Source organism: Hymenobacter sp. YC55 (assembly GCF_029433095.1).
GTDB lineage: Bacteria > Bacteroidota > Bacteroidia > Cytophagales > Hymenobacteraceae > Hymenobacter.
In genome coordinates, this window is record NZ_JARNTX010000008.1 from 109881 (window position 1) to 166617 (window position 56737).

The window sequence follows — 56737 nt, forward strand, 5'->3', positions numbered from 1 at the left end:
GCTGCTCGTCATCCTCAACGGCGTCTTTTCCATGTCGGAAATTGCCTTGATATCCTCGCGCAAGTCCAAGCTCGAAGCCCAGGCCAAGCAGGGCAGCGGCACGGCGCAGGCCGCGTTGGCCCTGGCCCATGATCCCACCCGCTTTCTGTCAACGGTGCAGATTGGCATCACGCTCATCAGCATTCTAACGGGGGTGTTCAGCGGGGCCGGGCTCACCACCCAGTTAAAGGACCTCATCGCCCGGGTGCCGGTGCTGGCCCCCTTTGCCGATACTATCGCCGTGGTGCTGATGGTCATCTTCATCACCTATCTCTCCGTCGTGGTCGGTGAACTGCTGCCCAAGCGCATCGACCTGACCAACCCCGAGGGCATCATCAAGTTCATGGCCGCGCCCATGGCTTTGCTCTCGCGCCTCACGGCGCCTTTTATCTGGCTGCTGACCGTGTCAAGCGACTTTCTCATTAAGCTGCTGGGCATCAAGGACCAGGAAAGCCCCGTTACGGAAGAAGAAATCAAAGCCCTGATGAAGGAAGGTGCCTCGGAGGGCACGATTCAGGAAATCGAACACGACATCGTCAAGAACGTCTTCAGCCTGGGCGACCGGCGCGTGGGCTCGTTGATGACCAGCCGCCAGGACATCGTGTGGCTGGACCTGGACGATGACCCGGCCGCCACCAAGCAGACGGTGCTCACGCGCAAGCAGTCGGCCTACCCGCTCTGCCAAGGCAGCCTGGACGAAGTACGCGGCATGGTCTACCTTAAGGATTTGGTGGACGAGCACCTGGACGCGCAGCTACTGCGGCTGGAGGAATTGCAAAAAGAGCCGCTCTTTATGCCGGCCTCAAGCAAGGCCTACCATGCCTTGGAGCTGTTCCGGCAGCGGCGCGTGCACCAGGGCATCGTGGTGGACGAGTTCGGCGGGGTGGTGGGCCTGGTTACCATCGACGACATCCTGGACGCCCTGGTGGGCGACGTCTCGCCGGATACGGACAGCAACCCCGCCATTGTCGAGCGCAACGACGGCACGTTTTTGATTGACGCGCAGTTGCCCTTTGCCGAGTTTGCCGAGCGGTTTCACATCCCGGCGGCGCAGCGGCGGGGCCTGAGTGGCTTTCACAGCCTGGGCGGCTTTGCCTTGCATATATTGAGCGTGTTGCCCCGTGCCGGGGAGCATTTCATGTGGGAGGGTCACTACTTTGAAATCGTGGACGTAGACCGCAGCCACATCGACAAAATTTTATTCCGCCCGCGGGCCGCCTGAAGCTGGCCCCGTGTTTGCTGCGCCGTCAGGCTTACTCCCGATTACATTTATATCGCACCCTTATCTGCGGCAATTGCGGGCCGCGCTTAGTCAAGCAGCAAGTGATGCGGTCGGCTAAGCCCGGTAGTGCACCGGGGCGGCCCTGAAAACGGCCCTGCCATTTGCCCCGGTGCACGGTGGGGCTTGGCCTCTGCCAAAAGCAAGTGCTGCGAGACTACCCGTGAAAAATAGCAGTCGCAAACTTGGCAATGGCCTGGTTGGTTTCGATAGCCCCGTAAGCAACTAGCTTAGAAGAAGAATTACCCGCGCGGGAGCAGTACCCCAAAACCTGCCTGTTCAAGATGAGCGTACACCAGCTAAGAACACGAAACCGCTCAGCAACCAAGCTGGTCCAGAGGCTAGCTTGCCTGCCGGTCAGCTCGGGCTTGGCAGGTGCTAGCGGCGGCGCGACAGCAGATATTGAATGCCTAGCACTACGATTGCTCCACCCAGTACTTTCTCCGGGGTGGAAAGCTGTTGCCAGCGGGCTACTGTCTTTGTGCCCACCGCCCGTAGTGTCGACGGCAGCTCAGTTAAGCGCTGGGGCAGTCCAGCAAAATTCAACCACTGGGTGCCTGGTTGCTGCTTTGAATCTTCGGGCGGACCCATTTGAGCGGGCGCCAGCGCTGGGCTGCTAGCAGGTGAGGCTACAGCAGCGGCCTGTTGGCCGTCGTGGGCCGTCGGGTCCTGCAGGCGGGCAGGATCGGCCCCAAGCAGGCTGGCTTTCGAGTTAACCGGCGACCCCATGGATTTCGAATGGCTCATAGCAAAAGAAGAAAAACGGCCGCCGGAAGTGGCGGCTCCACTGGGGTATTCGCAGCGCGCGCTGGAAGGTTGTCAAGCACAACGGTAGAAAAGGAGCTGACAACCCCCGTCGGTTATTGGTCGTTAGCTCGTTTGAAATCAAGAAGATACTGGTAGGCAACGCGCGGATGGAAGAAAGCAAATGGGCAGTAGAGCGCGTAGTATCGGCCCGGACCCGCGCGGATTTCCGACTGATCCAGGCCGCCCTGGAGCAAGGCGACCAGAAAGCGTACGCCGAACTCTATCAGCGCTACAGCAAGCCGGTGTTTCACGTGGCGCTAAAGATGGTCCGGCGAGCGGACGATGCCGAGGATTTGACCGCCGAGGTGTTGGCCAAAGCCTTCCGCTCCTTGCACCTGTTTAAACCCGATTTTGCCTTTAGTACCTGGCTGTTCCGCATCACCACCAATCACTGCATTGACTTTCTGCGCCGGCAGCGGCAGCGCCCCACGCCCCTGCGCCTGGCGGTCGTGGGGCCGGACGGCAACCAAATCATTCGGGAATTCCGGGATGCCGCCCTCAATCCCCAGGACGCCCTGATTCGGCAGCAGAAAATCGACCGGATGCGCCAGGTCGTGCATCAGCTACCCGGCCGCTACCAGACCCTGACGCGGCTGCGCTACTTCGACGAGTTCACCTACGAGGAAATCGCGCAGCAGCTGCACCTGCCCCTGGGTACGGTGAAGGCGTACCTGCACCGCGCCCGGCTGCTACTGCTCGAACTGCTTAAAGAGCAGCAACACACAATCTGAAGAGATACCCCCTACAACTTCCCCATTACCGGGCATTTTCCCCGCCTCCTCCCCTTATTTTCTTTTCTTATGACCAACCCAGTGCCCACCCTAGCCGACCGCAGTGTCACCACGCTGCGCCTCTTATCCGTTGATGCCGTGCAGGCCGCCAATTCCGGCCACCCCGGCTTGCCCCTGGGCGCGGCTCCGATGGCGTACGTGCTGTTCTCGCGCTTTCTGCGCTTCAACCCGCAGGACCCACGCTGGCCCGACCGGGACCGGTTCATCCTCTCCGCCGGCCACGGCTCGGCGCTGCTCTACAGCCTGCTACACCTCTACGGCTACGACTTGTCGCTCGACGACGTGAAGGCCTTCCGGCAGCTGCACTCGCGTACGCCCGGCCATCCCGAGTCCAACCTGACGCCCGGCGTGGAAGTAACCACCGGCCCGCTGGGCCAGGGCTTCGGCAACGCCCTGGGCATGGGCCTGAGCGAGGCCTTTCTGGCCGCTTCCTACAACCGGGAGGGCCACACGGTGATGGACCACTACACGTACTGCTTGGTGAGCGACGGCGACTTAATGGAAGGCATGGGCTCGGAAGCGGCCTCCCTGGCCGGGCACCTAAAGCTGGGCAAGCTGATTTACCTCTACGACGACAACCTGATTTCGCTCGACGGCCCCACCAGCCTGGCGTACACCGAAGACGCCATGGCCCGGTTCGACGCCTACGGTTGGCACACCCAGCGCGTGGCTGACGGTAATGACCTCGACGCCATCGAGGCCGCCATCCGGGCCGCGCAGCAGGAAACCGGGCGGCCTTCTATCATTGCTGTGCGCACCATTATCGGCTACGGCTCGCCGCTGGCCGGCAGCAGCAAGGCCCACGGCTCGCCCCTGGGCCCTGAGAACGTGCGCCGCGTCAAGGAGTACTTCGGCTGGGACCCCGACCACTCGTTCGTGGTGCCCGACGACGTGCGCCTGCACCTGTTGGAGCCAGGCCAGCGGGGCGCCGAACTGCAAGCCGACTGGCAGCGGCGCTTCGCGGCGTATGAGGGTGATTTTCCGGCCGAGGCCCAACTGTTCGAGCAGTCCTTTGCCGGGGAGCTGCCGGAAAACTGGGATGCCGACCTACCCGTGTTCACGGAGCAAGACGGAGCCTTGGCCACCCGGCAGGCCTCGGGCAAGGCCCTGACCGCGTTGCGGCAGCGGGTGCCCTACCTGTTTGGTGGCTCGGCCGACCTGGCCAGCTCCAACGAGATGCCCACCAGCGGGGACGCCAGCTTCCAGCCGGGCCAGCACGCGCACCCCAACATCTGGTTCGGCGTGCGCGAGCACGCCATGGGCGCGGCCCTCAACGGCATGGCCCACCACGGCGGGGTGCGGCCCTACGGGGGTACATTCCTGAACTTCTCGGACTATATGCGGGCGTCCATCCGCCTGACGGCCTTAGCTGAATCGTTCGCCACCTTCGTCTTTACCCACGACAGCATCGGGCTGGGCGAGGACGGGCCCACCCACCAACCCGTAGAGCAGGTATTGGCTTTGCGCTCTATTCCCAACATCATTGTGCTGCGGCCCGCTGACGCCAACGAAACGGTGGCAGCTTGGCGCGTGGCGATGACCAAGCCCAAAACCCCGGTCGTGCTTGTTTTATCGCGCCAGAAGTTGCCTGTGCTCGACCAGGCCAACTATGGCTCGGCCCGCGAAGGCGTGGCCAAGGGCGCCTACGTGTTGCGCGAGGCCACTGGCGAGGTGCAGCTAATCCTGATTGCCACGGGCTCGGAAGTGGCCCTGGTGCTCAACGCCCAGGAGCAGCTGCAAACGCAGGGTGTGGCTACTCGAGTGGTGAGCATGCCATCCTGGGAGCTGTTCGAGCAGCAGGACCAGGCCTACCACCACCAAGTGCTGCCGCCTGCTATACGCAAGCGGCTGGCCGTGGAAGCGGGCTCGCCCATCGGCTGGCACAAGTACGTCACCGACGAAGGCGCTACCCTGAGCATGAACCGCTTCGGCTTGTCGGGCCCCGGGGAAGAAGTGCTGGCTTACTTCGGCTTCACAGTGGAAAACGTGGTGAAAAAAGCCCTGGCGGTGCTGCGCGGCCAGCCGGAAGCCACCGAGAAGAAAGAGGTTCTTTCCTGACAACGGGCCCGTCAGCCGCCCCCCAGGCTGCTGGTTTCACCTGATTAACCACCCTGGTAATGCTGAAAAAATCCGTATTGTCGCTGGCTCTGAGCCTGAGTTTTCCCCTGCTGGGCCGGGCCCAACTGGCCCCCCTAACGAACGATTCGCCCCCCGCCACTCGCTGTTTGCCGGGGTGCAGGTGCCCCTGAGCTACACGGCTGGTTACCAGTTCCAGTTCAGCCGCCGCTTTTCCACCCGGCTGCAGGGCGGACTAATCACGGAGCCCTTCGACCGTTATACCCTCAAGACGCTGGAAGGCTTCGGGCTCGACCGCCAGCTAAGCCAAGCCATTGACCGCTCATTCAAACGGGGCAGTATGGCCAGCGTAGGGGTAAACGTGCACGCCAACTCGCCTTGGTACGCGGGCGTGTTCGGGCAGTACGTGCACCTGAGCGCCGGGCCCATCACCCCCGCCGATGGGCTGGGGTTGTATTTCAAACGCGACTTTTCGGCGTTCGGCCCGCTGACCGCGCCGCTGCTGGTCTTTGAGATGCAGTCCAACCTGTGGCTGGGCGGGCTGCGGGTCGGGCGGGCTTTCCGTTTCGCCGGATCGCGCTTCGGCCTGAACCTGGAAGCCAGCCTGGGCAAAATCTTCACCACCCACAACTCGTTTTCCTCGAACCGCTCCCTGGTGGACGAGCTGGCCCTCACCCAGCGCCTCTACGACGACCTTGACCAGGAGGTGGATGCTAGTCTGCGGGAGCACGGCTACCTGCCTACGCTGGACGTGCTGCTTACCTACCGGCTGGGCCGATAATTTTGAGTTGCCCGGCCTCGGCCATTCTTTCCCCTAATAGCTGAACTATTAACCGCTTGAAGTTATGGAAAAATCCCCCGCGCTGGACCCCGAAAAGGCCGGCAAAGTAGAAGAACAGGTTGCCAGCAACGCCCCGAAAAGCGGAGAGCGTTCCGACCAGGGCGAGGCACCCACCAACGACCACTACGACCCGGACGGCAAGCCCGACGCCGACAAGCGAAAAATGACCGCGCCCGACACGCTGGGGGCCAAATTCAAGCATCCCATCCTGGCCCAGCCCCCGGAGGGGTTCACCGGGCTCAAGCTCGGCAAGCCCGCCACGGCAGCGGCCGGTGTGACGGCCGTGCTGAAGTCGGCCACATTTACCTTCCGCGAGGACGGTGTGGGCCGCGGCACCCGCGCGTTGCTGAAGATGAACCAAAAGGACGGCTTCGACTGCTCGTCCTGCGCCTGGCCCGACCCCGACGAGCACCGCTCGGTGGCCGAGTTCTGCGAGAACGGCGCCAAGGCTACCGCTTCCGATGCCGATTCCCAGCGCGTGGACCCCGCCTTCTTTGCCCAGCACAGTTTGGTGGACCTCTCGCACATGACCGACCGGGACCTCAACAACGCGGGCCGCATCACCCACCCCATGGTGCTCCGGCCGGGAGCCACCCATTACACCCCCATCCCGTGGGACGAGGCGTTTCAGCTGGTCGCCGATGAGCTGAACGTGCTGCCCACGCCGCACGAGGCCATTTTTTACACTTCGGGCAAGGTGCCCAACGAGCCCGCCTTTCTCTACCAGCTCTTCGTACGGCAGTTCGGCACCAACAACCTGCCCGACTGCTCGAACATGTGCCACGAGAGCAGCGGCGTGGCCCTGAGCCCCACCACCGGCCTGGGCAAAGGCACCGTGACGCTCAATGACTTCTACGAGGCCGAAGTCATCGTCATCATCGGCCAGAACCCCGGCACCAACCATCCACGCATGCTCACGGCCCTGCAGAAAGCCAAGCGCAACGGGGCCAAGATCATCAGCATCAACCCGCTGATCGAGGCGGGCCTGCAGCACTTCAAGAACCCGCAGGATTTCCTGAACCCGCTACGGGCGCTGGGCGCGCTGCTCGGCGACGGCACCCAAATTACGGACCTCTACCTGCAAGTGCGCATCAACTCCGATTTGCTGGTGGTGCGCGGGCTGATGAAGGCCCTGCTCGAAGCCGAGGCGCTCAACCCCGGCCAGGTGATCGACCACGCCTTCATCCAGGAATTTACTACCGGCTACGACGCGCTGGTGCAGAACCTGGACCAGACCAGCTGGGACGACATCGTGGAAGCGAGCGGCGTGAGCCGGGCCCAGCTCACGGAGGCGGCCAACCTGATTGCCCGCCACGAAAAGATTATCACTTGTTGGGCGATGGGGCTTACGCAGCAGAAAAATGCCGTCTATACCATTCAGGAAGTGGTGAACCTGCACCTGCTTAAGGGCGCCATTGGCAAGTCCGGCGCGGGCTTGTGTCCGGTGCGCGGCCACTCCAACGTGCAGGGCGACCGGTCGATGGGCATCTGGGAGCGGCCCCATAAGGAGTTTCTCGACGACCTGCAAAAGGAATTCAACTTCGAGCCCCCCCGCGAGCACGGCTACGATACGGTGGAAGCCATCAAGGCCATGCATGACGGCAAGGTGAAGGTGTACGTGGCCATGGGGGGCAACATGCTCTCGGCCGCCTCCGACACCGAGTTCGTGGCCGAGGCCATGCGCAAGCTGCGCCTCTCGGTGCATGTCACTACCAAGCTCAACCGCGGCCACCTCATCAACGGCGAAATGGCCCTGCTGCTGCCCTGTTTGGCCCGTACCGATATCGACCAACAGCAGTCGGGCGAGCAGTTCACGTCCTGCGAAAACTCGATGGGCGTGGTGAGCATGAGCCGGGGCGTGCTCGAACCCCTGGCCGGGCAGATGCTCAGTGAAACGGCCATCGTATGTGGAATGGCCCTGGCCACGCTTGGCGCGAAAAGCACCGTCGATTGGGTGGGCTGCACCGCGAACTACGACCTGATCCGCGACCATATCTCGCGGGCCGTCCAGGGCTTCGACAACTTCAACGAGAAGGTGCGGCATCCGGGGGGCTTTTATCTGCCCAACGGCCCGCGGGAGCGAAACTTTACCACCGAAAACTGCAAGGCCAACTTCACGGCCACGCCTTACGAGAAGCACGTACTCGAGCCCGACCAGCTGGTAATGACCACCATCCGCAGCCACGACCAGTTCAACACGACCATCTACGACTACAACGACCGCTACCGGGGCGTGTTCAACGAACGGCGCGTGATTTTCCTGCACCGCGCCGACATGGCCGACCGGGGTATCGAGGAGAAGGGCCTGGTGAACATTACCAGCCACTTCGAGGGGCAGCAGCGCCACGCCGAGAAGTTCATTGCCATTCCCTACGACATCCCGAAGGGTAACTGCGCCATGTACTTCCCTGAAGGCAACGTGCTGGTGCCTATCGGCTCGGTGGCCTACAAGAGCAACACGCCCACCTCCAAGTTCGTGGTCGTGACGGTGGTGCCCATTGAAGTGCCCGTCGGCACCCGCGTAGCACCGGCCGGCCAGCCCGTAGCCGTACCGGCATAGAGCAATACTTGCGTCGACGCTTAAAAAGCGCCGCCTGCCACTTTGGCCGGGCGGCGCTTTGGCGTATAGGCCCAAGGATTCAGCGACTATGGGCGCCGTAGGGCAATTTTTAGGGTACGTCGGCTAGATATAAGGTTGGCCGCCGCCGGGCGGCGGAAAGCTTAAAACTCGAAAACGCTCGTGGGGTTGCCCTGCTCGTCGCGCACGAACGCTTCCACCATGCCATCGGCCGATACCTTGATGGCCGTGCCATAAGCCGCCAGCGTTTTGGTGGCCGCCAGCCGCCCGCCGCCCGTGCTGTCGCCATCGATTTTGACTATGGCCCCCACGGCCAGCACCTCGCCCTGGTAGGTGAGGATGGTGGCCCCGTCGATGCCGACCATCTCCTTACGGGCCATTCGATCCAGGTCCTGAAACTTGCGGCTCTGAATCAGGCCGCTGAGGGTTTGGCTTTTCAAGGAAGTAGGCTGGGCCAGCAAGTCATCCTGCTTGATGACGCTCTGCCCGCTCTTGCCTTCCTCGACCACTAACTGCTTCACGTCGGCCAGCCGCACCACGGCCAGGCAGCCGCCCGTGCGGGCAAACGAGACGTCCAGGATGGTTTCGTACACGGCCTTGCGGACCGCCAGCGAGCCGCCGGAAAGCGCCGCGATGGTGGAGTGGTGGTTGTAGTAATTCCAACTGTCGTTGACTTTCGAGAAAAACAGCTGCTGGTCCTTGAAGACCAGCACTTCCCCGTTGGCCGTGAGCGTGAAGCACACCCGCTGCTGGTCGGCGTAGTTGGCAAAGGCCATGAAGTGGCCCGGTGCAAAGCTGTTATTGGCTACCGCAGCCCGCGTAAAATTCACGTAATCCACCAAGGCGCCCGTGGCCGAGAGCACCAGCGCGCTTTCCACGCTGTTGGACAAGAGGGCGGAAAAGTCGGCGGCCAGCACCGTGCCAATGGCGGGGTGACTTTCATCCACGGGTTGCTGGTTGGCAAAATCGACCACCACGCTAAACGTAGGCTGGCGGCCCTCGTAGGTGCGCCGCGACCAACTATCGAAGCCGTCGAGCACCTCAACCAGCATGGGGTAATTAGTCAGGGCTAGGTACTTGCAGACACCCACCTCAATGGCATACTTGATTACCCGGGCCCGGTACGGGGCCGTCGTTTTGTTGAAGTTGGCGACGATTTCGCGCAGGATCGCCTTGATTAGCTGCGCATCGTCGGCACTGAACACTTGGTTCCGTTTGATGACGACCGTGTATTCCGCCCCCTTGGCGGGGCTGACGAGCATCGTCTGCCCATTTTCCTGGATAACTACCAGTTCGGGCGGGGCTGGCTGGCGCAGTACGTTGACCATCGTGGCGCCGGCCAATACGGGGCAGATGTGCTGCTCGATGAGGGCAGTGAATTCTTGTTGGTTCATGAGAAGTAATACGGAACATTTCGGAAAGCGGCAGTCTGGGCCTTCATTCAATTGCTCACCCCGGCGTGGCGCGGAAACCAGTTTTGGCATCGGGAGCAGTTAGGCACACGGCTGCCCGAACCTTACTCGTTAGGCACCATTACCTTGTCGAGCACCAGCTGGTAGGCGTCGGGTGTCACGCTCACCTCCCCCAGGTAGGGATGGTCGAGGGCGGCAATCAAAAAGATCATCACCCCCACCATTACCGCCAACAGGCCCGTGAGCAGGGCATGCCAGCGAAAGCTGACGACCACGAAGCAATAAGAGAACCCAATCGTGATGAGCGCCCCGATCAGGACCGTGGCCCACAAAACGCCCGGCACCCCGGCCCCAAGGCTTTCGATGCGCTGTCGCCGCAATTCCACTAATTTGTTGAAGGTTTCAATGGCCTCGCCGTGCAGTACTTGCTGGGACAGCGAATGCACTTCGGTGTGCAGCAAATCCAGCTGCAAGCGCGTGAGGTGCTGGCGCTCCGCATCATTGGCTAGGCCTTGGCGTTGCGCCGGCCACGATTCGCGCACGATAAACTCGGTGTAGGCGCGCAATTTCTACTGCAAGGGCCGGGCATCGGTAGCAGGATAGCCACTTAGGTTGCGGTAGAGGACGGCGATAGCCGCCGCTTCCTGCGAGGCAATGGCCGAAGCCGTGGAGTAGTTCTGCCAGGTAGCCACCGTGAGCAAGCCAAGCGTGAGCCCGTAAAGTACCGTTACCCCGAGAAAAACCAGCCTACCGTGCCGTTGTCAATCAGGTCCGCGGCCTCACTGCCGTGCAGGCGGCGGTGCGTGAAGTAGAGCCCGGCCAGGGAAAGCAGTAGGGTCAGGCCCACCACCAGCCCGGCCAGGAGCCACGTCGGCATTTCGTACAGCCAGAGCATAGAGCGGAGAGAAGGGTTCACATAATAAAACGCGGCCCCCCAAGGGGAGTTTGGATCCATGGAAAAGAAACTGCAAACCAGCCGGGCTTTCCGGGTAGCGATATATGACCGATTTCACCCCAAGGTAGCAACCCTAAGCACGCTAGGCGGCAGGGGATAAGCTACCGTGCAGTGTGAGCTCAAACGCGACCAAGGCGGAAAGAAGTTGTTCACGAATTGGATGAATGAAGCCGTAGTAAGGCACCGCCTGCCAAGATAAGATCCGGGAGTAGGTTGTGGGCTGATTCAATTCCTTCCGTAAACCTTCCTCTGTTTGCGGGCAATCCCGGTACTCTCCCTCCTAGATGTATATGCCAGTGATAGAGCCGGTTTTTTTGTTTTGAGGTGCTAGAACCCGCTGCTGGTTTTACGCCCCCGGACTTTAACTTGGTGAGCTGCCCGGCAGGCCTATTCGGTTTGCAATACGGCCGGAAAACGATCCAAGGCGGCGAGCTAGTACAATAGCTGCGGTTTAATCCCCCGAGTAGTTGCCGGGGTTGCGCGTGTTGCTGGACCAGCTCGCGCAGGTACCAGTAGAAAGCCTGTCCAGTATTGCGCTACGACTAACCGGCCAAACTAGGGGGGCCTACCGGGCCTCTTATGCAAACAGAGGTGTTGCTTCTGCTTACAACCCACAACATGAACCCGGCTCGACCGTAGAGGGAGTGGGATACTTTTGCTGGTCGAGCGTCGACCAGGGGATTTTCCGTTACTTTTTACTACTTGACTATGATTTTGCGTTACGACCAGCTAGCGGTTGAGCTGCCCAAACCGAAAAACCCTTCCCCTAACGACGCCGCGGCCATTCAAGAGCTGTTGGGAGGTAAGTACGGCGAAATGTCAACGCTGATGAACTACACGTTCCAGTCGTTCAACTTCCGGGGGCGCGACCGGTTACGGCCCTTCTACGATCTGACGTGCAGTATTGCCGCCGAGGAGTACAGCCACATTGAGGCCGTTTCTTATGCCATCAACTTACTGCTGACCGGCCAGACGGTGCGGGGCAAGGATCCGGTACCGGCGCCCTTAGCCGATGCCAAAGACGCGCGCAACAGTTACCACTTTCTCAGTAGTGCCCAGGCCGCCCTGCCGGTCGATTCAATGGGCAACCCCTGGACCGGCCAGAATGTGCACGCCAGTGGCAACTTGAAACTGGATTTGCTGCACAACTTTTTTCTGGAATGCGGGGCACGCGCCAACAAGATGCGGGTGTACGAGATGGTGTCGGATCCGTGTGCCCGGGCCATGGTGGGCTATCTGCTGGTACGCGGCGGCCTGCACGTCGTGGCATATGCCAAAGCGCTCGAGCACCTGACCGGCGTGGAAGTAACCAAGCTGGTACCCGTGCCCGAATTGAGTAATGATGCTTTCCCCGAAGCCAAGAAGCTGCAGGACGAGCAGAAGCTCCACCTCAAGCTTTATACCTTTAGCAAGGAGGATTACAAGCAGGCGGGCATTATCTGGAATGGCACCCACCCCGAAGACGGCCAGCCGCTGGAAGTGATCCAGGGTGGGTTTGAAGGCGTGCCGTATCCGGTGCTGGAAGAAGAGCCTCAACTCAATTCGCCCGGGGCCGACGACTACGACCCGCAGATGTTCGCCGATATTGCCAAAAAGCTGGGCATTAAGCTCTAGCTCACCTGGCCGAAAGGCGCCGGAACCTCCGGTGGGTTGGCCTTTTCTTACGATCTGGTGCGAGGGAGGTGGTTATCTGAGGATAGCCACCTCTTTTACGTAAAGAGCTAGAACCGCGCCAGTGAACTGTTATTGGGGTTCTTTTCCCTGTTTTGTCGGTTCCTCAAACAATACTCCGCTGCGTACCGCAGTAAATGCTTACGCGCCCTTCGAAGAGCAGGTGGCGCGCTAGGCCTCTACTTCGGGAGGCTTGGCTCGCTCGAAAAGCGAATACAGCCCGCCAAACGCAACGCCACTAAGCAGCGTCGCCCACAGCGCGGGCGAAGAAGCCACCCCCATGGCGATAGCGACGGCAGGATTCAGGATGCCCTTGCTCACGAGTAGACCCGCCAGCAGCGCGCCCCCGACCGCCAGGCCACTGCCGGCTTTAGTGACTTTCTTTTCCGTGGCCGCCGCCACCGTTAGCATCAAGAGGCCAAAGCCCAGAAACTCCGCCCCCGTGCTGCCGGCGTGGTAGTCGCCCGTTGGCGGGCCTACCAAGCCCGCGGTGGCCGCTAAACGAGCCAACAAGGCGCCGCCCACCTGCGCGGCTACGTAGAGCAGCCCTTCCACCAAGGGAAAACGCCGGCTCGCGACCAGCCCCACGGTAACGGCCGGGTTGAGATGCGCCCCGGAAAGGCCGCCGACGGCATACACAAACACGAGCAGCGTTAAGCTGACGGCGTAAGCGGTGAGTGGAGAAGCTACTGTAAGGGCCGCGATCGTCAGAAAAAACGTGCCGACCAGCTCGGGCAGGACCGCAAACCAGGTCTGGCTACTTAATGCTATATTAGAAGCTGTACTCATAAAATTACCGGATTACTTCCGGAAGGAGTCGAAGAAGAGAAAAAGCTGGCTGTATCGCCAGCGAGATTATTTTGTGGGCGTCACCCCAAGAAAAAAGACGACCGGAAGCCGATCGTCTTTTTTATACTTATGAAATAGGGTGGCGCTTAGCGCTTGTCCTTCTGATTGCGGGTATCCTCGTCCGTGGTCCCATCCAAGCGCTCGATGTCCACTTCGGTTTTGCGCACGGTATCGCGGATGGTTTCTTCCCGCTCGGTTACTTGCTTGCCCAGCGTTACTTCTTCCACTACGCGGGCTTCCTTGCCTACCACCGCGCGCTCGGCGCTTTCCGTGATCTCCACGTTGCCTTCTTTAAAGGCGGCGAAATCGGCTTCCGTAGCCGGGCGGTTTACGGGATTACGCTTAACCGTGACGTGCTCTTCGCGCAACCGAACGCTGGCTTCCACGGGCCGCGACACAATCCGGCTGCGCAGCCGGGCCCCGCCGGTTTGCTCGACGCGCTTGCCGACTTGCAGGCTTTCTTCGATTACTTTGGCTGATACCGTACCGTCAGCAGTGCTGGCTTGCTGGCCAGTGGCACCGAGGGCGTTCGCTTGCTGGTAGCCGGTCTCAGCAGCTTGCTCATCCACATCTACGGCACCGGCTTCGTCGAGAATAGCGGCGGCTTTGTGGGCATTCTCTTCGGAATGACAATGCACGGTCACCACGGAACCACTTTCGCGGGCCACGTGGCTGTAGCGGTTGCTACGGTCCTGGTCATCATCGTCGTCGCCAAAGAGGCTGCTGAAAAAGTTGCTGATCGAATCTCCTGAGCGGCCAGCGGCATCGGCCGCCGCTTCGGTAGCCGTCCCGCTGGTGTTGCGGTAATCGGAGGGGTCCTTATCGGCTTTGAGCGCATTCGCCGCCTGATTCGTGGTGCTGTCTGCCGCATAGCGGTGATTGGCTACGTCGATGTGCTCCATGCTAAAGCCGGCGGCAGTTAGCTTTTGGGCGGCGCTTTGGGCCTCCATGGCCGATTTGAAGATACCTACTACTGTTTGATTCATGGCGTTGATGGATGAAAGGAAAAGGGAACAACTAAAAAATTAAGCAAGGGGGGGCTCGTCGGCAACAAACCGCTCTATTTGGATCTCTTCGCGCCGGAGTACAATACTTTCAATGTGCGGCACGGTAACCTGGCGCTTGGTGACATGGATCTCCTCAACAAGTAGTACACGGGTCACCACAACTTCGCGCAGCACGGGAATGATAAGCGTATCACCTTCCTGGCGGGAAACCGGCAGCGGGGTTCCCTCAACTTGGTACTCGTTAACTGGAATATGCTCCACGTGTACTTGATCTTGCTGCAGGCTGAGAGTAAGCGTTTCCTCGTGCTGAAGAACCTTCTTGGACAGCCGTACCCGCCCGGTTTCTACTAGTTGGCGCGTCACGACGGCGTATTCCTCGATAACGGGTACAACCAGTGGGGTTTCGGTCGCATCCCGCGCGGAGGCAGGCTGCAAATCGGTAGGAAGACTGTCAGTGGAGTGGTGCATTAGCCCAGCAATACGCACTACTTTTCAGGGAGTTGCTCTTGCTCGTCGATGCGTTGGGTCAGCCCGCTAACAGTAGTATGATTATTGCTGTATTTGCAAAAACCTTTCCCGTGTTGATTTCCCAGATATACATCCAGTCAACTGGTTTACTTTTTAAAATTGTATAAATTTACTGGTTGATTTTTTGAACTATTTTTATACACCAAAGACGCTATAATAAGTTGAAATAGTTATAGCCGTAACAACAATGGATAATTGTAAATACAGTCATAACTACTATCAGGCGCTAGCAAGTTAGTGTTTCACCTAGTTTGTAAACTTATTGCATATGTCGCTGGACTTCTGCCAGCAGGTTCCGCTACCAGCAATTCGGCCTTAACTTGCCGGCTAGTCGCTGCCCATGCGAGAACAGCGGGTATAATACCCCTTTTCAGCAATTTCGATTTTCCTTAAAACCCCGCCACGCCGGGGGTTAGCTTTGATCTAGTAGGATAGCGCTAGCATACAGAGTGCTACTCCGTCACTGCAGCCTAGCATTCCGTATACGGTCGAGTCGTTTCACCTTAACCGGCTGTCGCTAATGTCGTCTTCGTTGTTCCACGTTATCTACCGCAGCCGGGCCAGTTCGCCGTTTGCCGAGTTGCAACTTGGCGAGTTGCTGACCCACTGCCGGGTATATAATCATCAGCATCGCCTCTCGGGCCTACTGCTTTACCAGCACGGCGTGTTCCTGCAAGTGCTCGAAGGGGAGCAAACTAGCCTAAGTCGCCTTTACGCTAAAATCTTGCGGGACCCGCGCCACCACGCAATTGAGCAGCTTAGTGCCGGGCCGCTACCTCGGCGCTTGTTCCCGGATAGGAGCATGGGCTTTGCGACGGCTACCGAGCCGCTACGTCACCTGACCGGATACGTGAATCCAAGCACGGGCACCTACCTGTTGCCCCGCGCGCATAACACTCCGGCGGAAGTACTGACTTTATTGCGTGATTTTTCCACGACGCTGCCGCCCGGCACCGCCACCACAATCAGCCTCCCAGCCTAACTACATACGGGTAAGAGTAGGCTCCAAGCCCCGCAGCGGACGGGAAGTAAGTGCTCTGAAAGCTATGCCGTTGGAGTCACTTCCGTCCCGTCCGCTGCAACGGCGTGCACTGCCTCCTCGTCCCGGCGATGCATGCCGTAGCGGCCGGCCGCTTCTTCCGCCGAAAGCTCTTCTACGTTTTCGGCCGGGATGTTTACAAACCCTAGGTGATTATCCAGGGCCTTTTGCTCGCGCGACTGTTTGCGCTTTTGCCAGGCGAAAAACCCTAGCGCGGCTGCCAGCGTCCCGGCGCCGGCTAGCAGGGCCGGCAGCCAGTTACTGCTTTTTTTCTTGCCCTGGAGACGGGCAGCAACTGGCAGGGTCTTGACAGCAGCAAACGGGCGGGGGGAAGGGGGGAGAAGAGCCATGCGTGAGAGAGCGTTACACGGAAAGTAAGTAGCGTCTCCCTATTCGTAAAACCACCCGTGCGAGTTGTGTTGTTTATTGGTCGATTGAAAACGGGTACTAGCCCCCCAAGGCAATCCCGTCATGGTAAGAGTAGCAGGATCCTCAAGCTTTTTCAGGTATTACCGGGGCTGCTGACCGCTAGCTAAAACGAGTTTCGGAATACTGTGGATCTTTGGCATGGGGTTGCAAAGAGTTGGCCGTTACCTCCACGACTCTTCTACCTGACCACTGGTGGCGGCGCTGGCCCTCGCGGCCATAGGTCTATTCAGTCGGGCGGGAGCACCTGCACCCGTAACCGGCTTCTCACTGGTCTTTAAAATTTAACTGGCAGGATCATACTTAGCAGACTTGCTGCTACGGTGCAATTGTTTACCACCTTCCTTTGGATGGAACTTCTCGCCTACGCAAGTTAACGCCTGATTCTCCGCACTAGGAAAGCCTTAGAGGCTTTGCTAGGCCGAACTCGCTTGGGCGGCACCCTATTATCTTCCTTGATGCGCGCCGGAGCAATGCTGCTCGCCGCCCGATGAATACGTTAGCATTACTTAGCGCCTTGGATCGCCGCCTACTGCTTTATTTTCAGCAGTGGCATTCTCCCATTGCCGATACGCTCATGTCCTTGCTCTCCTCCCGCGGGGCGTGGGGGCCATTGGCACTGATTATCAAGTGGCTGCTGTGGCGCTACGGCTGGCGGCGGGTGCTGCCGGGCATGGTGGCAGGGATGACGGGCGTCCTGGGGGCTAACTTCGTGGCGGGAGTGCTTACGCCCTGGGTTGTCCACCCGCGCCCCTGCTACGTAGCCGACTCGCAGCCCTGCTGCATCTGCCCCAGCGGTGTAGTGCCAGCTTCAGTTTTCCCTCCACCCACGCCACCGACGTAGCGGCTGTAGCTACTATTGCCTTACTGGTGTTGCCCGCCACGTTTTCAACTCCTACGGCTGGCACTGGTTTTGTGGTCAGTAGCCGTGGCCTTCAGCCGGGTGTACCTGGGCGTACATTATCCGTTCGATGTGCTGGCCGGAGCCTTGCTCGGCAGCACCTGCGCCTGGGTAGCTTTTGCCGTTATCCGCAGTTGCTGGCCCCGGGTCTTCGCGTACGTGCACGAAATCCCGACAACATGAGCTGCTATCGTATGCTAGCATACCGTAGTCACCCGCCGGGAGCGGCGCTACAGTATCCGGTAGCGGCTCAGCTACTTTTTCGTCGCTTTTATCAGCCAGTTGGCTACGGCGGCAACCGTGACCGTGCTGGCAGCCGCTACGGCGGCTACCACTTTGTGACCGTCCGGGGTAGCGGGCGAGTTCACCAGGTCCTGATACCTTTTCAGGGGGTTGTTATCCGCCGGTTGGATCAGGTTCTCTTCCCCGGTCGTGCTGAGCGTAGTGGATGCTGGCAAACCAGAAGCCTCAGCCTCCGGCTTAGGCTGCGTATTATCAGTGGTGAAGGCGTCGGTCATAGAATAGGGAAGTAAGAAGGGGATTAAAACCCTGTGCGGTAGTTGCCTCACAGGCACAAGTGCCAGCTACCCATTTCTGACCATTGTCGCAGGTCCGGTAGTAACTGGGGTGCGTAGCTAAACGCGCTTGGCTGGTTGAGGTTGTCCAAGGCGTGGGGCACGCCGCTCTACCAGGGAGCCGCCGCACCGGGGCGCTACCAGCTTGCGCAGGTTTGATCGGAAGGGGCTTAAGGTCGCCGCTTCGATTCATCTAAAATATTGCGGGCCGGAAAGTTTTTACCCACTACTAGCCAGTCAGCCGTAACAATTCGTTGGCCCCGGCCTGCTGCGAAAACCGGTTTAACGCGCAGACTGACCCGTGGCAGCTGCCGGGACTGGTCTGCCAATCCAACGGCAAATGCTTCCACCGCGCTGGCGCTGGCTAGGAGCTGGCGCACGTCGCTTTCGCTTTGAAGCACCATAATGGAGATACCTCCTTTTTCGGCAATCTTCACGGGCTTTGTTTCGCGCCCTTCGCTTCGTACTTGCCCATCCACCACGGTTTGGTAAGCTACTTCCGTGAGCGTTACCGGTTCCCGGCTGGGATTGCGCACTCCCACCTCTATTTGCAGCTGCAGCGGCAGACTTTCTCCCGGCTGGATAGCGGCCCATTGGCCGCGCTGCGCCGAATTCAGATCAGCTATCCGGTGGACGCCCGTAACGTTTACGCCTCCCAGCCGAGCCTCTTCCACCGCTGAAACGCGAAAATCCGCTCCCTGAAAGGTTTTGTCGTACTCTTTGTCAGGCAGGGGATGCGCAACGCTTAAGGTCAATATAGCAAGCAAGCTAATAGCCGCAAGCCAGTGGAACGGTAAGGGCTGGTGGGGAAATTTTATCATGGCAAGAAATAATTAGCAAACGAAATCCTGGGGGCTTTACCCCACTGCTACGGCGCAGAATCAATGGTGGACACACGCTCCCCGAAAGATTATCTTTTACTACCGGGCTAACTGGTTGAGTGAAACAGGCACTATCTTATCAGCACGGTAGGCAGAAGGAATCCCCCCTAGCCAACGCCAAAGCAAGCCAGCCGTAAGTGAAGCCAGGCCACCACTCGTGGCGTAGTCACTCTTTCGCTTGCTTCTATGCATAGAACCCTGGAAATTACCGTACCCGCCTCCGCCACGGATGCCCTGCAACAGCAGTTAACGGCCCTTGATGAGGTAATCGGCCTGAGCGTGCAGCGCGGGGCCTCCTGCAAGCCGGCCGGCGACATCTTGATTGTGCACGTGCTCAACCGGGGTACGGACGAAGTGCTGCGCCGTACCCGGGCGGCGGTGCCGGACCCTCATGCCCTGAGCATCGTCACCAGCGAGGCCGCCAGCTTCATTTCTCCCACGAGCCATGAAGCCGTGGATGACGACCGGGACGAAGCCATCTGGGAAGAAATGGAGAGTGGCCTGCGCCACCAGGGCCGGATTACAACTAACTACCTACTGCTGATGGGCCTGGGCGGAATTATTGCTGCTATTGGGCTGGTCTCGGAGCCGGTACCGCAGGCCGTGGCCTTCGTGGCTTCCGCCGTTATTGCCCCCGGCTTTGATCCCATGACCAAGGTGCCCCTGGGCCTGGTGCTCCGGCACTGGTCGCTGGTTGGCCGGGGCCTGCGGTCGGCGGCCGCCGGGTATGCCGTCCTGATCATCGCCGCGTGCCTGACGATGCTGCTGCTGGTCGCCACGGGCGAGAGCAGCGCCACGACCTTGGCCACGAACCCCGAGGTAGAACACTTGGCGCACCCGAAGTGGATGGAGTTGTTGATTGCCGGGGCCGGGGCCCTGGCTGGCGTGGTGATGCTGGCCGCCTTCCGGCGCAGCTTTCAAGCCGGACCGCTTATTGCCATGGCCTTTATTCCGGCGGCCGCCCTGATCGGGGCCGGGCTGGCCGTAGGACGCCTTGATTTGGCTGTAGAGGGCCTGGAGCGGTTTGCCGCTGATTGGGGCTTTATTGTGGCGCTGGGCATCCCGCTGTTATGGCTTAAGCAACAATTCACGCACCGCCGCCAGCCGCTGGTATAATCAGGCAGACGGCGCTAGCCGGCTTGTAGCTGTAGGCAAGCTAGTACCGCCGCCAGCGGTAGCCGACCATCCACGTAGCGGGCCAGCAGAATTTGGCAGTGGTTGTTGGGGGCGGCGTAGCCACTCACCCGCAGTGCCAGGGAAATAGGTAACAGGTGCCGGGCGGGCTGCGGTTTGCTCGGTTGTCGGTGGCCATACGGTTCTTGCGTTAGAGGATCGAGGCGAAATAGGATGTGGGTCATGCGTGGTAATAAGGCAACTATTTTACTACCGGCTATACGTTCCTAGGTAACCTAAAGCTGTAGTTGAGCTGGTATAATATATTTATTATCAAGAAAATAAAATAAGACATCTTACCTTAAATAGTGAACTACCTGTAAACCGGTGCGTATGAGAGGCCAGTTAAGCCGCGGTAACGTGAGCCTTTTTTTCACGGGCTGCCGAACGTAATGGCAGCCCCAACCCCCACCAGATTATGGCAACAATCATTAACTCACCCGAGTCAGACCGCGTGATGGCGACGTATTCGGACCAGTCCTTGCCAGGGGCTACGAATGCAACCCTCCCCGTGGTAAAGCGCATCTCCTGGGGTGCGATTTTCGCCGGCGCCGTGCTGGCGCTAGTTATCCAGTTGGCGTTAAGTTTACTGGGCCTCGGCATTGGTTTAGGCACCATTGACCCGCTGGAAGAGCAAAACCCCATGGCAGGCATCGGCATTGGCGCCGCCATTTGGTGGGTTGTGAGCATGCTGGTTTCCTTGTACCTGGGCGCTACGGTAGCCAGCCGCTTGGCGGGGATGCCACGCCCCACGGATGGACTCCTGCACGGCTTGCTGACCTGGGCCGTCGTGACGCTACTCACTTTCTACTTGCTGACGACGGCCGTAGGTCGCATCATCGGCGGCGTAACCGGCGTAGCGGGTCGGGCCCTGAGTGGGGCCGGGCGCGGTCTGGCGGCCGTAGCGCCGGAAGCAGGCGAGGCGATCAAAGGCGAACTGAAGGAACGAGGCATTGACGTAACTGACCTTAAGCGCGAAGCCCGTCAACTGCTGCGCCAAACCGGGAAAGCCGAACTGAATCCCGATAACCTAGCGCGCGAAGCGCGGGCTGCTGGTCGCGACGCCCAGGCCGAAGCCGGCCAGAGCGCAGCCAATCCGCAAGCGGCGGGTGATAACTTCGACGACGTCATTGACCGGCTCACCAGCCGGGCGGAAAACATCGGTGATGCTGCCGACCGGGATGCGGCTGTGAACGTGGTCATGCAGCGCACGGGCAAAAACCGCGCGGAATCCGAGCAGGTAGTGGATAACTGGATCACTACCGCCAAGCAGGCCCGCGTCAAGTTAGACGAAGCTAAGGTAAAGGCCGAAGCACAAGCCCGCGAGAGTGGCGATAAGGCGGCCGCTGGCCTGTCCAAAGCAGCCTTGCTCGCCGCTTTGGGCCTTGGTTTAGGCGCCGCAGCCGCCGCGTTTGGTGGACGACGCGCCGTGCCCCACGACGTAGCCGTCGCGGGTACGCCCGTGGCGTAATCGCCGAGTCATTCTCAACAAAAAAGCCCTGCCGAAAGACAGGGTTTTTTTATTTTACCGTATACTCACATCCGCTCAGGCTGATAGCATGTGCTATCGCTGAAGTGGGTCAAGTAGACTTCGGGCTTTCACTCCCCCGGCAGATTAATTCACGCGCCTGCCCTGGCAGGAACTGGCATAGATATCCTTCTATATTCCCTAGCGCGTTTCTGTTGCCACAGCACCCTTGACAAGCAACGCGGCCACTAAGTGGCTAAGTACTCGGAGGAGCGCGAAAGGCGATGAACAGCACAAGGACCACCAAGCCCATAACTAGCCCCATGGTAACAAAGCCGCTATGCAAACCAGCTTCAACTAGGGCAAGGCTGGCCTCGAAACTGCAACATAGGTAAACTAATAGGCCGCCTAGGGCCAGTAGCGAAAAACGCATTACTCTCATCACAATCAAAAAAAGCAATGCTTTTTGCCAGGCGTGGAATTGCAGTTCCACGCCTGGCAAAAAGCTAGTATTGGGTAAGCCCTACTTGTTCAAAGTTGGTACTCGCTACCTGGGCTTATCCTGTACGGAGAAGCTGTTGAAGTAGCCCATATAGGCCGACAATATTCCATTCCTATACGAGCCTACGAGCTTACTAACTGGTCCGTCGTGAAACGGCACCCCTGTTAGTTTCAAGTAAAAACGCTGCCAGGCCTCCCTAGTTCTAACCAGGTGGTTGCGTCACTCAATCGAAACGGGCGAATCCTTTGTCACTCACCGATTGTAAGGGCAAGGTGGCATGACGAATTCTCAACGAAGATTCGTTGTCGTATGAATTAAACCAGAGGGAATAATAACTTTTAAACATCTTAACCCAAAGAGCAGTAAAGCATGCTGGATAACCGGCCGGGGAAGATGGAGTAGGTTTTTTCCAATGATGTTTTTAATTCAGCAATACTATGGTAAACGTGCAGGCAGAGTCGCAATCCGGGCAAGGAGCGAGCGTAGTCGATCAAATCGTGCGGGAGGGCTTAGCTCTGCAGCCGGGGGTTAACATGGAAAAGTTGGTTGGGGTGCCCCATCTGTTCGGTCGCTTTCTCGACACCCGGGAAGGCTTTATGGTGGTGCCCATCGGTATTTTAACCTTGCAGCCCGACGGTCGCATAACTGGCTACAGCCATCCCAATGAAGGAAGTTGGGCGCCCTATGAGCACGGCACGGTCAGCGCCGACGAAGCGTTTGCCTTTCTGACGGCCCACAACAACTGGATTCCGAGTTCCACTTGGCAACAAACGCTGGGCGGGATGCCCATCGGTTATTTCTGTGACGAGCCGGAAGCGCTGCAAAAGCTCTGTCTGATTCCCCACCAAGTTGCGAGCCCGGACCTGCACATTGTGTACTTGGTCGCCTCGTGTTTGCGCTTCTACGAGCAAACCGTTCCCAAGCTACTCGGCGAATTGTTTGCCGAGGGCATCGAGCGCTCGCGCATCAAGGTGGTCGTCAACGGATGCGAACAGAATGAGGACCGCGAAATCGACGGCATTTCCTACGCCTTTACTACCCATAACGCCTGGGAGTGGAGCACCCTCTACGAGGCCCCCTTACGCTGGCAGTTCGACTATGGCATGCTGATTCACGATACCAACCAGATATTTCCGGGCTTTCGCCGAAAGGTGGAAAGCTTCAACACCCATTTATCCTGGGATCATCTGCCCGCTACGCCCTTGGCTCGATGCCTGCTCGGCCTGTACTCCCACGCCTTTTTGAATCGCCTAAACCCGTGGCTGAAATCAATCGACAAAATTGACAAGAAAAACGGGGTGATTGCCGAAGCGGCGGGCGAGTTACTGCTGCGGGCCAGAACAGCCTTGGTGATGGGCGACCCGGAATCCAGTAACGGGGCCCGGCAGGCGGAATGGCGGGAAACAGTGGACGTGTATAACACGGGTTCGCCGCGGGTGCGCCGGGCCTTCCCGGCCATCAACCTGCATAAATTCATTCATGCCAACGCTTCCAACCCCGTTAATTTATAAAGTGTAGCCCCTCAAAGGCGACCACGCCGGCGAGAGGAACGCAATAATAAAATCAGCGAAGCAGGGGCAGGGTGGCCGCCCGAACCAAATTGTAAAGCAGAGCGTCGGTCCCGGCTAATGCAGGCCTAGTTGTGGGAGCTTCCTCGGGATACAGGTAAGCCGTGACGGCTTGGAAGGCCGTCCCGGATACGGCTAGCGGGGCCATTGCCCAGCTAGCAAAGTCACGGGTACTCGTAGCGTTGTCTGCCAGTTTGATTACCCCGGTATGGCGCGGATCGGCGGCAATTTTTAGATACAGCTTCTCCACCACGAACTGCTCGCCTTCCAGTAACTGCGCAAAATCACCAGGGCTATAAAACAGCGCGCCCGTAACCCCAAGTACCAAGTTGGCTACCTGGGCCCGGGTGAAGAGTTGCTGCAGTTCGGCCTCGGGCAGGGGAGCAGCAAGGCGACTTAGATAAAGTATGCGGTGCATTAAGGATAACAAAAAGAGGTTGCCATGGTCTGCTACGCACCTTGGCAAGTGGCGGAATAATATAGTACATCAAAAAATGAGAAGCGCACCACCAGCCTGCTCTCCTAGTGCGCATAAAATTTCATCAGCAACGTTCAAGCTGATTGACCGGTCAGTAACAATGCTCTATATTTACAGAGTGGGTCAGCGTAGACGGCCGCCCAGCTTACCGCCTGAACGCGGACATCGGTTCGTTCTTCGCTGACCCCGCCGGGCAGCGGCTGCTCGGCCAGCCCGAACAACCCACTCAAACCTTGCCCGCCACCTTCCCAGCCGCCCACGACAACGGCCTGTTGGCGTTTTAACGCGACGTGTTCGAAACCGGTAAGCCAAGCCATTTCAAGTGCCCTTACTAAGCCGCCGGCTTCGGCAATTACTTCCACGTGGCCGCCCCCTGGCAGGGAGAGCAGTTGAGCGCGAGCTTCACCGACACCGCTGGCTATGACCGCATACCCGTCGAAATCGCCCTGCGCGCGAGCCAGGCCGCTGAAAAAGCAGCCCGCGCCGACGCTGAGGCCCAGCGCCAGCGCTTTTACGAGGTGCTGATGCAGCTGCCGGCCTCGGTGGCCGTCTACCATGGCCCCGAGCACGTGTTTACCTTCATCAACCCGCACTTTGAAGCCTTCGTCCCCGGCCTCGCCGTGCTCGGCCGGCCGGTGCGCGAGGCGGCCCAGGGCGCCGTGGGAACGGAAGTGTTCGAGCGGCTCGACCGGGTGTACGCCACCGGGGAGGCCATGTACCTGCCGGAACTGGAAGTACACCTGGCCGCCGATCAGACCAACTGGCTCTGTCCGCTGTTTGTCAGTGCCTCTTACCCCCCCTTGCGCGATGACAAAGGCCACATCATCGGTGTGCTGGACTTCTCCTACGACGTGACCGCGCAGGTGCTGGCCCGTCAGGGGTTGAAAATGCTGGCCGAACAGCTGCGCATTCTGAACGAGGAGTTGGAACACCGCGTGGAAACCCGCACCCAGTCCCTGCGCGTTCATGCCGCCGAGGCCCGCCGCGCTCACGCCGCCCAGCGCTGGACGCAAGAGCACGAAACGCCCTACCAGCTCTTCACGCAAACCCCGGCCCTGATTGCGCTGCTGCGCGAGCCCGGCCACCGGTTTGAGTACTGCAACGCCGCCTATCAGCAACTCTTTCCCGGCCGTACGCTGTTGGGCCGCATTATGGCCGTGCCCGAAGCCGTCGAGCAGGGATTCATCGCCCTGCTCGACATCGTGTTCCAGACCGGCAACACGCATTTTGGCAGCGAAACCGCCTTTGCCGTGGCTGCCACCGGCGACGAGCCGGCGCGTACCCGCTACTATAGTTTCACCTACCAGGCCTACCGGGTGGGCGGTCGGATTGTGGGCGTGAGCATCTTTGCTTACGACGTGACCGAGCGGGTGGTGGGCCGTGCTGGCAACGAGGCCCGGCGCGAGCAACTGGAGCGCTTGTTCATGCAGGCCCCGGCCGCCATTTGCATCTTCGCCGGCCCGGAACTGATATTTGAATTCGTTAACTCGGGCTATCAGCAACTCTTTCCCGGCCGCCAGTTGCTGGGCCAACCCCTGCTGGCAGCCCTGCCCGAAATGGCCGGCCACTTAAGCTACGAGAACCTGCGCCTAGTCTACGAGACGGGCCGCTCCCACGAGGTGCAGAACCTGCTCGTACCCATTGCGCGCCCCGGCGACGGGGCGCTGGAAGACCGCTATTTCAATTATATTCAGCAGGCCCGCCACAACGAGCAGGGACAGGTTGATGGGGTCGTTGCGTTTGCCTACGAAACCACGGCGCAGGTGCTGGCCAGCCAACAGGTGCTAGCCCTGAACGCGGAACTGAGCGCTAGCAACGAGCAACTGCGGCGCACAAACGCCGACCTCGACACCTTCGTGTACACGGCCTCCCACGACCTGAAAACGCCGGTGGCTAACATTGAAGGCCTGCTGTTGGCGCTACGGGACGAGCTGCCCCCGACGGCGCGCCAAGCGGGTGTGGTGCAGCCCCTGCTCGACCGGATGCAAGGAGCCGTGGAGCGGTTTCAGCTCACTATCGCCCAACTCACCGACGTGGCCCGGCTGCAACTGGCCCAGGCACAGCCAGCTACAACCGTGGACCTGGCCGCCCTCGTGGACGAGTTGCGCCTGGAGCTGGCCCCGCTGCTGGCTAATACCAACGCCCAACTCGCCCTCGATGTGGCCGCCTGCCCCCAGGTATCCTTTGCGCCCCAGCACCTGCGCAGCATTGTTTACCACCTGCTCAGCAACGCCGTCAAGTACCGTCATCCCGACCGATCACCCCGCGTGCGGCTACGCTGCCGCAGCACCGCCGCCAACGTGGTGCTGGAAGTGGAAGATAATGGCCTGGGCCTGAGCAAAACCCAACAGAGCCAGCTCTTCGGCCTCTTCCGCCGCCTGCACGACCACGTGGAAGGCACGGGCCTGGGGCTCTACACGGTCAAGCGCTTGGTGGAAAACGTCGGCGGCACCATCACGGTGGTGAGCCAGACTGATGTGGGCTCGACGTTCACCGTGACGCTGCCCCGCACCGACCAGTTGGGGGAGAAGAACTAGGTTCGGCTCGCTATTTTTGGCGGCCCGTCTTCCAAGCCCACCCGCCGTCTATGCCCAAGTTGTCCAGCATTCTGTTAGTCGATGACAATGATACCACCAACTTTCTGAATGGCCACCTGCTCAAAAGTCTCGGCGTTACGGACCACGTGCTGACGGCCCGCAACGGGCAGGAGGCCCTGGACCTGCTGGCCCGGCACTGCACCCAGCCGGCCACCACTTGCCTGTGCTGGTGCTGCTTGACCTGAACATGCCCGTGATGAGCAGCCCCGGCTCCCGACCCTGCCCATCCGCGTGGCTATCCTGACTTCTTCCATGCATCCCCGTGACCTGGAACGGTTGCGTTATCTGCTGCACATTGCCTTGCTGCACAAACCCCTGACGCGGGATAAAATCAAGGTCCTGCTGCAAGAGCACTTCCAGCGTCAGCTGCCGACGGATTACCAATTTATCCTAATACAGATATACGTCAGATTGGGCGAGGTCCAGACGGTGGAGCAAATACCAGTTGAGCGTCCGTTTTGACAGCTGCCGGAAAGGTAAACGGGGCTTAGGAGGGTGGGCAATACTGTCGTAGCCACGCCCGGGCGTCGGCCATGTTGTCGAAGACTTGTCCCTGAAACGCCGTGAGTTGGCCGTAGAAGTTGGCAGCGGACCCATCGGCCAGCGTTTCGGGGGTGGAAATCAAGGCGAAGTAGCGTAACCCGGCTTGGGCAGCAGCAGGAGCCCACTCGTTGATCACCCAATCCATGGAGTGGTCCCACGGTCCCCGAACCGAGCGCGTGTCGTTGAGCACACGGCAAAAACCCGAGGCAGCGAGGGCAGCGGTATACGCTTTGGCGCCCGTTTTGATGTTGTCGGCGGTTAAGTAGCCCTGCCAATCGGTGAAGATCCAGCGGTTTTCGAGGTCAGTTTCAATGGTGAGATAGACTTTACCTAAAGCAGACTTTAATTCTTCCATAATCTTATAAAGCAAGCAAATTACTTTCAGCCGCCAATTCTTTTGCGTAAAACTAATTCAATGGCTACCCATTACTGCTTCTGCTTCCACTTGGCGACGTAGCGGAAGCAATGTTGCAACATGGGCACCAAGTTGGCTTAAAGCCCTGCATCAGCCGGTATTCCTGATGAAGCGCGACCGATAGCTAGCGAAGTTGCGTTTAAGGGTTCCGGGCTTGCCCTACCCATGGTCGGGGTGCGTAAGCATTTTTAAAGGGTACCCGAATTTTTATCTTTCGGGTGAGCGTCATGTTGGTGTCAGGCCAGTACATGAATTATTTCTAAGTATATGAGTAATAGGCCCGAAGACCGGCCTTAATTAAAAGATTGTTATATAGCCAAACAAAGTGCCGTATCTTGAAATCCTAACGGTAATTAGAGCGCCAGCAGCTAGTTTTCACTGGTTTCTAGCGCGACATAACAAGTTTACCGACCAATCAGTATTTAAATCAACCTTTCAACCAAGGCCGCCATTACCCTACCTATGCCTGCTGTTAGTCTTGAGTGCCAAGTAACATTTTCTGCTACGGCTTCGCTGTGCGTAACCCTGGTTGCATTTGCTGATGCTACGCCGTGGCAATACTCGCTGCCAGTTTGGCTGTGGCCTAAACTGGACGCGGCTGAACTGGCTTATTTGGTAGCGGCAGAATACCAGCGGCATCAGGCCCTGAGCTTCTGGCCGAATGCCACCGGACTGGTTCAGTTGGTAGGCAATGCCCTGCTGCACGCAGGTCATAGGCACGTAATAGGTGGCATACCTACCGTAGAATGTTACTCATGAATTACGTCAGCTGGCTGGATTGTAGCATGCTCCGGATGATAAACTCAGTGTTGCCGATAATGTAAGGTAGTATTGAATAGCCATGATCGCCTCAAGCCTGCGCAGTATGCCTAGGCAGGCTGCGCTGTTTATAACGTCGTCCAGCTGACAATAGGGTAACGCTGCCTTAAGGTATAATCTGCCTGTGCTTACTTATGGAAGAAAAAATGGTTAAGGCGCCGGTAGGAGAAAGTGTTAATAAAGCAGCACTGCCTCTTACCGGCGCCTTAACAGAATATCTTAATTTAGTTACTCTGCGTACAAGTTAATCGTATAAACGCTATTATAATTTAGTTTCAAAAAATTATAATAGCGGAACAAGTTAATAATTGAAAAACTACAAATCTAATGTTATTCGCTTAAATTTAGAGCTATTCCGGTTGTATATTAGGCCGCTTATCTTTATGGTTTCGTCGCTAATCTTACTACCGACAAACGCTACATCAAGTAATTCATATGCTTGACGGTAAATGTTTAATTCAGCAAGAAATTCTTTCTGTTGATCTACATTTAACTGAGCAAGCTTTTCAGAATTGTTTGTTTGAATTTTTGGTAATTCTTTTTCCGCTATTGTATTATAATTATTGTTTTTGCAAATTACATTATTTATAAACGTACAATGAGTATCATTGACAACTATGATTTCTGCTATAGCTTCGTCGTGCAAAAAGCGGTTTAACGCACTAGCGTGATTGAAATCCGAGAAGTTGAATACTGAACCCAAAGCGGTTAAAAAACAAGTGTTCCTCCCAAATTTGTTTTCTATTGTTCTTTCAATGGTGCAATCAGGACAGATTAAAAATAAATTTTTATTCGTCACCATAAATTTATATTGACAAGATATAAGTTGCAAGTAATAAGGTAGCGAAGCAATTCACCGCCTTTTTTTGATTTTACTTTATGAGTAATCTGTATGTTGCCTTAAGCAAAAATTGTAAATAAAACAAAAGCATCAACTAGATGGATGTTCTGGCTCATCAGGACCTAAACGATAAATTTCGGTTATATTTTCCAATAATTTTATAAAGTCAATTTTTAGGTCGATCAATTTGCCTGTATGTACATCAAAAACCCAACCGTGGACAGTAAGGTCTCGATCACGGCGAGCTTTCTGCACTTCTGCTGTTTTAAGAACATTTATGCATTGCTCTTCAACATTTAATTCCACTAATCTTTTATAGCGCAATTCTTCGTCTTCAATAGCGTTTAATTCGTCCTTGTGCATTCGGTATACGTCACGAATGTTTCTCAACCAAGGATTCAAAATTCCCATGTCCTCGGATTTCATGGCTGCCTGAACGCCACCACAATAATAATGCCCGCAGACTACAATATGATCTACTTTGAGGTGTGAAACGGCATAATTAATAACTGACATAACACTTAGGTCCGTGTTAGGAACCATATTGGCAATGTTTCTAAGTACAAACGCTTCACCTGGTGCTATACCCATAAGCTCCTCGGCTGATACACGGCTGTCGGAACAGCCTATATAGAGGATGTCGGGAGCCTGCCCTTTGGAGAGGTTGCTAAAGTAACTGGGTTCTACCTCTAGTTTCTTTTGAACCCAGCTTTGGTTGTTTTTGAAAATTCGTGCAATGTCCATTTCACTTACTTTAGGTTGATTTCTGTTTTACGTGCAGTTACCATATACTCAAGCTTATCGAATTCTGTTCAAACATATCTAATTTAGGTGGTAATGATGAGTGATGAAGATACCTGGCTGAACCATTACTTCGAGCATGATTATATGAAAAAGTTATACTATTTTACTTAATTTGTAATTAGATAGAATACGTATTTTATTGGGTTTTCAACTATAAACATCCTTATTACAACCAATTCTACTTAGAGTGGATGGTCAGACAATGAATTCTCTAAATATCAATAAAATTATATTTTACACGAGCCGGCGAAAGATTTCTTTTGCCACAGGTTTGCTGAGTTAATTGCCTGTGGTTTGATCTTGCGAGTTACGCTTATCGCTTATTTCTTTGCCTTGTCTACTCTAGGCGCTGGGTAGGACCAGTCACTGCCCAGCTCATGGTTGCGACAGAGGCGGCTAATGGCTTTCCTACTACGGCTATTAGCCTGAGTCGACTGACTGGTGTAATGTACGACGCAGAGAGCTGCCAGACCGTGGCCTACGCTCGCCACTGTGGAGCGGCCCATTACCGACACATCGGCCGACGAAGGACTGTTTGTTGCGCCCCGTGCCGACAGGCTTTTACCTTTATACAGTTTATTATCCCAACTTTGAAATTAACAACTCCAGAGCTGGTATCCCATAATTGGGCACCTACTGCTAGCTAGGATGGGTGCAGCTACCGGATACGCGCTACGCTCCCAAAAGTATTGTCCTGCACCGAGACGAGGTGTGGCTCGTAGTAGCCCTTAAATGGAGCTAACTGCGGGGTAGCTGCCACGCAAACCTGTGTAATCCAAAGTCGCAGGGTTCGCCTACTTATTTGCTCTCCTAGTATCCTTTAAAGCCGCTTGAAATTAGTTTACAACACATTAGTTTTTATATTAACTAAGGCCGCCCGCTGCCATACAATGCCCGCTCTGGCTCTGCGGTACAGACGCTAACGCAACGAGTGCAAAATAGAGTGTAATAGGAATTGGCAACTTCTTGCATCATAGTGGAAGCAACTGCGCACGGCCAGTCGCTTTAAGGGCTTTATATAACTCCTGCGAGAAATTCAGCTAGTGAACGCAGTAGCTATGCTAGCTGGACTTCCGTTACGGGTGACCGCCCGTGGGCGATAAGGGCGCGGACAGCACATAAGGCACCAGACACGCGGCGGTGGCATGGGCCTTAACCCGTTCAGGTTCGCGGCATTCTTGTTCGAGCCACCGCTCGGCGTAAAATGAACCGAGGGTGTAGAGCTCTACACTATAATTCTTGTGCCAGCGCTGGGCAAGATACTGACCATGCCGATGGACATAGTGTTTCTGGTGAGTTGCAGCCAAAAACTTGAAGTCCGCGTATCCAAGCAACATAACAGTGAATTAAGGAGTGAGGAAGCGACCAACTAGTAGCGAAGACTTCCCGAAAAAACCTCGAGTTGGTAACTAGAGAGGCTGGAGGAAGGGATATTACGCTTGCCAAGACTATAAACTACGTCTACTAGGGCAGTACAAGCAATCTTGGCTGATAAGTAGGTGGGATTAAAAACTGGTTTGCACAGGGCTACGTCAATTGTTGACCCAGGCATTTTTATCGTGGTGCCCGGCTGATCCATCGCTCAAAAACCTTGGTTGAACTGGTGCGGTATTTAACAGTTAATAATTGGAGTATACCTGCCGCAAGCTTGCGGAGCGTTACTGAATGCAATATATTTTCTCGCATTCAGTAACGCTAAGTGACCAGTTTCAAGGCGTTTTCTGACTATATTTAAACAAATATATTTTAATTATATTTATCACCTTTTATCAAGTGAAAAGCGGGTACTGCTTTATGAGGGCGGACGACAATCCTCTAACTCTTGCACGTTGTCGACTTATTAATACTGCTGATTTTATCCTATTGATCTTTAATGACTGATTTCTCCGTTTGCACTCTGGCGGCCGCCCGTCCTCCTTTTTTTCCTATGGTCCCTAGCGACGACCGGCAGCACCTGGACTTAGCGCACCCGATCCTGCAGCGCAACAAAGTGCGGGTAATTGGCCACGGTAAGCCGCCAATGCTCTTCTGCCACGGCTTTGGCTGCGACCAGCACATCTGGCGCTACCTGACGCCCGCGCTGGCCGCCCGCTATCAACTTGTGCTCTTCGACCACGTGGGGGCAGGCGAGTCGGATGCTCGCGCTTATGACCCGCAGAAATACAGTACCCTGGCGGGCTATGCCCATGATGTGGTACAGATCTGTCAGGTGCTGGGACTGCAGCAAGTTACTGTCGTAGGCCATTCGGTAGGGGCTATGATTGCCCTGCTGGCGGCAATTAGCGCCCCCGAGCACTTCGCCAAGGCGGTGATGCTGGCCCCCTCGCCCTGCTACCTGAATGCGCCAAACTATCATGGCGGTCTGAATCTCGAGGATGCGCACCAATTGCTGGCCCTTATGGAGCAGGATTACGACGGTTGGGCCCACCTGTTCGCGGGCCTGCTGCTGGGGCCCGCCAATCCGGCTGCCATGTGCGAAGAGCTGGCCGGGTATTTCTGCCGGACGGATTCAACCATGGCCAAACAGTTTGCGCGGGTGGCTTTTTTGTCGGATAACCGGCCCGAAGTCGCGCGGATGCCGGTTCCCACCTTGCTGCTGCAATGCTCCCGGGATGCGGTAGCACCTGCCGAAGTAGGCGCGTATCTGCTGGCGCACCTGCCCGAGGCAACGCTGATTACGCTCCAGGCCACCGGCCATTGCCCGCACTTGAGTGCCCCGTTAGAGACGCTCGCGGCCATGGACCCGTTTCTGGCGGCCTGACCTGGTTTGTCAGCTGGCGTGGTCCGCATAGCTCTTAGTCGGCAGCTTGTTTCCTGCGTGAGTTCCTGAGGTGTTAGAGCCCCTGACATTGTAGTATTGCCGTCCCCCAAAATCTTATCGCAGGTCCGTCTAGCGTGGCGCTTTGCAATACTGCTCGGGGTGGCTTGCCAAGTCCAACAGTGCCGTGAGTGTGCTAGGCGCAACCCCACAAATCAACTCCTCAGGCCGAGATAGCCGCTTAACCCAAAGTAGGTAATGCCGACCTTTCAGCCAGTAAGCTCTTCTACCATGCACTTGGCAATGGCAGAAAAGCTTCTAAAAGCTTAAACCTAGGGTAGGACAATAAGTCTATCTTTTATTAGCCTATTAGTTTGTATGCGTATGCTTCGTTATTGCGTTATCCTGCTTGTTTTGTTTGGTGGTTCCTGTCAACAACGCGTGCCTGAGCACCTCCAGGAAGCGGAGGGCATGGGGTTGTATATTAAGCGAACCATCCCGTACAAATATGTCCCGAATACGCCCGCCAACTTGGTTAGCCTGGACTTGTATAGCTATGCCCCCCTTGCTTCCCTCAAACCAGTCGTCCTCTACGTCCATGGCGGCGGCTGGGCGACGGGCGACAAAGCCAATAAACTAGCCAACAAACTCGCGCTTTTCCAGTCGCTGGACTATCTGTTTGTGAGTGTCAATTACCGCTTAAGTCCTACCCCAGCCGCGTTAACGGATGGAAACCGGATCAAATATCCCGTCCATAGCACGGATGTGGCCGATGCAGTTAAATGGGTGGCGGACAGCATCGGACGCTATGGGGGCGATCCAGCCAAAATAGTCCTCCTGGGCCATAGCGCGGGGGCCCACCTAGTCGCGCTGACGGGAACCAGCCCCCTTTTTTTGCCGGCCCGCCACCTCCCGCTAACCTTTCTTCGAGGCATTGCCGCCATCGATACGGAAGGCTATGACGTGCTAACGCAAAGCAGCGAAGAACTCTATCAAAATGCGTTTGGAACCGATCCAGCGCAGCAGCGGGAGGCCTCGCCCGTGTACAATGTAACGAGTGCCGCCCGGTATCCCCGGTTCTTCGTCGCGACGAGAGGATCCGCCGCCCGAGTAGCCCTGGCCGATGCGTTCGTCAAGCAATTACAAGCCGCGGGCGTACCGGTAAGCCAAGTACGAGGCAGCCAGTATGATCACGAAGGCATCAACAACGCGATTGGCGACCCGCAGGATACGGTCATTACGCCCGCGTTGACGGCCTTTCTGGCCGCCGCGTTTCAATGAACGTGCGTAGAAGGGCACTGGGAAGGGGCCAAGCGAACCATCGGGGGCACTAGTGTTCCGGGTGGCAAAAACCAGAGTTAGTATCGGGATCTGGCGCTGGGACACGCGGGTTCAGTCCGCACGCGAGTAGACGACCTTATGACGGCGACCAAGGGTTCCGCCCCGGCTGTCGAGACGCCGGTGGCCGGCGTCGTAATGGTCAAAGACCCGGCAACTTTCGAGCAGGTTCATTTGTAGCCGGGCGGGAGCTTTCACACCCGTTACCGGCCAGTAAGCCGACAAGGTCTCGTCAGCGTACCAGCCCCCTGCGGAATGCGCAGTCCTGATGGCCCCGCCACGTGCGCCGGCAAAGAAGACCTTCCTAAGGTCGGCGCTTGGTGGAATCCCGATTTCGATCTACCGCGTTGAGCACATCGGTCGCGGTGAATTCTTTGTCGACGTTTACGTAGCCGGCGGGCGCGATGCGGCGGCCGCTACTGGTAATAAACGTGGGCCGGATACGCATGGTCAGGCGCAGGGGCTGCCGGTCCCGGTCCGCCAAACCCAACGCTAGGTTGGCCAGCGCCTCGCCCGACTGTTCGCCCATGGCCTCGCGCAGGTTGCTTTCCAGCGTCACCGGGGTAATCGCCACGCCGCCGTTAGGAGCCACTTCAATGCGCTCAGTGGTGCGGCCCGTCGCGACCTGCTTGCCATCGAGCAGGGCAATGTAGTCCAGCTCGTTGAGAGCCGCCATTTCGCTGTTAGGGTTGCGGATTTCCAGGTTAACGCGCATGCGCAGGGGCAGGTTGCCGCTGGCGTAGGCCACCGCCAGGCGGGCGCGGTCCCCGGTGCTCAAGTCGCCGGGCTGGCGGATCTGCGTCACGTCGATGCCGGCGACGGTAGCCTGCTCCACGGAGGAGAGCCGAAATTCGGCGTTCTTAAAGGCTTTAGCTTGCTGCACCTGCTCGCTGATGCCACACTGGCTCAAACCCAGTACAAGGAGGAAGCCGGCCGCGACCCGGGCGAGGCGGGAAGGGTGGGGAAGTAAGTACTGGGGCATACGTTGTGGGGTGAAAGGAAAGTATAGGTACGGGCCTGCTTACTTACCTAAGCGGTAATTTGTTGTCAGTGTTTGGCTTGACGGCGGGGGCAACCCCCGGCCAAGCCGCACCGTAAGCGGCAACAGATTTCTTTCTCATCCTCTAATTTCCCATTCCATGGACGCTAACAACAACGGCATCGACGACGCTACCGAATTCCGCAGCCGCGGCAACTGGAACGAAGTAAAGGGCAAAGCCAAGCAGCAGTGGGGCAATCTCACCGACGACGACCTGGACTACGCTGAAGGCAAGCAGGACGAGTGGCTGGGCACGCTTCAGCGCAAAACCGGCCAGACCATAGACGACATCAAGAACTGGTTCCACCGCACGTTCTAGCGCTAGCCCAGGCTGGCCAATAATGCAAATGTATAAATAAAAGCCCCACCTGCTGCCGTAAGGCCGGATGGGGCTTTTCCTATAAGGCGCGAAGCCCTGTTTTCGCCCTGGCTTCCCGCGCGAATTTTCTCCCATCAGCTACTTTGCCGGAATAGCACCCGGTTGCTTCGTCCTCGCTCTACCGGTTTGCCTATGCCTCCCGTGTCGGTTTTGCCTCCCGCCCACCTGTTCCCACCCGACGAGCTGCTAACGACCCTGCTCGTCTTGTCGGTGGCCGGCGTGGCGCTTTGCCTGCCGGTGCACGACGCGGCGGGGGCAGTGGTGGACTTCACCTTTGCTTACCTCAACCCGGCCGCCCAGCAGCAACTGGGGCTACCCGCGCAGCCAACCGTGACGTACGGGCAGCGGTTTCCGCAGAGTGTAATAAGTGGGGCTTTGGCTTTGTACCGCGCCGCTGAACTTCCGGATGGGCCCACGCAGCCTGCTAGCTGCTACGAGGCTGACGGCCCCAACCAGCCTTACCGGGTGACGGTCCAGCGGGTAGGGGCGGGGTTGCTGCTGCGCTTCGCCGCCGAGCCGGAACCGCTTATGGACGACAACTTACGCGCAGCCCAGGCCCGGGAACGGGCTGCCCGCGAAGAAGCCGAGCTGCAAAGAACGCGGCTGGCGCGCTTTTTTGAGCAGGCACCGGCCGCTATATGCGTCCTAAGCGGGCCGCAGCTGGTATTTGAGCTGGTAAATCCCGCCTACGAGCGGCTCTTTCCCGGCCGGCAGCTGCTGGGATTACCCGTGCTCGAAGCCTTGCCCGAGTTGGTAAGCCAACCAATTCCAGCCATCCTGCGTCAGGTCTACGAAACGGGCGTTACCTACGAAGGCCGCGAAGTGTTGATGCAATTCACCCACTCTCCCGGCGGCGAGCTAGAAGATGTGTACTTCAATTTCATCTACCAGGCCCGCCTAGATGAGCACGGCCGTATAGATGGACTGCTGGTGTGTGCCTATCCCGTCACGGAGCAAGTGCTGGGCCGGCGGCGGACCGCGGCGCTGCAGGCCGAGGCACTGGTCGCCACGCGGCACCGGGTGCAGGAGCGGGAAGTGTTCTACCAGGTATTCGAGCAGACGCCGGCCCTGATTGCCTTGCTGCGGGAGCCGGACCACCGGATGGAGTACCATAACACGGCCTATCAGCAGCTGTTTCCCGGCCGCGCGATGCGGGGGCGCACCATTGCCGAAACGCAGCCCGATGCCGTGGCGCAGGGCTTCGTGGCGCTGCTCGACCAGGTGTACCGGACCGGAGAAACCTATTATGGTATCGAAATGCCACTAACGGTAGAGCAACCCGACGGCCAGCCGCCGCGAACCACGTATTTCGACTTCACCTACCAGCCGTTCCGGGAGAAGGGTGACATTGTCGGCATCTCGGTTTTTGCCTTTGACGTGACCGAGCAGGTGCGGGCCCGCCAGCAGCGCGAGGGGCAGCGGCAGCAGTTGCACCGCCTGTTTATGGCCGCGCCGGCTGCCATCTGCATTCTCGGCGGCCCCGACCTGGTGTTCGAACTGGTGAATCCCGGCTACCAGGAGCTGTTTCCGGGCCGGGCGCTGCTGGGCCAGCATCTTCTGGCGGCGCTGCCCGAAATTCGGGGTCACGCCGTGTACCACACCTTCCGGCGGGTGTACGAGACGGGGGTTATGCAGCAGGAGCTGGGGAGGCTGATTCCCCTGGCGGCTCCCGCGGACGGAGCTTTAGAAAACCGCTACTTCAACTACATCCAGCAGGCCCGCTACGACGCAGACGGCCACATCGACGGGGTATTGGTCTTTGCCTTTGAAGTCACCCCGGAAGTGCGGGCCCGCCAGCAGGTGCAGGAGCTCAACCAGAAACTGACCGCCATTAACACCACCCTGCACGTTACCAACCAGGAGTTGGGCACCACCAACCAGCAGCTTACGCGCACCAACGCCGACCTGGATACCTTCATCTACACGGCCAGCCACGACCTGAAAGCGCCCATCACCAACATTGAGGGCCTGCTCGATACGTTGCGGGCGGAACTGCCGGCCAGTGGCCGCACCAGCGAAGTGGACTATATCCTGGCGCTGATGCACGACTCGGTGGACCGTTTCAAAAACACCATCGAGCAGCTCACCGACGTGGCCCGGCTGCAACAGGAGCACGACTCCCCCCGGAGCGCCGTGCTGCTGGCCCAGGTGCTGGAGGACGTGCGCCTAGACCTGGCCCCGCTGCTAACCGCTGCCGGGGGCCGGCTGCACGTGGACGTGGCGGCCTGCCCCACCGTCACCTTCTCGGAGAAGCACCTGCGCTCGGTGGTCTATAACCTGCTCAGCAATGCCCTCAAGTACCGCCACCCCGACCGGCTGCCCGATGTGCGGGTGAACTGCCAGGTCGAGGAAGGTTATTCGGTGCTGCGCGTACAGGACAATGGCCTGGGCCTGAGCAAACACGCCACTACCCGGCTGTTCAGTTTATTTCAGCGCTTTCATACCCACGTGGAAGGCAGCGGCGTGGGGCTATACATGATTAAAAAAATGGTGGAAAATGCCGGCGGGCATATCCGCGTGGAAAGCACGGAAGACGTGGGCTCCACTTTTTTCGTCTACCTGCTGCGGTAGCTGCGTATAGCTGTCCAGTTTCCCGCTGCTGGGGACCTTCTTGTAACCCTGCATGGAAAAACTCTCCTGTGTATTACTAGTCGACGATGACCCGACCACCAACTACCTCAACCGCAAGCTGCTGGAACGACTGGCCGTAACCGAGCAGGTGCTGGTGGCCCACCACGGCCAGGAGGCGTTGGCGCTGCTGGCCGCGCACTGCCAGCCCCCCCACCTGACTGGGTGCCCGACCCTGATCTTGCTGGACGTGAACATGCCGGTGATGAACGGCTACGAGTTTCTGGCCGCCTACCAGCAGCTACCCGCCGCGCAGCGCCAGGCCAGCGTGATTGTGATGTTGACCACCTCGCTCCACCCCGCCGACGTCCAACGGGTAGAGCTGTACGGCATCACCACGTTCTTGAGCAAGCCGCTGGCGACGGCGATAATCAACGCCGTATTGAAGGCCCACTTCGGGCGCGAGCTGCCGGGCAGCCAGGAAGGCGCGCTTGGGTAAAACCTGGGCAGGATGGGTTACCTTTTCACGGCAATCCGTATAAAAGACTACTCACCCCTAACTCTTTTTTAGCATGAAAAAATTATTGTTTTTGGCGCTGGCCGCCGCCTCGTTCTCGTTCGCTTCGTGCGACAGTCCCAAGGAAAACGCGCAAGAAGATGCCGCTGACCGGGTAGAAGCCGCGGGCGAAGCCAAGGAAGATCAGTTGGAAGCCGCCGGGGCCAGTGACGCGGCCGGCGACCAAGCGGAAGAGGCCGGCGAGATGAAGGCCGACTCGATGCGCGCTGATGCCGACGCCAAAGACCCCCAATAGGTTGCCGGGCCCAGCGGGCGGGCGCCCGGAAAACCGCAGCGCCTAGCCGACCCTGACCCAAAGAAAAGCCCCCTAAACGTGTTTAGGGGGCTTTTCTTTGGGTCAATTTTAGTCAGATGCCCGGCCTGCGTCGGGGGCCGGGGCCCCGGGCGCGGCCGCGCCAAACTCCTGGTCGGTCATCCGGGTTTCGTTGCCGAGCACGTCGCTCCCTTCCTTTTCCAGGCCGGGACCCTGGGCTGTTACGTCGGATCGCTCCCGGGAAGTAGCGCCCTGAGGCGTGGTTTCGCTGCCGCCGATGTGCAGGTTTTCCAGCTGATCCTTTTGGTCAGAGCGCTGGGTGTAGCCGTTGGGGGCCATGTTGCGCTGGGCCGTGGGGTCGTTGGCCGCCTTGCCGTTGCTCTGGTCCTGCTTGTATTCTTTTTCCCGCTCCAACTGCTCGTTGACAGGAAAGCCTTTCTCGGTGATGTCACCGTTTTCGTTGTCCTCGGCGTTTACTTCGTCTTTGCCGAATAAATTGTTTAACGTCATGGCGGGTAAAGTGTAAGGGTGAAGGGCCGCAAGCGTAGCGTTAGGCCAGCTGCTGATTGGAACTAAGAGCCTGCTGGCGCTTTTTCTCCACCGAGTCCAGCAGCTTGGTGAACGGCTCAATGAACTTCTGCACGCCGTCGGCTTCGAGTTGGCCGGTCAGCACCTCCAGGTCTAGTCCCAACTCCGGCAGGCGGCGCAGCACCTCCCGGGCGTGGTCGAGGCCTTCTTCCAATTGGGCCGTGGCGGGAATGGCGCTTTGCTTGAACAGGTCCATGGTGTCTACCGGCACGGTATTCACCGTTTTCGGGCCGACCAGATTGGTGATGTACTTCAGGTTGTCATACTTCGGGTTCTTGTTGCCGGTACTGGCCCACAGCAGCCGCTGCGTATTGGCGCCTTTCGCCTGCAGAACGTTCCAGCGCGGCCCGGCGAAGATGTCCTTGTAGAGCTGATACGCCTGCTTGGCGCAGGCCACGGCTACTTCCCCCGTCAGCGAGGCAGCCAACTCGCCGCGCGGGCCGCCCTCGGCGGCTAGCTTATCTAGCTGCGGGTCGATGAGCACGTCGATGCGACTCAGAAAAAAGCTGGCCACCGAGTTTACGTCTTCCACCGGCTGCCCGGCCTGCACCCGGTCCTCGAGGCCCGCCAGGAAAGCTTCCGTAACGGCGCGGTAACGCTCCAGGCCGAAAATCAGGGTCACGTTGATGTTGATGCCTTCGCTGATTAGCTGGCGAATGGCGGGCAGGCCTTCGAGCGTGGCCGGCACTTTAATCATCACGTTGGGCCGGTCCACGGCCTGCCACAGCTGCCGGCCCTCGGCGATGGTGCCGGCCGTATCGTGGGCTAGCGCGGGAGACACTTCCAGGCTCACGTAGCCGTCGCTGGAATTGTCGTGGCTGTCGTAGAGGGGCCGGAACAAGTCACAGGCCTGCTGCACGTCGGCCACGGCCAGCCCCACGTAAATTTCCTCGGCCGACTTGCCTTGCCGAGCTTGTTCGCGGATGGTATCGTCGTAGTCGGCGCTGCCGCCGATGGCCTTCTCGAAGATAGCGGGGTTGGAGGTGACGCCTCGCAGCGCATCTTCGTCGATGCGGCGCTTCAACTCACCGTTGGTGAGCACCTGCCGGCTAATAAAATCGAGCCATAGGCTCTGGTCGAGGTGGCGTATTTCAAGTAGTGGATTCATAGCGAAAAAGACAGTGGTGAATCAGCAGCAAAACCTGCCCAGGCTGGCTAGGCTGGTTCCGCATACGTAAACCCGCTGGTTTATGCCATCTTTTTACGGCCCGTGCCAGCCCGTTTTAGTGCTTTTCTCCCTTTGTTCACCAACGCAACGGGCTACGGGCCGTTGAAGCCGGTAAACTCAACGCCATGATTATTTACAAACCCGGGGATTGGTGGAAAGCGCTCTGGCATTTTCACACCACCAAAGTGCTATGGGTGCTGCTTGGGCGCGTGGCCCTGGTGGGCGTCTACGTAGCGGCCGTTACGGTGGCGCAACTACAGTATTTCCGTTTCGTTTTCGAGGTGGAGCGGGAATTCTTTTCGTTTCTGGGCATTCTGCTCAGCTTGCTGCTCGTCTTCCGCACGAACACGGCCTACGACCGCTACTACGAAGGACGTCGGCAGTGGGGGCAATTGATTGGGGCTTGCCGCAACCTGGCTGCCATCCTGGGCGGCGCCTTGCCCGCCGCCGCCGCTGCGCACCGGATATTCTATGCCCGGATGCTCTCCAATTTCGCGCTGGCGCTAGAAGGGCACCTGCGCGAGAACGTGCAGTACGAGCAGCTGGAAGAAGTGGCCGGCGTAGCCCCCGAAGGTCTCCGCGTGGCCGATCACCTGCCCACCAAGCTGGCGACGCTGCTGCAAGCCAGCTACGAGCAGCTGCACCAAGCCGGCGAACTGCAGGCCGTGCACTTGCTGCAGTTACAGCCCTACCACGGGACGCTGCTGGAAACCGCCGGGGCCTGTGAGCGGATCCGCGCCACCCCGATTCCGTTCTCCTATAGCTTCTTTATCAAGGGCTTCATCACCATTTTTCTGCTGATTATGCCCTTCGTGCTACTCGATACCTACCGGTATTTCACCGTTCCCATCGTCATGATTGGGGCGTACGCGCTGCTGGGCCTGGAGTTAATCGGCGAAGAAATTGAAAATCCCTTCGGGCTGGAAAGCAACGATTTACCGCTGACGCAGTTAGCCAACCGGATTCGCGTCAGCGTGCACGAAGCCTTGGGCGTGGCCCTGCCGGTCCACAAGAAAGCGCTGGCCGACCTGCCCTATACCATTGTCCACTGAAGAACCCTTCCGAGGCTGGTGGCCCGCCTAATAAAGCCAAGGCCCTTTCACAACCTGCGAAAGGGCCTTGGCATACTTATTTGTCGGAAGACTAAGCTACGAGTGGCTCGCCTGTTGGTGCTCCAGCTCTTGTAGTGTTTTCTGGGCCTGGGCGTACTGCCGGACCACGGCTTGGTGCGAAGCGCTCAGCGTATGGTCGTCGAGGGCGTCTTTATAGGCAGCAATGGCCCATTTCTCGCCGTGAATATTAGCAGCTAGAATAGCCTGCTCGTCCTGGCCGGTAACGATGGCCGTGGCTTCCATCAGGCGGCGATAGAGCTTGCCCTTGAGCGTGGTGCCCGTTTCCCGCTCGCCGCCTAAGCGGCTCAGGTGGCCGTTCAACTCCTGCGCAAACCGCTCGCTCTGTCCGACCAATTGCCGGTAGTAGCCCTGCCGCTGCGCGTCCTGGCTCTCGGCGGCGGCCTTTTTGTAGCCTTCCACCCGGTCATTAACGAAGAGCAGCAGTTCGTGCAGCGTTTTAACTTCTTTCTTGGCTTTCTTGTCGTGCAGTTTCTGCGACTGAGTTTTTTTGCCCTGGCGCTTCTTGCCGCTTGTTAGGTAGCGCACTCCGGCCACAAGCAAAACGCCCCCAAGCACTTTCTGGGTGGTCGTGAGCTTGCTGAAGCTGGCGGCGGCTTTGGTGCCCGCGTCTTTTACGGACTGCGGTAACTGCTCGACTAGCCCGTCGAGGCTTTTTTCGGAAAGCATTTCTTTGGCCTGGTCCACCAGCGGCTTCAGTTGGTCGAGCGGGGAGGAATCGGTAGTGGCGGGCTGGGGCGGCAGGGAGTTGTAGGGCTCCATGGTGGGCTGCTGCGCAGCGCCGGTAGGCTTAGAGGACGATGGTTGATTCATAGCGGGGTGAGATTAAATGGTACGTGGAGCAGCTTACGAGAGGAAAGGGAATGAGTTGGCTATTGCAGCAAGTTGTTGTTCTTCCCGGCTAGTAGCGGCGGGGCAACCGGGGACGCTACGCTCGAGCCTGACAACCAAGGACTAGTGGAAAAGGCTTGGGTACTAACTAACCCTTTGCCTTTTTCAGCTTGTCGGTCCGTGACGTATACGGAGATAAAAATATATCACTGCTGGCTGCAACCCCCGCTTGCGTGCCGACCGAAAGGTTGCGACAGGCAGTGAAAACAAGTTCAGTAACAGAACCAGAGATGTAGGGCAAATGAAAAGCTGCCCGTACGCTGGAAATAGCCTGCCAACCAGTCGTAGCTTGGAAAGCAACAAAAAAGACCGGCTCCTTACCGTAGGAACCGGTCTTTGCACTATTAAAATGAAATATGCCTATTCCGTTTTGTTGTCCTTGCCATCGAATACGCCCTTGACGGCCCCGCCCACTTTCTTGCCCACTTTTACGGCCCCTTTGCCAATATCCTTGCCGGTTTCCTTAGCGTCCTTAGCCACCCCAACGGCGTCGGAGCCCACATTCTTAGCGGTCTGCCCGACCCGTACGCCGCCGCCCTTGGCTTTGGCGTCGTCCATATCGCCTGATACCACGTCGCCGGCCTGGGAGACGCGGGACTCGGTTTTGTCGAAGGACTTGAAGGCCGCGTATTTCAGCTTTTCCTTGGCAATTTCCGCTTTGTCCTTGCCACTCACGTCATCTTTGATCTGGTCGTACTTTTTGTCCATGGCCCGCCAGTCGGCATTGACGGCCCGCCAGTCACCAATCTCGTAGTTGTCCTCGTTGGCTTTCACTTTTTGGATAAACGCTTCGTAGGTGCTGCGGGCGTTCGCGGCCGTCATGGCGGCGGCCGGGCTGCTGGCTTTGTAGAGCTTGGCCGGGGCCTCACTCGCGCGAACTGGCGCCACAGCCGTTTCCGCTGCCGCTATGGGCCTAGCCAGCGTGTCCGTACTGGCAGTAGCCGTTGCCGCCATGCTGGCACTCTGTACTTGGTTATAACGCTCCTCCAACCGGCGAATTTCCGCTTGCCGCGTTGTATCGTATTCCGCAGCATATTGCTGGACAGCGGTCAAGCGCGTAGCGAACGTATCGGGCAGGGCCGCGGCAGGGTTGGTTTCCACCTCGCTCACGTACGATTCCAACTTGTCATAGGCCTGCTGGCCTTGCTGCGAAACTTCCTTTTTCTCGTTGGTCGAGCAGCTAGTGAGAGCAATGGTGCTCCCACCCGTCAATAAGGCAGTGACGAGCAGGTACGTGGGGAGGCGATGGGTACGCATAAGCTTGAGCTAGAGGGAGAGAAGCGAACAGTTAAACAACTGCTTGACCTGTAACGCAGTGGTCTAGAAAAAGTTGGTGACTAAGTAGGGTATAAAGTTTTAGCCCCTTAGTACAATTCAATAACTGTTACCGATAAGTTACCGTACTACCTACTCTTGCGTTCTCACTCCGCTACCGTAATCGTTGGGTTACCGCCACTACGTTAGCTAGTATCCAGTGATTTTCTGCTGCTAATACCTATGCCCGTGCGGTTGCGTGTCTTTTGTGATGTTGGGCGAGAGGTAGTGCTAATAACTACCCTTACGGCGGTTGACATGGGGCTGACTACGAGTTGGCAGTGGGAAATCCCTTCTCTGCTTTTAGCTGCCCAGCCACTAACCGCTACGGCAAGCTGGTTGGCGACGCACTACCGGGCTCACCACGCCCTAACGGCCCCTCACGTAGGGAGAGCTCAACTAGTTACCGCTTTTGCCCGTGCCTTGCAGCAAGGAACCGAAGTTGAGTAAGGGTTGCTGCCCGCACTTTCATTTTATTTCTCTTAGAGTTGCAAACCCTACCGCTGGTGCTATGGAAGTTGAAGTAGAAGAAGTTGAAAAGGTGCTGTCCGTTCGGGCCCAGCAGGACGTGCACCTAATTCAAGCCGCGTTACAAGGCAACAAGCAGGCCTACGAAGACTTGTGGGTGAGCTACCACAAATCAGTTTACCACTTGGTTCTCAAGATGGTTCGCAACCCCGAAGACGCCGAAGATCTTACCAGTGAAGCCTTCACGAAAGCTTTCCGTCACCTAGCTCGTTACCGACCGGATTTTGCCTTCAGCACGTGGCTGTTCCGGATTGCGACGAACGGCTGCATTGATGCGCTCCGACGGAAGAAACTCAAAACCCTATCGTTTAACGCGCCGCTCTCCGTGGGAGAAGGAGAGAGCGTGCTCTTCGATGCGCCAGATCAACAACCCAATCCCCAGGAAGCCTACATCCGGCAGCAACGCATTGACCTGATGCAGGAAGTAGTCACCTTATTACCGCCTAAGTACGCACATCTGGTACGGCTGCGTTATTTTCAGGAATTAAGCTACGACGAAATAGCGTTGGAATTGCAGGCCCCGTTGGGTACGATAAAAGCCCAGCTTTTTCGCGCCCGCGAATTAATGCTAGACCTAGTTAAAGATAGCAAGACGGCCATTTAAGCGAAACTGTGTGATTAGAACTTACTTAATAGGGAAGATCGTTGCGAATGGCAAGAAGACACTTTGAGGTGGTCGGGTAAACCATGACAGAATAAGGCCTTCTCTTTCCCTTATCAGAAAAGATAGTATCCAACCTGCTACCCGACGGAGCAATGACGCGGCTTTCCGCGCGGAAGCGTTGCGCTTGACCAATGAAAGCCGCTCTACATAAGCCGCTGCTTGCCCCTGGCACGGCAGTTTGAGGCACCGCCCTGGACTAGGACACGGCCGCGGAACTGCGTCAGTTACGGGTCTTGATTTGGCGGCAAGCACAGCACTGGCTATCTTAAAATAGGCATTGCCCTCGGAATGCTCTCGTCGTATGATCTTAGATTTCAAACCAATGGCCTGCTTCCGTTTTAGCAAAGCGCCCCGCGCGAACTATTCGGTGCGCCAGCTTGCTACGTATTGGGCGTTGTGGTCAGTGGCGCCGGCAAGGGCGAAATACCGCGTGAAAAACTAGTATATGAGCTATCTGCCCTTACCCGAAAAACTAGCCCGTCTGGGGTTTGCCTAATCGCCTAAGTCCCTTCGGCGCATCCTGTATACCAACTAGCCAGCCGTCCGTCCGAGTCTGGTTCCCCGCCGTTCCATCCACTTACACCCTGATCAGGGCCGCCTGCGCCTGCTCGACTACCGGCAGAGCACGGTGTCGGTGTTTGCGAGTCGCTGCCCCGATGAGGCCTTTTTCGATCGGTTGCTGCAGGCAGTGGGCTGGACTTACCCTTAGCCAGCCTTACTCTGGTCATATGCACTGTCTTGTCGTGCAATAGGCTGACAGATCTGAAAACTCTTAGGATATTCCGGACGACACACTTTATATCGTTTGTGCCATTAAGTAACTTTAGTAGCCAGTTCTTCATTTCAGTTAAAAGTGTTCACGTAGTTAAAAGTTACTAACTACGGACGACAGAAAACTTTAAATAGACCGCCAATAGCTGACACGCTGCTCCAGGTGGATTGCAGTAGGTATATGAATTGAATTACTTCGCCTCTCGGCTTGGTTTTTTGGCGCTCTCGTTCAAATGCTTGTCGTGACAGACCTGCTCCCATCACAATCCACACCTCCCGAGAAGAAGCCGGATGCCGAACGACTTTTTGAATCTCCCGCCACAGTTGCTGGCCGGTTAGGCTAGTAGAGTTAAGACGTGTGCGTGGGGATACCAACCCAATATCTTGGAGTTCCCAGGAGCGTGACCAGATTTGCGAGCTTTTAAGCGACCCATCCCACTGTGGATTCAAAACCCCTAAGTTTTTGACAGCCTGCCCGCATACTTCGTGGAAAGCAGAAGCTGAAACGCGGTCACTGGCCGACTTGTATTTGGCATGGATAAGGGCGACGCGGGGGGGATTTTGCTGTATAGCAATAAAATCTGCTAGTTCATTGCCTAAGTCATCGCAGATTAAGATGTCTGGTCTAAAGCCCTCAGACTGAAAAAGAGAGGAAAGCCGCTGTCTTCCATCTATGTAATCGAACAAGCTATCTGGCTGCCAAGCAACAGTACTTGCCCAAGAAGGATGGTTTTTTATTCCTTTCTCACTGGTTATCGAAGCCAAGTCTGGAAGCCCGATCAGAATGTTGGCCAAATCAATTTTGCCCGTGGTACGGCGACCCCAGAGAGGCAGACGTGATTTGAAGAATTGACCATGTGCGTAAATTGAGCCGTCCTCAATAACAAGTCGGAAGGCCTGCTTAGCATTGAGAAAATGCAGTAAGCTCTGCCGGCGTGTTGCTTGCGCGCCTTGCTGTACGTGCAGTTGCCCCAACCCCGAAGACACTAATTCAAAGCGCTTCCGGTCACTATGATAAACTAGCTGTACACTAATAATGCTACCATTAACCCGGTACTCGAATCGACCGTTGGTGATGTCGGCACAAGTGTCATCGAAGTGTAACACAACCGGACTGTCAGTGCCTACCGACTCTAGGGTAACATATTCTTCCTCAATATTCTCCATATCCAGCAGGATATGACTTGGCTGTGGGTTCGTTGGCGCAGGTTGGTAGGCCGCGAACCGGTTAAATAGAGCAGTTCCTTTAGTCTGACTTGCGGCCAATTCAACTGCGATTGCGTCCAGCCAGCTAATATAATCTTGATAATGCACGGGGTCAGACGTGAGTTGCGTGATCCGCCCGCGGGTAAAGCCTATATACCTGCGACGAAACACTTGACCACCCGTATCGACAGTGCCTGATACGGTTGAGCAGAAGTGCGCATAGTCGGCCAAGCCCGGAGCCAGGTCTTCCACCGCGCGGGCACTAAGACTTCGGCGGCGGACACTAAAATTGCCGAGGTCGCTGTTGAGTAATGATATTTGCGAGACCCGAGTGTTGCCTTCGGGTAAGAGCCTTTCCAGAAGTTCCGGGGATACTCGGTGGGCATGTTCAAGTAGGTATGTAGGCGTAGTTCCCGAAGTATTGTAAAAAAACAGCCACCCATCTTTCTGGCGAATAATGACGTAGCCTAAGTTGAACTCTAAGAATGTCTGGTCAAACAGCAGGGGTGAGGTACGGCATTTGGCGTAGAGTAAAATAATAGTCCCTGTTTCCGGGCTAGCCTCATTGGTCAGCACGTAGTCATCCTCGTCCAACTCTTTAGCTAACTCATTGTGTAAAGTCGCCAGCGAGAAAGACGCTGCCGGCGTGAAGACGCTGGCTGTTAACCGAAATGCTAGGTGATCATAGAATAGTGGATTATCAGGTGAGAAACGTGCCCTGTAATTGCCATCTAGGTAAACTAAGTGGTTTTGAATCTCGCTTACTTCCACGAACATTTCCTTCGGGCCAGCTTCATGGGTATCCCCGCCCAGCAAGCTCTCATAAGTGACGTATGCTTTCCACTTGAATCGCAGCTTATGGCGGGGATGGCTAAATACATATGCTCGTTGGTTAGGCTGCTGGGATGGATTGCGCAGGATACGCCCCACCTGCTGAATTAACGCTCGAGAGTTAGCCAACGGTTGATAAATGGCGAGAAGACAAAACGCCGGGTCATCAATACCTTCAATAAGTTTATTTTGGTGTACCCAAAAAACCGCTTGGTTCCTGACTGGGTCAGGTACCGTCCGGTAAGACGACTGCTCGTCATCATCGGTAAAATTATCGTGCATCTCTACAACCGAATGGCCGCGCGATCTCAAGTGAGCAGTGACTTGCCGAATGTCGTCGCTAGTGGCGCAACGAACAATTACGCGTGGATGGGTAACAGCAGATGGCTTCAGTAATTGAAACTCACCAGTGAAGAAATGTAATAGTGCTTCAGTGAATGCCTGCGGGGTTTCACCAAACACAACCTCCCTGAACTCAACCTGACGAATGAAGTTGTCCTCGACAGCTTGCTGATGGAGAAACTGATATGTGTGGGAGTTGGTAATGTTGAAAAGTCGGTGGTCGTTGCGGTAAGGCGTGGCTGTAAACAGGATAGTTGGCTTGCCGAGCGACCGCACTGCTTTGGCCCACTGCGGTGCCGGCTCCCGATGCCCCTCATCCACAAGTACTAAATCAATTGCATTCTGCAGCGTAAAATAGCTGCTGTGATAACTTGAATTGATATCTAAGCTAGCGGCGTGCAAGCGCTCTAGGGATTGATTAGTACAGACATAAACGGTAGGTGCATCACCTGCTTTAACAATAGCCTTAGTTGCTTCGGCAGCGCGGAATCTGTGAACAGGTTTTATAGCTGACCATGGAGTAACACCCAGTTTATTCCAAACCCGGGTTTTAATTTCTTCTTTGAGTTGCTTAGTAAGCTGCGCCCACGGCGCGACAATTAGTACGCTTCGCACATTAGGCAGCAACTGGGATACAACTGCCATAATTGCAGTTTTACCACTCCCTGTGGGCATCCGCACTAGCGCAGCCTCTAGAACCCCTGCTGCCAGATAGCCCTCAACCATGCTGGCAGCACCGACCTGATGAGGCCACAGATTTATCTCAGACCATGTTGGAGTAGGAGTTTCGGACTGCTGAGAGGGTAAATTTGTTGAGGGAGAAATCATTTGCTAGATGGTATCTATTATCAATTTAGAAAGCGCCAAAAAGTAGCTGTTCCAGGTGAATAAAAACTTCTCGCAATTGCAAAATATTGATAGAATATTTCACTGGCTGAACATAACCGTGCCCACATCTACTCGCTCATAGCCGTTATCAGAAAACAGTTTGGATACAGGCCTAGATTGTGTGTTCTGAAAAACAGATTTGTGAATTTCACAGGAAAGTGTAGATCTGCAACCAAAATTACTAACTTGTTTAGTATAATAATATCATTGTTGGATAATGAAACTACTTCGCTTCAAAGTGCAAAAATTTAAATCTATCCAGGACAGTGGATGGGTGGAAGTAAGTGAACTTAGTACCATTCTAGGTACGAATGAAGCAGGCAAAACCAACTTGTTGCTTGCACTTTGGAAACTAAGGCCAGCGAATAAAGAGCCAATAGTACCACTATCTGATTATCCAAGAAAAAGCTATGCAGCTTACGAAGAAACCGAAGGCAATGAGAAATTCATTACTGCGGTTTTTGAAGCTGATGAGACTACTGCGCAAGAAATAGCTAACGTAGAGGGTAAAGAACAACAGTTATTCAAGCTAATTAGCGTTTACCGCCGATACGATGGGAAGTATGGTTGCAGTGCAATAGATGACACTGGGAATGTGTTAGCATACATTGACGCCGGATTCACTGTGCTATTGAAGTACCTTCCTGAATTTGTTTATTTTTCAGATTATGGCAATTTGGATTCTGAAATTTATTTGCCTCATGTAATTGATAATGCTACACGAACAGACCTAGGTGAGAAGGAACGAGCCAAAGCAAGAAGCCTGAATGTATTATTTGAGTATGTAAAACTTAAGCCAAAAGAGATACTGGAGCTTGGTCAAGAAGCACAAGCTCAAAAAAAGGATGTATATGGTAATGTTACCAATGCTAAGCTGACCGAAGCTGAAATAGGAGCTGATAGAGAAAAAAAGAAGAAGCGTGAGATTCTGCTAACATCGGCATCCACCCAACTGACAGAATCCTTTCGAGAGTGGTGGAAGCAAGGTGACTACCGCTTTCGATTTCAAGCTGATGGTAATCACTTTCGTATTTGGGTAAGCGATGACCGAAGGAAAGAGGAAGTGGAATTAGAAGGGCGTAGCCGTGGGCTACAGTGGTTCTTCAGTTTCTTCCTAGTATTTCTAGTAGAAAGCAAGAACTCACATAAAAATAGTATTCTTCTCCTTGATGAGCCCGGATTAGCTCTGCATCCTGTTGCCCAAGCCGACCTTATAAAGTTCTTTGCTTCTCTTGCTAAGGATAATCAATTAATCTATACGACTCATTCACCATTCCTTGTTGACCCGAACAATCTTGTCAATATCAAAGCTATTTATGTTGATGAGAAAGGCTCGTCAACCGTTTCATCCAATCTACGGCAGGGTAGTACAGTTGCTGATCATTCTGTATACCCTGTACACGCAGCAATTGGCCTAAGCGTATCAGATGGGCTTCTAATGGGATGTCAACCCGTTATGGTAGAAGGCTCTTCAGATCAAATCTACTTACAGATTGTTAAAAACATTCTGTTAAGTCAGTCGAAGTATCATAATAACAAAGAGATGATATTCATCCCCACCGGTGGTGTGCGAGGAATGGGACCTATTATTAGCATAATTGCTGGCCGGGATAGTCAATTACCATATGCCATCCTCGATTCTGATAAGTCGGGAAAGGACAAGGAGAAACAACTCTATTCTGGATTATATAAAGATGATAAGAGGAAGATAATTGGCCTAACAGCTATCCTCGGAGAAGGGGAATTTGAGATAGAAGATTTACTTCCGGCTGATGAGTTGGCAAGAGTGTTCTCAAAGGAATACAGAGGTAAGCAGACTGACGACTTCGATGAGTTGCTAGACGAGTCAAAGCCAATTATCCCCCAGATGGAAGCCTTTGCTCTGCAAAATGGCCATAAGCTTGAACCGGGTTGGAAAGTTGAACTAGCTAAATCTGTACAAAAGGTCTCTGCTCGTATTGCTACCAAGACATCTCCGGAATTAGTTAAGAAGTGGAAAAAGTTGTTTGATAAGCTAACTACAACTAGTTAAACGATTGAAAGCTTCAATAGAGACTTCCTGATTTTAATCTTCTAATAGGTAGAAACATGAGCTTTTTTGACTTGTTTAAATTATCCGGTAAAACTCCAGAGGGAAAATCATCGGGCATATTTGTGCCTGATAAATCATGCTTTATTGAATTAAAAAATGGGCCAGAAGGAGCTTCAATTAATGCTATTAGTCAACATTTACGGTATCACAGTGATCAAGTTTATACTTACCTAGGGGATCACGATACTAATTCCGATATAAGGTGCATAGTATATGAGTTGTTTTCTAAAAACATCGTATTTATCAGTACAAAAGACACTGTTAGAACTATTGACCTGAATAAGCTGACGCATTTCACTAGAAATCTTGGCGATTCAATGTTTGATAGCTATAGTGTGCACAGTAGCCTTACTGATGGTATTGAAAATCAATCATTAACGTCTAATTTTATTTCCAAGGTTTTAGCTCTCGAAAATATAGAACCAAATGGCATCTTCTATGCTGACAAACTTGGCTTATATCTTTATTTCACGAATGGTTTGCTGACTGACTTCCAATCTTCTGACGGGTTAACTCATTGGGCAAAGCGTTGGAAACAGCTAAATCCTAGGATTATTGCTATGATCGAGGATGAGGCGAAACGTTATTGGAAAGATGATCATAAACAGGTATTGAATGAAATTAATGTTCAATCAGATGCATTAGCTAAAATCCCGCAGGCAGTTGATAATGAGTTTATCCCTTTACACACAAATAGTATCGGGGTAGTTAATTTTCACATGTTACTTGTGAGCCATTACAAGCATCCTCTGATGGTGAGGACTTTATAATTCTTAACCATGGCCGATATACGCCACTACAGCATTTGAGTGAAGGTGATAATTTAGTGTTTAAGTGCGGAAATTTTATCCACGAGTTTTCGAAAGAAGGTGAGCTTACAAAATCATATCTCACTGACAGGTCTAGATAGTGTAGGCATTATGCATCAAGTAAAAGCCCCTTATAACGTCAGTTATAAGGGGCTTTTCTGTTTTTTAAAGTTATTATTAGTCCATAGCTTTCTTTCTTAAACGCTTGGTAAGGCCGAGCGAAGGCCGACCAGCGAGAAGGTTTCTTCACGAGTAGCTAACCGACATATCCTAAGCACTTTGCAAAGGCTGCCGGCCCATTGCTGCGCAGCTTACAGTCTCTTGCTACCATACTCGTCATTGCTGTCACTTTAATTTAAGAACGCAGAGATCTGCCATCTCAACTCGGATTTTTATCAACTGTATTGACGACCGAGTAGTTTCGGCACCTTATTCAATCTAGCTCTAATGGTGGGCTCATTACTTTTTTCTCGCGACCAGCGGGGCGGCAAGTCCAACCCGGTCTACAGCTTGGAAGCCACCTGTCTTAATGAACTTCATGGTATGGTTGAAGTTGCGCATCGAGTCAGATGGATCAAGAGCGGTGAAATTAAGCTGATCGAGCGTGGTACGCGGAATAGCAACGGAGACGATAACTTGGTTTTCGACGCGGCCCGTAGCGGGATTGAGCTGCTTGGTCAAGGCGTGCACTACTACCTGGCGGATGGGAAGGTGAGCGTACACTTCGCGTGCGACGCGGAGTAGGCAACCACATACATAGTCTTGGTAGAGCTCGTTAAATTTGCTGATTGGAAGCGCCTTGCGCGATAGCTTGCCGCTGGCTAATTGGCTCACCACGAAATCGGGAATAATGTCCGTCGTATTCACGTGCACGTCTACTTCGATGTGGTCCGCCGTGAAGGTAAATTCCAACTGGGAACCCAACTGGCTGATGCTGTCGAAAGGCTTGAAAATTTCTAGCACCTGTTGGTACACATCGGAATCCTTGGCCAGCACCTGACGGGTGAGGTCCTGCCGATCTTGCCACTCGATACACTGGCGATTATATTCCGTCTGACGCTCTGCCGTGAGTTGCGTGTCGCGCTGGCGGGCGGTAGTCAGGGCCTGTTGCAGACCTTGAATCTTCCCCGGCCCACGCTTAAACAAGCGATCAAAAAATCCTGGTTGGTACGTCTCCAGAGCAGTTTGGGCCGTTCGCTCGTGCTCCACACTGGGAGAAGGAATTGCCGGGGGCTGCTCGTGCTGCATAGAGGCCCAGTTAACTGGCTCGCTGCAATCGTGATGCACTGACTTAATCACGCTGACATAGTCGTTGTAATCAGCGATGGCCTGGGTCGCACTAGTAAGGGCCTGTTCTTTCTGCAACTGCTTGAACTGCTGGGCTGCGACACGGGCGCGGCGCTGTTGATCGCGTTCTACACGCCGGGCAGTGGCGGCAAACGAACGGGCGGCTCCTTTCCAACTCATACAAAAGATAGATTAAGAATGACTAAAACGTAGGTAAAGTCGCGGATTGCTCATAATTCTTGTTCTTCGGCTTCTAGTTCGGTAGGAGCATTTTCCAACTGAAACCGCTCCCACTCTGCTCGGTCAATGGTGTTGTTCGTTAAGGCCTGCTCAATAGCTAGGCTCTCGCGATACTCATGGGCCGCAGCGGACAACGTCCATTTAGTATCAATACCGAGTCGCTCGATCTCTGCTCGGATTTGCGCGAGGTCAACCCGAAAAAATTCTTTGCGCGGATTTGCTTTATTGACCTGTTGACGCAGGAAATGACGATGTAAGTCCCGCTCCAGCGCCGGCGCATCTTCGCTAAAGAGCAGGGCATGGACATCAAACTCGAAGGGGACCGACGCATCGCCGAGCTCCCGCACGCGGTCCAAGGGTTCGAGGCGGCGGGTCATACCAATTTTGTACACGTGCTCGCCGAACGAGCCGATATTGGAGATAATATAGACGTGGCCCGACTTGGTTTGCTGGGCCATTGACAAGGCCCGCTGATTTTTCTCTTGCGCGACCTGTAGCCGACCTTCCAGCTCCTGTAACTGCAACTCAAATGCGGCCCGTTGCTCATCTGACGCTTTTGCCGCCTGCTGCTGCACCTTGTCAATGGCCTTTTGCAACGTATCTTCCTGTTTGCTGGCCTCACGCTGTGCTTTTTCGAAGTCCCGGCGGGCTTTCTCCTCTTCCCGGATCTGCTCTTTGATCAGCCGCTGCTCTTCTCGCTCCTGCAGCTTCAATTCGTGGGCAATAGTTGCCCAGCGCAGTTCTTCTAGGCGCGCTTCCAGATACTCGGGCGTGATGCGCGCCTCTTTAAAAGGCTTGCCCAGGTTGTTGACCAGCGCGTAAGCATCTTTAATCTGCTGGGCTAAGGTGCCATAGTTGTCATGTTTGACGCTGGCTAAAATCGTATCAACTTTGCCATTAAAGGCATCAGTTACAAAGTTCACCGCCGTTGTTTTGCGCACTGCTTCAACATAGTCGCACTGTGCCGCCGTGGCGGCACGCACGAAGAAACGGGTGCGCTCCCGGGCGTTTTTCAATTCTATACCCGCTTGCGCATGCCCGAATTCCTCGGCTAAGTCATCCAGCAACGTGTAGGACGGAACTAAATACTGGTCGCCGTAGCCACTAATCGTATTCTTAAGGGCTTGAATTGTTTTTTCCAACCCCGCTGCGTTGCGAGCGGCCGCTAAGGCCTCGCCCGCAATATCTTCGGCGCGTTGGTTGGCGGTCGCCACGATGCGGGCTGCTTCCGTAGTTGCGTTGAGCAATACGCCTTCCGCCTGGGTTTGCAGGACCCGCGCCTTGACGCCCGCCTGCTCCCAAATCTCTTTGCCTTCCGCGCGGGCTTGTTGCCGTTCCGTGGTCGCGGCCGCACGGAGGTCGGTCGCTTCCCCTTGCGCCCGCGTTAAAATTACGGCGGCTTCGTTGTCGGCCGCGGTGCGAACCTGCCGGGCGTGTTGCTCAGCGTCTAAAATCGGCCGGTAGGGACGGAGTTGATCTAGCTCCTGTTGCAGTTGCACTTCCCGCAGCCGAGCAGCTGCTACCTGTTGCTCGGTCGTTGTGCGCAGTTGAACGAGTTCTTGCTCCGTGGTTTTGCCTTTTCTACGTTGCAGCAACAAGAACACAAGTGCCGCTAGGAGGAGCAATAGTAAAGATTCAGTCATGGGTGCATAAGGTAAATTACCATTCGAGAAGATGGTGTGACAAGTAGTAGCTATAAAAGCACTCTAGATGCGGGGTATTCGTTCTGGGACACTAACTCCCAGTTCTAATAAAGCGCCAATAGTCGGTGGCAGCGGCAGTCACTACTCCTCAATGATTGCCACGACCTCCAGGGCATAATGGATGCCGTATAGATTGTCCGGGTTCTGTAGGCCCAGGTACACCTGTTGACTCGCAGTTTGCGATACCGGCACCACGGCGGACGTAAGACTGCTCCGGGTACCCTCGCGCAGATACGAGAACTCTTTCTTGGCCTGAAACAGGTCGGTCTGCTGGGTATTGCCCAGCAAATACACGTTGCAGATACTGCCCCCAGGAGGGGTGCTCAAGGCGTTGAGCGCTAACGTTAGGGTTCCCGTGTTATCAACGAGCCGTGAGAGTTCCGATACCAGTTTGAATTGGGCTCGCGCCGCCTGTAATTGGGCCTCGTTGCGGAAGGCCGTGAATTCATAATACCAGGAAACCGTGTTCGGTGGTAACTGCACCGGAATCACCGTGCGGCTGTTACCCGGGTTATAGTAACTAACCAGATAGCCTTGCTGCGGCTCCAATACTTTTATGGTGCGGTATTTCTTGGTTGTTATAACTTCTTTTCCGGCGGCATCCCACCGCCGGACTGGGCCAGTGGCTCGTCCGTTCTGGTAAACAAGCTCTTCCCGCTTTCTACCACTCTCATCATACGTGATACAGGTACCCTGCGGCATGGCAGGGTGCTCACTCTGGAGCTTGCCATCCCATTGCAATTTATTGCTGGGCCAATAGTAATCACGCACCAAGCCCGTAGGTACGCCTTGTTGGTAGTTGATGCGGCGCATATACGTCGCCTGGTCCGGTTTGAGCACTTCTTCTTTATCCCGATCCAGGTAAACCAGCCATTCTCCGGTTCGGCGTCCCTGCTGGGTGCAGTTAAGCGCGGGCAAGCGTAACCGATAGGAGCGCTGGCCTGCCGGAAGATCAACTTTAACAAACCCCGCTTTCTTCACCTCCTTGTTGAGGGTGACGGGGGCGTCTGTACCCGCATTAGCAATAGCAAAGGCTTCCGTGGGATGTATAAAGAGCGCATAGTTGCCTGTATACCCTTGGTCACAGGCCGTACTCACCCCATGGTAATAAAAGGTGCCGCCCGCAATTCCGGTAGGCAATAAGGTGATGGAGTCGTGGGGCGCAATCGGCATCCACCCCTTCGTGTTCCAACCTTTAAATAATCCTTTCTCGACATAAAAGCCAATTGCCACGGATACCGCCTGCTCCGTGGGGTTGACCATGGTCAGTTGGGCGAAACTGGGGGAAGAAGAAAGAAGGATAAGTAGAAATAGTAGCCGTAGCTTCATGTAAGGTAATAGGAAAGAAAAAACAAAAGCGCGCGCTTTAAACGCAGGAAATAAGCCTGATGTTAAAATAGACAGGTAACTGTAAGTAGGCACGAAAGATAATAGCTCCTCCGTTACCAGGCAAGCAGTATACCAGTAGCCACAAAGTAGACGGCTACGTCTACCGCATTCGATATTGCAA

General features: G+C 56.0%; 52 protein-coding genes (1 of these 52 running past the window's edge). 26 read left to right on the forward strand and 26 right to left on the reverse strand.

Annotated features, from left to right (window positions below; genetic code table 11):
- Positions 1-1261, forward strand: the 3' portion of a protein-coding gene (locus P1X16_RS28515; protein ID WP_277236159.1) for a hemolysin family protein. The gene continues 20 nt to the left of window position 1, outside the view; only the last 1261 of its 1281 coding nucleotides appear in the window; its start codon lies off the left edge, out of view; the stop codon is at positions 1259-1261.
- 435 nt (positions 1262-1696) lie between these two features.
- Here the strand turns inward: P1X16_RS28515 and P1X16_RS28520 are convergent, their stop codons facing one another.
- Positions 1697-2065, reverse strand: coding sequence for a hypothetical protein (locus P1X16_RS28520; RefSeq protein ID WP_277236161.1), 369 nt, complete (start codon positions 2063-2065; stop codon positions 1697-1699).
- Positions 2066-2181: 116 nt separating this feature from the next.
- Between P1X16_RS28520 and P1X16_RS28525 the strand changes: the two genes are divergently transcribed.
- The 4 genes from P1X16_RS28525 (at position 2182) to P1X16_RS28540 (ending at position 8393) form a co-directional block, all read left to right on the forward strand.
- A complete protein-coding gene (locus tag P1X16_RS28525) occupies positions 2182-2856 on the forward strand; it encodes a sigma-70 family RNA polymerase sigma factor (protein ID WP_346771272.1) in 675 nt (224 codons plus the stop codon).
- Between the two features lie 69 nt (positions 2857-2925).
- Positions 2926-4974 carry a transketolase gene (gene tkt / locus P1X16_RS28530; protein WP_277236163.1) on the forward strand — a complete coding sequence of 683 codons (2049 nt, stop codon included), beginning with the start codon at positions 2926-2928 and terminating at the stop codon, positions 4972-4974.
- A 181-nt stretch (positions 4975-5155) separates the two neighbouring features.
- On the forward strand, positions 5156-5773 hold the full coding sequence (locus P1X16_RS28535; RefSeq protein WP_277236165.1) for a hypothetical protein: 618 nt from the start codon (positions 5156-5158) through the stop codon (positions 5771-5773).
- Positions 5774-5837: 64 nt separating this feature from the next.
- The gene (locus tag P1X16_RS28540; protein WP_277236167.1) at positions 5838-8393 is read left to right on the forward strand and encodes an FdhF/YdeP family oxidoreductase; all 2556 of its coding nucleotides are present in this window, start codon (positions 5838-5840) and stop codon (positions 8391-8393) included.
- A 161-nt stretch (positions 8394-8554) separates the two neighbouring features.
- Here P1X16_RS28540 and P1X16_RS28545 read toward each other — a convergent pair whose 3' ends face one another.
- The 4 genes from P1X16_RS28545 to P1X16_RS28555 all read right to left on the reverse strand — a co-directional run bounded on the left by P1X16_RS28545 (position 8555) and on the right by P1X16_RS28555 (position 10778).
- On the reverse strand, positions 8555-9805 hold the full coding sequence (locus tag P1X16_RS28545) for a hypothetical protein (protein WP_277236169.1): 1251 nt from the start codon (positions 9803-9805) through the stop codon (positions 8555-8557).
- A gap of 122 nt (positions 9806-9927) precedes the next feature.
- Positions 9928-10389 carry a hypothetical protein gene (locus P1X16_RS28550; protein WP_346771273.1) on the reverse strand — a complete coding sequence of 154 codons (462 nt, stop codon included), beginning with the start codon at positions 10387-10389 and terminating at the stop codon, positions 9928-9930.
- Between the two features lie 3 nt (positions 10390-10392).
- Entirely contained in the window at positions 10393-10515 is a 123-nt protein-coding gene (locus tag P1X16_RS31350) for a hypothetical protein (protein ID WP_346771274.1), read from the reverse strand.
- A gap of 35 nt (positions 10516-10550) precedes the next feature.
- Positions 10551-10778: a hypothetical protein gene (locus P1X16_RS28555; protein ID WP_277236171.1), complete on the reverse strand. Its 228-nt coding sequence runs from the start codon at positions 10776-10778 to the stop codon at positions 10551-10553.
- 708 nt (positions 10779-11486) lie between these two features.
- Between P1X16_RS28555 and P1X16_RS28560 the strand changes: the two genes are divergently transcribed.
- Positions 11487-12392, forward strand: a complete 906-nt coding sequence (locus P1X16_RS28560) for a manganese catalase family protein (protein WP_277236173.1) — start codon at positions 11487-11489, stop codon at positions 12390-12392.
- Between the two features lie 228 nt (positions 12393-12620).
- Here the strand turns inward: P1X16_RS28560 and P1X16_RS28565 are convergent, their stop codons facing one another.
- From P1X16_RS28565 to P1X16_RS28575, 3 genes are all read right to left on the reverse strand, one after another.
- Positions 12621-13238 (reverse strand): aquaporin, encoded by a 618-nt coding sequence (locus P1X16_RS28565; RefSeq protein WP_277236174.1) that lies wholly within the window; start codon positions 13236-13238, stop codon positions 12621-12623.
- A 146-nt stretch (positions 13239-13384) separates the two neighbouring features.
- Positions 13385-14284, reverse strand: a complete 900-nt coding sequence (locus P1X16_RS28570; RefSeq protein ID WP_277236176.1) for a YsnF/AvaK domain-containing protein — start codon at positions 14282-14284, stop codon at positions 13385-13387.
- Positions 14285-14323: 39 nt separating this feature from the next.
- Positions 14324-14773 carry a DUF2382 domain-containing protein gene (locus P1X16_RS28575; RefSeq protein WP_277236178.1) on the reverse strand — a complete coding sequence of 150 codons (450 nt, stop codon included), beginning with the start codon at positions 14771-14773 and terminating at the stop codon, positions 14324-14326.
- A gap of 580 nt (positions 14774-15353) precedes the next feature.
- Between P1X16_RS28575 and P1X16_RS28580 the strand changes: the two genes are divergently transcribed.
- Entirely contained in the window at positions 15354-15815 is a 462-nt protein-coding gene (locus P1X16_RS28580) for a BLUF domain-containing protein (RefSeq protein WP_277236180.1), read from the forward strand.
- Positions 15816-15877: 62 nt separating this feature from the next.
- Here P1X16_RS28580 and P1X16_RS28585 read toward each other — a convergent pair whose 3' ends face one another.
- Positions 15878-16222, reverse strand: coding sequence for a hypothetical protein (locus tag P1X16_RS28585; protein WP_277236182.1), 345 nt, complete (start codon positions 16220-16222; stop codon positions 15878-15880).
- Between the two features lie 593 nt (positions 16223-16815).
- Here P1X16_RS28585 and P1X16_RS28590 point away from each other — a divergent pair.
- Together P1X16_RS28590 and P1X16_RS28595 are read left to right on the forward strand one after the other, a co-directional pair.
- Entirely contained in the window at positions 16816-17142 is a 327-nt protein-coding gene (locus tag P1X16_RS28590) for a hypothetical protein (protein WP_277236184.1), read from the forward strand.
- A 15-nt stretch (positions 17143-17157) separates the two neighbouring features.
- Positions 17158-17382, forward strand: coding sequence for a phosphatase PAP2 family protein (locus P1X16_RS28595; RefSeq protein ID WP_277236186.1), 225 nt, complete (start codon positions 17158-17160; stop codon positions 17380-17382).
- 71 nt (positions 17383-17453) lie between these two features.
- On the opposite strand, the gene P1X16_RS28600 is transcribed toward P1X16_RS28595, so the two are convergent.
- Both P1X16_RS28600 and P1X16_RS28605 read right to left on the reverse strand, forming a co-directional pair.
- Entirely contained in the window at positions 17454-17717 is a 264-nt protein-coding gene (locus tag P1X16_RS28600) for a hypothetical protein (RefSeq protein ID WP_277236188.1), read from the reverse strand.
- Positions 17718-17944: 227 nt separating this feature from the next.
- Entirely contained in the window at positions 17945-18595 is a 651-nt protein-coding gene (locus tag P1X16_RS28605; RefSeq protein WP_277236189.1) for a hypothetical protein, read from the reverse strand.
- A 246-nt stretch (positions 18596-18841) separates the two neighbouring features.
- Between P1X16_RS28605 and P1X16_RS28610 the strand changes: the two genes are divergently transcribed.
- A complete protein-coding gene (locus tag P1X16_RS28610; RefSeq protein ID WP_277236190.1) occupies positions 18842-19771 on the forward strand; it encodes a DUF389 domain-containing protein in 930 nt (309 codons plus the stop codon).
- Between the two features lie 14 nt (positions 19772-19785).
- Here the strand turns inward: P1X16_RS28610 and P1X16_RS28615 are convergent, their stop codons facing one another.
- Positions 19786-20013: a hypothetical protein gene (locus P1X16_RS28615; protein ID WP_277236192.1), complete on the reverse strand. Its 228-nt coding sequence runs from the start codon at positions 20011-20013 to the stop codon at positions 19786-19788.
- 233 nt (positions 20014-20246) lie between these two features.
- Between P1X16_RS28615 and P1X16_RS28620 the strand changes: the two genes are divergently transcribed.
- The gene (locus tag P1X16_RS28620; RefSeq protein ID WP_277236194.1) at positions 20247-21299 is read left to right on the forward strand and encodes a hypothetical protein; all 1053 of its coding nucleotides are present in this window, start codon (positions 20247-20249) and stop codon (positions 21297-21299) included.
- 1032 nt (positions 21300-22331) lie between these two features.
- Positions 22332-23309: a hypothetical protein gene (locus P1X16_RS28625; protein ID WP_277236195.1), complete on the forward strand. Its 978-nt coding sequence runs from the start codon at positions 22332-22334 to the stop codon at positions 23307-23309.
- Positions 23310-23361: 52 nt separating this feature from the next.
- On the opposite strand, the gene P1X16_RS28630 is transcribed toward P1X16_RS28625, so the two are convergent.
- Complete coding sequence (locus P1X16_RS28630; protein WP_277236197.1) at positions 23362-23784, reverse strand: BLUF domain-containing protein; 423 nt, start codon at positions 23782-23784, stop codon at positions 23362-23364.
- 134 nt (positions 23785-23918) lie between these two features.
- Positions 23919-24206: a hypothetical protein gene (locus tag P1X16_RS28635; RefSeq protein ID WP_277236199.1), complete on the reverse strand. Its 288-nt coding sequence runs from the start codon at positions 24204-24206 to the stop codon at positions 23919-23921.
- Here P1X16_RS28635 and P1X16_RS28640 point away from each other — a divergent pair, their 5' ends adjacent.
- The 3 genes from P1X16_RS28640 (at position 24207) to P1X16_RS28650 (ending at position 26903) form a co-directional block, all read left to right on the forward strand.
- Positions 24207-26381: a PAS domain-containing sensor histidine kinase gene (locus tag P1X16_RS28640; RefSeq protein ID WP_277236201.1), complete on the forward strand. Its 2175-nt coding sequence runs from the start codon at positions 24207-24209 to the stop codon at positions 26379-26381.
- A gap of 50 nt (positions 26382-26431) precedes the next feature.
- Positions 26432-26626 carry a hypothetical protein gene (locus P1X16_RS28645; protein WP_277236203.1) on the forward strand — a complete coding sequence of 65 codons (195 nt, stop codon included), beginning with the start codon at positions 26432-26434 and terminating at the stop codon, positions 26624-26626.
- Positions 26627-26693: 67 nt separating this feature from the next.
- Positions 26694-26903, forward strand: a complete 210-nt coding sequence (locus P1X16_RS28650) for a hypothetical protein (protein WP_277236205.1) — start codon at positions 26694-26696, stop codon at positions 26901-26903.
- 25 nt (positions 26904-26928) lie between these two features.
- Here P1X16_RS28650 and P1X16_RS28655 read toward each other — a convergent pair whose 3' ends face one another.
- Positions 26929-27339, reverse strand: coding sequence for an STAS/SEC14 domain-containing protein (locus tag P1X16_RS28655; protein ID WP_277236206.1), 411 nt, complete (start codon positions 27337-27339; stop codon positions 26929-26931).
- 522 nt (positions 27340-27861) lie between these two features.
- On the opposite strand from P1X16_RS28655, the gene P1X16_RS28660 reads away from it, so the two are divergent.
- A complete protein-coding gene (locus P1X16_RS28660) occupies positions 27862-28158 on the forward strand; it encodes a hypothetical protein (RefSeq protein WP_277236208.1) in 297 nt (98 codons plus the stop codon).
- Positions 28159-28534: 376 nt separating this feature from the next.
- On the opposite strand, the gene P1X16_RS28665 is transcribed toward P1X16_RS28660, so the two are convergent.
- Both P1X16_RS28665 and P1X16_RS28670 read right to left on the reverse strand, forming a co-directional pair.
- Positions 28535-29020, reverse strand: a complete 486-nt coding sequence (locus tag P1X16_RS28665) for a carbonic anhydrase (protein WP_277236210.1) — start codon at positions 29018-29020, stop codon at positions 28535-28537.
- Positions 29021-29149: 129 nt separating this feature from the next.
- Positions 29150-29803 (reverse strand): carbonic anhydrase, encoded by a 654-nt coding sequence (locus tag P1X16_RS28670; RefSeq protein WP_277236211.1) that lies wholly within the window; start codon positions 29801-29803, stop codon positions 29150-29152.
- Between the two features lie 1987 nt (positions 29804-31790).
- Here P1X16_RS28670 and P1X16_RS28675 point away from each other — a divergent pair.
- Together P1X16_RS28675 and P1X16_RS28680 are read left to right on the forward strand one after the other, a co-directional pair.
- On the forward strand, positions 31791-32624 hold the full coding sequence (locus P1X16_RS28675; RefSeq protein ID WP_277236213.1) for an alpha/beta hydrolase: 834 nt from the start codon (positions 31791-31793) through the stop codon (positions 32622-32624).
- A 438-nt stretch (positions 32625-33062) separates the two neighbouring features.
- A complete protein-coding gene (locus tag P1X16_RS28680; protein WP_277236215.1) occupies positions 33063-33902 on the forward strand; it encodes an alpha/beta hydrolase in 840 nt (279 codons plus the stop codon).
- A 361-nt stretch (positions 33903-34263) separates the two neighbouring features.
- On the opposite strand, the gene P1X16_RS28685 is transcribed toward P1X16_RS28680, so the two are convergent.
- On the reverse strand, positions 34264-34941 hold the full coding sequence (locus P1X16_RS28685; protein ID WP_277236217.1) for an LEA type 2 family protein: 678 nt from the start codon (positions 34939-34941) through the stop codon (positions 34264-34266).
- Between the two features lie 157 nt (positions 34942-35098).
- Here P1X16_RS28685 and P1X16_RS28690 point away from each other — a divergent pair, with 157 nt between their 5' ends.
- From P1X16_RS28690 to P1X16_RS28705, 4 genes are all read left to right on the forward strand, one after another.
- Positions 35099-35317 (forward strand): CsbD family protein, encoded by a 219-nt coding sequence (locus P1X16_RS28690; protein WP_277236218.1) that lies wholly within the window; start codon positions 35099-35101, stop codon positions 35315-35317.
- Between the two features lie 192 nt (positions 35318-35509).
- Positions 35510-37948 (forward strand): PAS domain-containing sensor histidine kinase, encoded by a 2439-nt coding sequence (locus P1X16_RS28695; RefSeq protein WP_277236220.1) that lies wholly within the window; start codon positions 35510-35512, stop codon positions 37946-37948.
- A gap of 52 nt (positions 37949-38000) precedes the next feature.
- Positions 38001-38444: a response regulator gene (locus P1X16_RS28700; RefSeq protein WP_277236222.1), complete on the forward strand. Its 444-nt coding sequence runs from the start codon at positions 38001-38003 to the stop codon at positions 38442-38444.
- 73 nt (positions 38445-38517) lie between these two features.
- On the forward strand, positions 38518-38757 hold the full coding sequence (locus P1X16_RS28705; protein ID WP_277236224.1) for a hypothetical protein: 240 nt from the start codon (positions 38518-38520) through the stop codon (positions 38755-38757).
- A 108-nt stretch (positions 38758-38865) separates the two neighbouring features.
- Here the strand turns inward: P1X16_RS28705 and P1X16_RS28710 are convergent, their stop codons facing one another.
- Together P1X16_RS28710 and tal are read right to left on the reverse strand one after the other, a co-directional pair.
- On the reverse strand, positions 38866-39285 hold the full coding sequence (locus tag P1X16_RS28710; protein WP_277236226.1) for a hypothetical protein: 420 nt from the start codon (positions 39283-39285) through the stop codon (positions 38866-38868).
- Between the two features lie 40 nt (positions 39286-39325).
- A complete protein-coding gene (gene tal / locus P1X16_RS28715) occupies positions 39326-40471 on the reverse strand; it encodes a transaldolase (protein ID WP_277236227.1) in 1146 nt (381 codons plus the stop codon).
- A gap of 185 nt (positions 40472-40656) precedes the next feature.
- Between tal and P1X16_RS28720 the strand changes: the two genes are divergently transcribed.
- Positions 40657-41583, forward strand: coding sequence for a bestrophin family ion channel (locus P1X16_RS28720; protein WP_277236229.1), 927 nt, complete (start codon positions 40657-40659; stop codon positions 41581-41583).
- A gap of 96 nt (positions 41584-41679) precedes the next feature.
- On the opposite strand, the gene P1X16_RS28725 is transcribed toward P1X16_RS28720, so the two are convergent.
- Positions 41680-42474: a PA2169 family four-helix-bundle protein gene (locus P1X16_RS28725; protein ID WP_277236231.1), complete on the reverse strand. Its 795-nt coding sequence runs from the start codon at positions 42472-42474 to the stop codon at positions 41680-41682.
- A 438-nt stretch (positions 42475-42912) separates the two neighbouring features.
- Positions 42913-43809, reverse strand: coding sequence for a DUF6565 domain-containing protein (locus P1X16_RS28730; protein WP_277236233.1), 897 nt, complete (start codon positions 43807-43809; stop codon positions 42913-42915).
- Between the two features lie 568 nt (positions 43810-44377).
- On the opposite strand from P1X16_RS28730, the gene P1X16_RS28735 reads away from it, so the two are divergent.
- Positions 44378-44998 (forward strand): sigma-70 family RNA polymerase sigma factor, encoded by a 621-nt coding sequence (locus P1X16_RS28735; protein WP_277236235.1) that lies wholly within the window; start codon positions 44378-44380, stop codon positions 44996-44998.
- A 939-nt stretch (positions 44999-45937) separates the two neighbouring features.
- On the opposite strand, the gene P1X16_RS28740 is transcribed toward P1X16_RS28735, so the two are convergent.
- Positions 45938-49036: a DEAD/DEAH box helicase family protein gene (locus P1X16_RS28740; protein ID WP_277236236.1), complete on the reverse strand. Its 3099-nt coding sequence runs from the start codon at positions 49034-49036 to the stop codon at positions 45938-45940.
- A 277-nt stretch (positions 49037-49313) separates the two neighbouring features.
- Between P1X16_RS28740 and P1X16_RS28745 the strand changes: the two genes are divergently transcribed.
- Both P1X16_RS28745 and P1X16_RS28750 read left to right on the forward strand, forming a co-directional pair.
- A complete protein-coding gene (locus P1X16_RS28745; RefSeq protein ID WP_277236238.1) occupies positions 49314-51128 on the forward strand; it encodes an AAA family ATPase in 1815 nt (604 codons plus the stop codon).
- A 56-nt stretch (positions 51129-51184) separates the two neighbouring features.
- Entirely contained in the window at positions 51185-51958 is a 774-nt protein-coding gene (locus tag P1X16_RS28750) for a hypothetical protein (protein ID WP_277236240.1), read from the forward strand.
- A 498-nt stretch (positions 51959-52456) separates the two neighbouring features.
- On the opposite strand, the gene P1X16_RS28755 is transcribed toward P1X16_RS28750, so the two are convergent.
- From P1X16_RS28755 to P1X16_RS28765, 3 genes are all read right to left on the reverse strand, one after another.
- Entirely contained in the window at positions 52457-53464 is a 1008-nt protein-coding gene (locus P1X16_RS28755; RefSeq protein WP_277236242.1) for a hypothetical protein, read from the reverse strand.
- Positions 53465-53514: 50 nt separating this feature from the next.
- Positions 53515-55167: a DUF4041 domain-containing protein gene (locus P1X16_RS28760; RefSeq protein WP_277236243.1), complete on the reverse strand. Its 1653-nt coding sequence runs from the start codon at positions 55165-55167 to the stop codon at positions 53515-53517.
- A gap of 141 nt (positions 55168-55308) precedes the next feature.
- A complete protein-coding gene (locus tag P1X16_RS28765; RefSeq protein ID WP_277236245.1) occupies positions 55309-56556 on the reverse strand; it encodes a DUF1036 domain-containing protein in 1248 nt (415 codons plus the stop codon).
- Positions 56557-56737: the final 181 nt, after the last annotated feature.

What these genes read in the sequence shown, in the direction of transcription:
- P1X16_RS28520 (WP_277236161.1), bottom strand. Translation starts at nt 2,065, where the DNA reads ATGAGCCATTCGAAATCCATGGGGTCGCCGGTTAACTCGAAAGCCAGC.
- tkt (WP_277236163.1), top strand. Translation starts at nt 2,926, where the DNA reads ATGACCAACCCAGTGCCCACCCTAGCCGACCGCAGTGTCACCACGCTG.
- P1X16_RS28540 (WP_277236167.1), top strand. Translation starts at nt 5,838, where the DNA reads ATGGAAAAATCCCCCGCGCTGGACCCCGAAAAGGCCGGCAAAGTAGAA.
- P1X16_RS28545 (WP_277236169.1), bottom strand. Translation starts at nt 9,805, where the DNA reads ATGAACCAACAAGAATTCACTGCCCTCATCGAGCAGCACATCTGCCCC.
- P1X16_RS28555 (WP_277236171.1), bottom strand. Translation starts at nt 10,778, where the DNA reads ATGGATCCAAACTCCCCTTGGGGGGCCGCGTTTTATTATGTGAACCCT.
- P1X16_RS28560 (WP_277236173.1), top strand. Translation starts at nt 11,487, where the DNA reads ATGATTTTGCGTTACGACCAGCTAGCGGTTGAGCTGCCCAAACCGAAA.
- P1X16_RS28565 (WP_277236174.1), bottom strand. Translation starts at nt 13,238, where the DNA reads ATGAGTACAGCTTCTAATATAGCATTAAGTAGCCAGACCTGGTTTGCG.
- P1X16_RS28570 (WP_277236176.1), bottom strand. Translation starts at nt 14,284, where the DNA reads ATGAATCAAACAGTAGTAGGTATCTTCAAATCGGCCATGGAGGCCCAA.
- P1X16_RS28575 (WP_277236178.1), bottom strand. Translation starts at nt 14,773, where the DNA reads ATGCACCACTCCACTGACAGTCTTCCTACCGATTTGCAGCCTGCCTCC.
- P1X16_RS28580 (WP_277236180.1), top strand. Translation starts at nt 15,354, where the DNA reads ATGTCGTCTTCGTTGTTCCACGTTATCTACCGCAGCCGGGCCAGTTCG.
- P1X16_RS28585 (WP_277236182.1), bottom strand. Translation starts at nt 16,222, where the DNA reads ATGGCTCTTCTCCCCCCTTCCCCCCGCCCGTTTGCTGCTGTCAAGACC.
- P1X16_RS28600 (WP_277236188.1), bottom strand. Translation starts at nt 17,717, where the DNA reads ATGACCGACGCCTTCACCACTGATAATACGCAGCCTAAGCCGGAGGCT.
- P1X16_RS28605 (WP_277236189.1), bottom strand. Translation starts at nt 18,595, where the DNA reads ATGATAAAATTTCCCCACCAGCCCTTACCGTTCCACTGGCTTGCGGCT.
- P1X16_RS28610 (WP_277236190.1), top strand. Translation starts at nt 18,842, where the DNA reads ATGCATAGAACCCTGGAAATTACCGTACCCGCCTCCGCCACGGATGCC.
- P1X16_RS28615 (WP_277236192.1), bottom strand. Translation starts at nt 20,013, where the DNA reads ATGACCCACATCCTATTTCGCCTCGATCCTCTAACGCAAGAACCGTAT.
- P1X16_RS28620 (WP_277236194.1), top strand. Translation starts at nt 20,247, where the DNA reads ATGGCAACAATCATTAACTCACCCGAGTCAGACCGCGTGATGGCGACG.
- P1X16_RS28625 (WP_277236195.1), top strand. Translation starts at nt 22,332, where the DNA reads ATGGAAAAGTTGGTTGGGGTGCCCCATCTGTTCGGTCGCTTTCTCGAC.
- P1X16_RS28630 (WP_277236197.1), bottom strand. Translation starts at nt 23,784, where the DNA reads ATGCACCGCATACTTTATCTAAGTCGCCTTGCTGCTCCCCTGCCCGAG.
- P1X16_RS28645 (WP_277236203.1), top strand. Translation starts at nt 26,432, where the DNA reads ATGCCCAAGTTGTCCAGCATTCTGTTAGTCGATGACAATGATACCACC.
- P1X16_RS28650 (WP_277236205.1), top strand. Translation starts at nt 26,694, where the DNA reads ATGCATCCCCGTGACCTGGAACGGTTGCGTTATCTGCTGCACATTGCC.
- P1X16_RS28655 (WP_277236206.1), bottom strand. Translation starts at nt 27,339, where the DNA reads ATGGAAGAATTAAAGTCTGCTTTAGGTAAAGTCTATCTCACCATTGAA.
- P1X16_RS28660 (WP_277236208.1), top strand. Translation starts at nt 27,862, where the DNA reads ATGCCTGCTGTTAGTCTTGAGTGCCAAGTAACATTTTCTGCTACGGCT.
- P1X16_RS28665 (WP_277236210.1), bottom strand. Translation starts at nt 29,020, where the DNA reads ATGGTGACGAATAAAAATTTATTTTTAATCTGTCCTGATTGCACCATT.
- P1X16_RS28670 (WP_277236211.1), bottom strand. Translation starts at nt 29,803, where the DNA reads ATGGACATTGCACGAATTTTCAAAAACAACCAAAGCTGGGTTCAAAAG.
- P1X16_RS28675 (WP_277236213.1), top strand. Translation starts at nt 31,791, where the DNA reads ATGGTCCCTAGCGACGACCGGCAGCACCTGGACTTAGCGCACCCGATC.
- P1X16_RS28685 (WP_277236217.1), bottom strand. Translation starts at nt 34,941, where the DNA reads ATGCCCCAGTACTTACTTCCCCACCCTTCCCGCCTCGCCCGGGTCGCG.
- P1X16_RS28690 (WP_277236218.1), top strand. Translation starts at nt 35,099, where the DNA reads ATGGACGCTAACAACAACGGCATCGACGACGCTACCGAATTCCGCAGC.
- P1X16_RS28695 (WP_277236220.1), top strand. Translation starts at nt 35,510, where the DNA reads ATGCCTCCCGTGTCGGTTTTGCCTCCCGCCCACCTGTTCCCACCCGAC.
- P1X16_RS28700 (WP_277236222.1), top strand. Translation starts at nt 38,001, where the DNA reads ATGGAAAAACTCTCCTGTGTATTACTAGTCGACGATGACCCGACCACC.
- P1X16_RS28705 (WP_277236224.1), top strand. Translation starts at nt 38,518, where the DNA reads ATGAAAAAATTATTGTTTTTGGCGCTGGCCGCCGCCTCGTTCTCGTTC.
- P1X16_RS28710 (WP_277236226.1), bottom strand. Translation starts at nt 39,285, where the DNA reads ATGACGTTAAACAATTTATTCGGCAAAGACGAAGTAAACGCCGAGGAC.
- tal (WP_277236227.1), bottom strand. Translation starts at nt 40,471, where the DNA reads ATGAATCCACTACTTGAAATACGCCACCTCGACCAGAGCCTATGGCTC.
- P1X16_RS28720 (WP_277236229.1), top strand. Translation starts at nt 40,657, where the DNA reads ATGATTATTTACAAACCCGGGGATTGGTGGAAAGCGCTCTGGCATTTT.
- P1X16_RS28725 (WP_277236231.1), bottom strand. Translation starts at nt 42,474, where the DNA reads ATGAATCAACCATCGTCCTCTAAGCCTACCGGCGCTGCGCAGCAGCCC.
- P1X16_RS28730 (WP_277236233.1), bottom strand. Translation starts at nt 43,809, where the DNA reads ATGCGTACCCATCGCCTCCCCACGTACCTGCTCGTCACTGCCTTATTG.
- P1X16_RS28735 (WP_277236235.1), top strand. Translation starts at nt 44,378, where the DNA reads ATGGAAGTTGAAGTAGAAGAAGTTGAAAAGGTGCTGTCCGTTCGGGCC.
- P1X16_RS28740 (WP_277236236.1), bottom strand. Translation starts at nt 49,036, where the DNA reads ATGATTTCTCCCTCAACAAATTTACCCTCTCAGCAGTCCGAAACTCCT.
- P1X16_RS28745 (WP_277236238.1), top strand. Translation starts at nt 49,314, where the DNA reads ATGAAACTACTTCGCTTCAAAGTGCAAAAATTTAAATCTATCCAGGAC.
- P1X16_RS28750 (WP_277236240.1), top strand. Translation starts at nt 51,185, where the DNA reads ATGAGCTTTTTTGACTTGTTTAAATTATCCGGTAAAACTCCAGAGGGA.
- P1X16_RS28755 (WP_277236242.1), bottom strand. Translation starts at nt 53,464, where the DNA reads ATGAGTTGGAAAGGAGCCGCCCGTTCGTTTGCCGCCACTGCCCGGCGT.
- P1X16_RS28760 (WP_277236243.1), bottom strand. Translation starts at nt 55,167, where the DNA reads ATGACTGAATCTTTACTATTGCTCCTCCTAGCGGCACTTGTGTTCTTG.
- P1X16_RS28765 (WP_277236245.1), bottom strand. Translation starts at nt 56,556, where the DNA reads ATGAAGCTACGGCTACTATTTCTACTTATCCTTCTTTCTTCTTCCCCC.